The sequence below is a fragment of the Glaciecola petra genome (genome assembly GCF_031846345.1).
GTDB classification, from domain to species: Bacteria; Pseudomonadota; Gammaproteobacteria; order Enterobacterales; family Alteromonadaceae; genus Glaciecola; species Glaciecola petra.
This window is the reverse complement of the sequence record NZ_JAVRHX010000005.1, coordinates 173,015-230,685: the sequence shown is the minus strand read 5'-3', so window position 1 is coordinate 230,685 and position 57,671 is coordinate 173,015. Positions and strand designations below refer to the sequence as shown.

Here is a 57,671-nt window from a genome sequence, read left to right as displayed (position 1 = left end):
CAGTGCCAGCGGGTAATTTAGCGAAAGCTGCGTTATTTGGCGCAAAAACAGTAAGAGGGCCATCGCCTTTTAACGCATCAACTAAGCCAGCAGCTTTAACTGCAGCAACTAGAGTTGAGAAGTCTGGGTTTGACGCGGCAACGTCAACGATATCTTTTTTATCTTTGTGGTTGTGCGCTTGGGCAACTGAAACAAATATCAAAGAAGCAAATACTACGGTAACAAAAGACTTAATATTAAAAATTTTCATGCAAGATTCCTTTAAAAAATGGTAGACAATTTAATGACTGTCAATCAGTCATCTGATGTCTTATAAGGAATCTGAAGCTTATGGATTCAATATTACTTTTGTTTAATTTCTAAACATTATTTAATACTTATTAATGAACCTTTTTCTTTGTTCAGTACTGATAAATAAGCAAAAAAAATCTCCCATCAAGGGAGATTTTTAAAATAGGTTTTTGTTGTAAAAACTTAGCCTTTTTCTACTTGGCCAAATTCTAAATCAACCGGTGTTGAACGACCAAAAATCAAAACAGAGACCTTCAAGCGGCTCTTTTCGTAGTCAACTTCTTCTACAGTTCCGTTAAAGTCAGCAAAAGGACCATCGGTAACACGAACCACTTCGCCTGGTTCGAACAAAGTCTTCGGCTTCGGCTTGTCAACAGACTCTTCGAGTCTATTCAATATGGCGTCGGCTTCACGATTAGTGATGGGCATTGGGCGGTCTGATGTGCCGCCGATAAAACCAAGTACGCGTGGAATGCTTTTGACCAAATGCCATGAGTCTTCGTTCATGTCCATTTCGACCAACACATAACCAGGGAAAAATTTACGCTCAGATTTGCGTTTTTGACCTGCCCGCATCTCGACAACTTCTTCTGTTGGCACTAATATCTCGCCAAAATGCTCTTGCATGTCGTGCATTTTTATGTACTCTTCGAGCGTCTTTTTAACACGTCCTTCGTATTGAGAAAAAGCCTGCACTACATACCATTTTTTATCAGCCATTTATTATACTCCGATCCCGGTAACAATACCCACAAGCCATACTAGCACCATATCTATCAAATATAGCATAAGTCCCACTAAAGCAGTTGCGAGTAAAATAATAAGCGTCATACGAACCACTTCTTGCCTGGTTGGCCAAACAACTTTTCTAACCTCAATGCGTGCTTCTTTAGCAAATGACAAAAAGGTTTGCCCTTTGATTGTGGTTGAAGCGATACCTAAGGCAATTACAGCTACTGCCACTGCGCCTAGGGCTCTGTATAATACCGATACATCTTGGTACTGATTGTATACATAGACCAAGCCACCTAATAAACCAATTACCAATACCCACTTGACTAAGTCTAATGGATTTGAAGCGTTTTCTGCCTTATCACTCATTCCTAATACCTTCAAAACGTAACACACTTATTTTGTGTTACTTAAATTCTGTTGCGCATACACCATCCACAATATCAAATTGTGATTGGCAGGGGCGGAGGGACTCGAACCCCCAACCGTCGGTTTTGGAGACCGCTGTTCTACCAATTAGAACTACACCCCTATTGCCTTGGCTAGCGTGTTTTTCTTTGCTTACCAACCTACAGTTACACTACCCTTGTGAAGTTGTCGTTTTCGTTGGGAATCGTCAGCGTCATAAGGGAGGGACGCGTATTATACTTATGCACGTCAATCTTACAAGTGAAATATGGGCTTTTACTTGAATTGCAATATCAAGTCTCTACACTAGCATTTATTAATATCATCTATTCGGACGCACCATGCTAGAAAATACAATAAGTAATACCCCTACATACAGCACTTTGAAAGTAGAAATTAAAAACGCTATTGCTCACATACAACTTAATCGACCCGATTCCCTAAACAGCATGATTACTGCATTTTGGAAAGAACTGCCAGAGTGTGTTAGGCATATAGACGCAGAAGCTTCGGCAAGGGTCATTATTATAAGTTCCTTAGGCAAACATTTCTCTGCTGGCATGGACTTATCGGTCTTCGCCAACATGGGCAGTAGCTTTGAAGGTGAGCCCGCAAGACGGGCCGAACGTTCGCGTCGCATGGTATTGGCTCTACAAGACAGTTTTAATGCGCTGGAAGAAATTCGTATTCCAGTGCTTGCCGCCGTGCAAGGAGGCGCAATAGGTGGCGCGGTAGATATGATTTGTGCTTGCGATAGCCGTTATTGTACTGAGGATGCCTTTTTTACCATAAAAGAAACGCAGCTTGGGATGACAGCAGATGTAGGTACATTGCAACGCTTACCTCATTTATTAGCTCATGGCCTGGTTAGAGAACTCACTTACACTGGACGTAAAATGAAAAGCGATGAAGCACTTCGACATGGTTTTGTAAATCAAGTATTTAGCGACCAAGAACAAATGTTGGAAGGCGTATTTGCTATCGCCCAGCAAATTGCCATGAATTCGCCAATGGCTGTCGCCGGCAGCAAAGAAATGCTTAACTATACGCGTGACCATAGCGTACAAGACAGCCTGAACTACATGGCAACATGGCAAAGTGGCATGCTACAACTGCCTGATGTGCATGAAGCGATGGCAGCCGGTCAAGAAAAACGACTGCCACAATTTGAAGAGCTTCATCCTAAAACAGATTAAGCTATGGAAAAACCCTATAAAAGTTAGCCCTTCATACTTTCTAGGGTTTTGCCTTTGGTTTCGTGTACAAATATAAGCACAAACACAATCGAAACTAGAGCGCAGAATCCGTAGAAACCATAAGCGCCCGCGAGTCCGATGCCCGTCAACATTATTGGGAAGCTCATGGTTATTGCAAAGTTACTTATCCATTGAGCAAAACCAGCCACTGCTAAACCAGAGCCTCTGATTTGATTAGGGAACATTTCGCCGAGCATAACCCACATCACAGGGCCCCAAGAAATATTAAAGAAAAAGATGTAAGTATTTGCGCTAATTAATGCCAACGCACCATTTTCGCCTAAATCAAGATTACCAGTGAGCGGATCGATGTCGGCGCTGGCAAATGCATAAACCAAAATAAATAAGGTAAGGGTCATGCCTACTGACCCCACCAATAGAAATGGCTTTCGGCCCATTTTGTCAATCAATGCAATGGTAATTAAACATGCAAATATACTGATACCTGCACCAATTATATTGGTAGTTAAGGCTTGAGCTTCAGTAAATCCGACCGCTTGCCATAGAACCGCACCATAATAGAAAATTACGTTTATGCCCACTAGCTGCTGAAATACAGCAAGGCCTATACCGACCCACACAATTGCGCGTATCTTGCGCGTGTTTTTATCCACAATATCAGACAACTTTGGCGTTTGCTGAGTTTCTAAGCTGGCTTCAATTTCAGCTGACATTTGCTGGCTCATATTGGTACCAAAAAGCCTTGTCAAAACGATATTTGCTTGTTCTTGACGCTTCACAAATACTAAAAATCTAGGGCTCTCGGGTATAAAGAAAAGCAGTACTAAAAACAAAACAGCAGGAATGAGTTCTATCCAAAACATCCAACGCCAAGCTTCAAAGCCCATCCAAAATTCACTTACTGATGAACCTGCTTTATCCGCAAGTAAGTAATTACTAACAAAGGCGATAAATAAACCACTGATAATTGCAACTTGCTGAATCGTTGCTAAGCGTCCACGCATTCTTGCAGGGGCGATTTCGCTGATATAAGCAGGAGTCATTACTGAAGCCGCTCCCACAGCAAGGCCGCCTAAAATACGATAGAAAATAAATGCCAATGAACTAGAAGCAATCCCCGAGCCCCACGCACTAACAATAAATAGTACCGCAGCGACCAACAATAATTTTTTACGACCGAACTTATCAGCCAGGGCCCCAGCAAAAAAAGCACCAACAGCACAGCCTAACAACATGCTTGCTACATTAAACCCTGTGCCCATTTCTTCAGAATTAAAGGCTAACTTTAAACCATCAACTGTGCCATTTATAACGCCACTGTCGAAACCAAATAAAAAGCCACCTAAAGTCGCGACGCAACATATTAAAATAATGAGTGGGATGTTTTCTTGGGTATTCATGTGCTTCCATATTTTTTTGTATTATTTCCCTATTATGTGAATATAATGTAAACAAGTAAACAAAAGGCTTTGTACAAAGTTGTTTTTATAAAGCTAAAACGAAAATTGATAAGCAAGGATTTGGTGCAATATGAACGAAGAAAAAGCGCTTCCGTTAAATGATTTTATTTCATACGACGACAACACCATGTTAGAAAAGTCTTTGGCGTTTTTTGACCACATTAAACGCCGACATAGCGTTCGTAAATTTAGCGATAAGCCCGTCGCTAAAAGTGTGATAGAAAACGCCATAAAAGCGGCTGGTCGCGCACCAAACGGCGCTAATCATCAACCTTGGCATTTTTGTGCTATTTCGTCTAGTGAGGTTAAAAAACAAATTCGCGATCAAGCTGAGCAGCATGAAAAAAGGTTTTATGATGGTAGTGCCGGTGAAGAATGGTTAGATGCCTTAAAACCCTTAGGGACTGATGCAAACAAACCATATTTAGAGACGGCACCTTGGCTAATTGCTATTTTTAGCCAAAAAAAAGGAGGGCTTGAAGAATCTGACAATAAACAAAACTATTACATCCATGAGTCGGTAGGCATTGCCACTGGCTTTTTGATAACTGCCTTGCATACCGCTGGTCTTGCGACACTTACTCACACGCCGAAACCAATGAGTTTTTTGTCAAAAATATGCAAACGTCCTGATACTGAGCGGGCTTATATGTTGTTAGTTGTTGGTCATCCTGCAGAAGACGCTACTATCCCTGAACATGCGGTTAAAAAGAAATCTTTAGCGCAAATTTGTACGTTTATGTAAAACGAGTTTTAACTATTTTGTAAAGCGTACTCTGCTTCTTGGTTTCGCCGAGACGCATAATTATCGCCAAAGCTTTTTAGTTCGTTTATCGCAGTATCCCATTCTTGTTGAGTGACATAAGACCAAAATTTAGGGCAAGCTTTACGAATGCTTCCATACTGAAATTCAACCGAGGCAATGACCGTCTGCCAACAAGCGGGTAAATCGTTAAACGCTAGTTGGCTGTCTTCGTTGTATCTCTCGACCAATTTTTCGATTAATAGACGCTTTACACCGGTATCAACAATGTTTCCTTCGTTTTTACTTATGCGCAAGGGGTGTTGCTGAATATATTCGTATGCCTCGGTGCTTTTGCGGCCGAGGTAGGGATATAACTTGCCAATTAACACTGGGCTTAAGCCAATTTTACGGAGATCTCTATCATTTCGAGCGCCCAAATCAAATCCGGTGGCAATGGTGACACCACTCTTGCTATTTTTATGGTCGGGCACATACCCTTTTAAGACGCAACCGCCCTCTAATTTACTAATGAATTCAAAATCTATAGCATCGTGATAATGCTGATTTTGTGGTTTATCCGCTACCATATATTTCTCCCTAAATTGCGCATATATGAGCTACGCAATGCATAACCCCGCAATTAATCATCTATAGATTACAGATAACGTGCCCAAAATTGCAATTAAATTTGTAATTTCCGATTCTATTAAATAATAGACTTAGTGAAACACCATATAAACCTGACAACAGTTAAGTGTGGATTGACCTTAATCCAGACCAATAAAACCGCCGGTTTGATGGGCCCACAATTTGGCGTATATACCATTTAAGTTAAGCAATTCTTGATGACTACCCGTTTCGACAATTTTGCCTTCGTCTAGCACTAGTAATCTGTCCATTTGCGCAATTGTCGATAATCGATGCGCAATTGCCAACACTGTCTTGTCTTGCATTATTTGGCCTAGGCCTTGCTGAATAGCAGATTCTACTTCGGAGTCTAGTGCAGATGTTGCTTCATCTAAAATTAAAATTGGCGCGTCTTTTAACATCACCCTTGCAATAGCAATTCGTTGGCGTTGTCCGCCGGAGAGTTTTACCCCGCGCTCACCCACATGGGCATCGTAAGCCGTCCGGCCTTTTGCATCACTTAAATTTTGTATAAAGTCATGTGCCTCAGCCTGTTTAGCCGCGTTAATCATATCCTCTTCTGTCGCATCTGTTCTGCCATACATGATGTTGTCGCGTACCGAGCGATGCATCAACGAAGTGTCTTGGGTGACCATACTAATATTGGCTCTAAGGCTTTCTTGACTCACTTCGCTCAATGCTTGCTTGTCTACAGAAATGCTACCTGATTGAATATCGTAAAAACGCAGTAGTAAATTCACTAAAGTAGATTTGCCGGCGCCTGAACGCCCTACTAAACCGACTTTTTCACCTTTCTTAATGGTAATATTTAGATCTTTGAATACTTCAATATTGCGGTTATTTTTAGCTGTATAAGCAAAATTAACCTTGGAAAATTCTATTTCGCCCCCCCTAACCACTAATGTTTTTGCCTCTTTAGCATCTACGATGCTGGCAGGAACAGCTAAGGTGTCTATGCCATCTTGCACCGTGCCTATATTTTCAAATAAAGATGATACTTCCCACATGATCCATTGAGACATACCATTGAGACGGAGACTCAAACTGACCGCAATGGCTATATCACCAGGGCTGACTCTGCCATTTATCCATAAATAAATGGCTAGAGCAGAGATACAAAACACCAATAATGAATTTATCCCCCATATTAAAGCTTGTAACACCGTAACCAATCGCATTTGCGGATAGACAGTTTGTAAAAAACCGTCCATTGCTTCTTTAGCGTACTCTTCCTCTCGTTGATGATGCGAAAACAGTTTAACGGTCATTATATTGGTATAACTATCAACTATTCTGCCGGTCATAATGGAGCGCGCATCTGCTTGTTTCTGCGATACTTTTTTTAATTTTGGCAACATAATATATAAAATAATGCAGTATAAAATTAGCCAAATTACCAAGGGCAAAGCCAGTTGCCAGTCTGTTGAAAAAACTAGTACCACAACTGATGTAAAATATACACTTACATACACAAACAGGTTAAGCACTTTGGTAACCGTTTCGCGCACAGCTAAGGCGGTTTGCATAACTTTGGTTGCTACTCGTCCAGCAAATTCGTCTTGGTAAAACGACAAACTTTGCTTAAGCAAGTATTTATGAGCAAGCCACCTTATCCGCATGGGATAATTACCCAGTATTGACTGATGAGTTAACAGTGACTCAAGAATAATCAAGGCGGGTAAGATAATTAAAACCAGTAGACCCATGAATAATAAGCTGGATTTTTCTTCGTCTAAAAATGTGTTGGGGTCACGAGTAGAAAACCAGTCTACCAACTGTCCCATAAAACCAAATAATGACACTTCTAAAATGGCGATAATGGCACTTAGCGCCGAGACTGCCAGCAGAACGTGGAGCATACCTTTAGAATAATGTCGACAAAACGCGACCAAGGTTTTGGGTGCCAGCTCAGATTTTTGCTCAGGAAAGGCCTGAGTTAAACGTTCAAAAAAAGAAAACATCGAGACTCTTATTAACAGCGAAAAAATACAACCGGAATAATAGCACGGTTCTAGCAATAAAGAGGCTAAGGCTTCGCATTAAAGTAAAATACCCATGTTGTATATATGGGTTGCGATATATTCGCGTTTTTCGCCTTTTCAAACACCATATTGTCGGCGGCAATAAGCGCATGTTGCTCCCATGCTAAATCAGGCGAGCTTTGCAAAAGCTCTGCCTGTTTCACTGTGCCATCTACACCGATAATAAGGCCAAGTTCAACCCAACCATCCACACTAGGTGTTAAACCCTGTGTCGCTTTAAACGCCGGCTTATCACTTACGTATTGCCAATAATTAGACAGGTCCCCAGATTGAACAAATAATATATTGGGTTCTTCCAATTTGTATTGACTACAACTTGTAACGCTTGGCATTTGATGTTCACGCACTGAAAGACTGACTTTAAAAATGTCGCCATAATCATCCTCTTTCAATTCAACACTTTCACACCCTAAAAAGCCAAACAATTGACCGGTTGTATTACTGTGCCCTACAACCAAAGCACTTTGACCAAGCGCCAATAATTCTTTTGCTAATGTCTCAAGCTGTCGAGGATCATAATCTTGTATTGCAATTCCTAAAGCATTCGCCGTTGGTTGTGCTGTTTGTATCGTGCGTTTGTATTGTGTACTGAAAACCATTTTGACGTCATGCACGGTCATTATATTAGCAAGTTTAACCGCATTCGCGCTGCCCTTGCCCGTTAAGTGAACATCAGTATCGCCCGAAAACTCGGGCTTTGCTTTTTCAAAATGACGAACTAAGTAGAGGTCATATTCAGTTGGTGTTCTTTTGTCTTGCGAACAAGCCATCAGGCCAATAAGCAAAAATAACGCTGCTAAGCATCGATAATATGTTCTATTGAGCTGAAAAGCGCTTTCCACTAGGCGAATTTCTGCAATAGTAAAATGAGCCAGTAAGCCGCGATACCAAACTGCACCAAAAAGAATACAAATCTAAGGATAATTGCAATATTTGCAACCGACGCAATATGAACAATGGATTGGGCTAAACGCGCCAGTATCATATAAATCGCTAATCCATTAGTAATGGCAGCCGATCCAGTAGCTAAGGCCACTATCATTGGTCCTGCGACAAACACGAAAGATTCATAACAATTAGCGTGCGCTCTGGTTAAACGCTCGCCAAAACCACCCACATCATTTCCGCTAGCATCAAATTTTAAAGATTTTCTATTATTCGCTTTGTTGTAAAAAGTTCTGAAACCAGCCAAAGACAATAGCAACAGCATTGTCCATAGAATGTAAGCAATCAGGGCTAAAATTGTGTAGTTCACGTGTGCCTTCCTTTTTTTATGCATTTCCTGTCATAATACACAAATATACTATAAACAAAACCCAAATGAGAGGTAAGCATGTCTGCAATAAACACTATTGACGCTGCTGAAGCCAAGCAACTGCACAATAGCTCAGCAACATTCATAGATGTGCGAGAACCTGCCGAACATAATACCAAACATATTCCTAGTTCAGCACTTATGCCTTTGGGTAAAATTAGTGCCGCAGACTTAGAAATAAATGGTGCTGAAAACATTGTAATTTATTGTCAAAAAGGCATGCGAGGCAACAAAGCCTGCGAAAAATTATTACAACAAAATCCAGCATTAAAATTACATAACTTAGCAGGCGGGATAGAGGCGTGGGAAGCGGCTAATTTTGAGGTGACAAAAGGTAGCAGTAGTGTTTTGCCCCTTGATAGACAAGTTCAAATTGCAATTGGCACACTTGTACTTTGCTTTTCGTTACTGGCCCACTTCTATTCTGCTAATTTCAATTTTGCAGCAGCCTTTGTTGGTGCAGGACTATTGTTTGCAGGATTAAGCGGATTTTGTGGATTAGCTCGTCTCATAGCAATGGCTCCGTGGAACAAATAGACTTTTTTAAACGCTATTTCAGTTTCCTAGCCCTAAGGCTTTTGCCTTTAACCCGATGTTCTCGAAAATGCCCAAGTGCCTTTTTAACACTGCGTTGCTTGATAGCTATGTAGCATTTGTCATGTGTCACTTGCATTTTGCCAATGTCTTCTTTGGGTACTCCCGCTTGTTTAATCAAAGCGCCAAGTAAATCACCTTTACTTATTTTCTGTTTTTTACCACCATCAACCATCACACATTCGTGAGCTGGCAGAACTATTCGATTAGCATGAAAACGTAAAGCCTGAATATGCTTTATTGGAATTTTACTTTCCGTTTCATGAGTGATGCGTTCAAGTGCCGCTTTCTGTGATTCTTCGATTAAGGTAATCGCCGTACCAGAATGTTCTGCCCTGCCAGTGCGACCTACACGATGAGTATGTGTTTCTGAAGACTCGGCAATTTGCGCATTAATAACTAATTCTACTTGTTCAAGGTCGAGACCTCGGGCAGCAACATCTGTGGCCACCAACACATTACAGCATTGTAAAGCAAATTGGGTAAGCACACGCTGGCGTTCAAACTGGGTCAGATCGCCATGAATTGTTAAGGCGCTAAAACCCAAGTGCTGTAGCTCGTTGCAGAGATTTTGAGTATGTACTTTGGTTTGACAAAATATCATACAAGACCTAGGTTGGTGATGAGTTAACACCGCAGATACGCCTTGCTCTAATCGATTATCTTGCAATACATAAGCCAGTTGACTGATTTGAGAATGTTGTTCAGTGTTTTCTACTTCAACAATGCCTGCTTGCCTTAAGTATTGCTTGGTTAAACGTTCAATTGCACCGCCATAAGTAGCTGAAAACAACATGCTATGACGCTGTTTAGGTAGAGCTTTTAGAATCCACTCCATTTGATCACTAAAGCCCATATCCAAAATACGATCTGCTTCATCAAGCACTAACTTTTGTACGTTTTCTACCTTGAGTTTTCCTTTTCGAATAAGATCCATTATGCGTCCGGGCGTACCTACCACAATATCAGGTGTATGCACCAAAGAGGCAATTTGAGGTCCAATTGCAACACCTCCCACAAAGCTTGAGACTTTAGTATTTGGAATATGCTTTGCCAATAAACGTATTTGTTCAGCGACCTGTTGGGCCAACTCTCGGGTTGGACAAAGTACCAAACCATAAATACTGGTTTTATTGCTTGTATTAGTTTCTCCCATATCATCGGCTTGTTCTAACAAGCCTGTTAACAAGCTAATACTAAAAGCTAAGGTTTTACCCGAACCTGTTTTGGCTTTAACCGCGATATCTTTGTTTTGCAATAAATAGGGTAAAGATGCAGTTTGCGTTGTGGTCAACTGCGTATATTTTAAGTCCGCCAAGGCTTTATTTATAGGCAAAGGAAGGCTTAGCGATTGAAAAGTACTAGCTTCATTTTGCTGAGTGTTGTTGGGGGTCATTATTATTTTAAAACCTTGATATTCATTTAATTGTTTATTAATTACTAATTGACGGAAGACAATTGCCAATTAAGCATTTGTCCGGCATAAAAAGGCACAATGTCATCTTGTTTACTTACTGTGCCATTGTCGGCCAAACTTATTAATTCCGGTACTTTCCAAGTTTCCTTTACCAGCGTAATAGTGCCGTCGTTTCGAGGCAAGCCATAAAAATCGGGACCGTAGTGGCTTGCAAATCCTTCTAATTTATCTAGGGCATCTAGCTGTTCAAAAATTTGTGCATAAAGCTCAATAGCACTCCAAGCACTATAACAACCGGCACATCCACAAGCAGATTCTTTTTTGTGTTTTTCATGCGGCGCAGAATCGGTACCTAAAAAAAACTTTTTTGAGCCCTTCGCTACTACTTGCTGTAAAGCTTGTTGATGAATATTTCGCTTTAAAATGGGCAAACAATAATTATGAGGACGAACTCCACCTACCAACAAATCATTTCGGTTGAGCAATAAATGCTGGGGGGTAATTGTGGCGGCTACATTAACGCTTGCGCTTTCAACAAAATCGGCTGCGTCTTTGGTTGTAATATGCTCAAATACTACTTTCAAACTCGGGAAATCGCGCACTATGTCGCGTAAATAGGCATCGATGAATGCTTTTTCCCTATCAAAAATATCAATATGATTTTCGGTCACTTCGCCATGTATGAGCAGCAACATGCCAACATCTTGCATTTTTTCAAATACTGGATATAAATCCCGAATACCCTTAACCGCTGCATCTGAATTTGTTGTGGCACCCGCAGGATAAAGTTTACTGGCAACAATTCCGGCTGCTTTGGCTTTTTCTATCTCAGCGGGTGTGGTTTCGTTAGTCAGATATAGTGTTACCAAGGCATCAAAACCGCTGCCTTCAGGCGCTGCATTTTGTATGCGTTGCTTATAATTAAGTGCCATTTCGGTAGTGGTAACCGGTGGAACCAAATTTGGCATAGCAATGGCACGTTTGAAACATCTGGCAGTAGCGGGCACAGTTTCTTTGAGTAATTCTCCATCCCGAAAGTGTAAATGCCAGTCATCTGGCGTTTGAATGGTCAGACTGATTCGCTTAGCAAGATCGTGCATGTTTGTTACCTTAAATATTCGCAATTTTTAGAAGAAAACGGGCGGAAAATCAGATTAATTTTTCTCGAAAATAAGTCATGATAAATATCTAATTTAGCGCAGGGAGTATAGCCTAAAAAGCTTCGACTGTTTATACTTGTCTTTGACTTGATTTAGGGATCTTTTACGCTTTCCTATTTAACATGAAATAAATTGTCATACGACAGGTCTATTAGCAGTAGATGTACACATAGGAGTTTTACCATTGTCTGAGGCTGCAACATACAAGATTAGTATCAATAATTTGATAAAAGATGCCGCTTGGCCTACCCGAGTAATCGTTAGAATGCTCGATAAAGCGCTCGGTATTTCTCGTATGAACAAACTTTATCACCTGCATCAAATGCAGGGTTTAAGCAAAGAAGACTTTGCAGACAAGCTCATCGACATACTAAAACTTGATATTAGAGGCATTCAAGCACTACAAGAAAAAATCCCAACTTCAGGCCCTGTTGTAATTGCCAGCAATCATCCATTTGGCGGTATCGAAGGGGTTATTTTAGCACGAATTATTGGACAAGTTAGACCCGACTTACAAGTATTGGCAAACAAAGGTCTCGGCATATTTAAAGAACTACGCGATTATTTTATTTTTACTAACCCTTTATCAGAAAAAGACCCTACTAACGGGCCGTCGTTGCGGAAATGTATCAAACATGTCGGTGCTGGGGGAGCTTTATTGCTTTTCCCAGCAGGACGAGTGTCATATTACCAAGCAGAGAAAAGCGGAATAAGCGAACACACTTGGAACAAAATAGTTGGTCGATTAACTAGCATTAACAATTGCCAATATGTGCCTGTTTTTGTAAACGGCACCAATAGTAAATGGTTTTATCGTTTAGGTAGAGTTTACTACCGTATAAGAATGTTATTACTTGCCAGAGAGTTACTAAATAAAACAGGCGCCGTAATCAACTTAAATGCGGGATATCCAGTAGAACAAAAATATTTTAAACATGAAAATCACGTTCAAAGTGCAGATTTATGCAGAGGTATGTCGTATCTGCAGGATAGTAGTTGGTCGTATAACTGGCCACCCGACAAGGTCACGCATATGAAGCCTCTGCTAAGTCCTGTCGACACGAATCTTTTACAAGCCGAAATTGATTCTCTGCCAATCGAACAGCGCTTGATCGAAAATAAAAACTATCAAGTTTATTATGGCTATCAGCATCAAATGCCAAATACTGTGACTGAAATAGCAAGACTAAGAGAGTTAGTATTTCGAGAATTTAACGAAGGTAGTGGCGAGCCACTAGATACCGACCATTTTGATGCAACTTATACCCAATTATTTATATTTAACAAAAAAACTTGCCAAATCATGGGTGCTTATAGAATGGGTTTGACCGACAAACTCCTTGAAAAAGATGGAATGGATGGTCTTTATTTGCACAAGATGTTCGATTTTGCTCCCGAATTTATGAACCGAAAATTTCCCTGTATTGAATTAGGTCGTTCTTTTTTAGTCCCTGAATTTCAGGGCTCTTTTCAAGGCTTATTGCTATTATGGAAGGGAATATGTGCCTTTGTATTTAAATATCCTCAATACCGCATGCTTTATGGAACGGTTTCAATTAGCAAATTGTATCAACCCAAAAGCGTTAAACTTATCGAGTCACTTTTAATAAAATCCGAATACACCGACAACGTTAGCCCCAGAGATAGCTTCAATTTTGATTTACATTCGGAAATAGCCAGTTTATCTGAACAACAAGACCTTTTCGAAAACATCGGTCCTATGCTGATGAGTTTAGAACACGACGGAAAAGGCATACCAACTTTAGCTAAACAATATATTAAAATGGGTGCTAAATTTCATGCGCTCGCAATAGACAAAAGTTTTAACGACACACCTGGATTGCTGTTAAGTGTAGACATGGTTAAATCACCTAAACGTTTGCTAAAACTATACATGGGCGATAATTTTCAAGAATTTCTAGATTATTGGCAAGACAAATAAAAACAATGCTAAACAAGCCCTATTTTAATTTTTCTTAGTATACGCGGCAATAAGAACAATTCGTTGACCATTGACTTTCCCTTCAATGTGCAAAGGGTTTTCAGATAAGCCAATGTTGCGAACTGCGGTGCCACGTTTAGCTGTAAAGTTTGCACCTTTGACATCTAAGTCTTTAATAATAGTGACTGCATCACCTGCTTTTAGCGACACGCCATTAGCATCTAAAGTGGCTTCTTTTAGTTCGCTTAAACCTGCATCTGCCCACTGCTGCAGATCTTCTTCTAAGTAAGCAATATCCAGTAAATCTTGAGCCCAACTTTCTGCAGCACATTGATGCAGTAAACGATAACTCATGACTTGTGCAGGTGCCAATGTCGACCAAATACTGACGCTTAAAAATCGCCAATATTGCATATCATGCTGTGGTCCGCGTTCAATATTTTGCAAACAAGAATTGCATAAATGTAAATGTGAATTGAGGTCAGTTTGTGTCGATTCGGGGACTAAAAACATATTTTCGGAGGGCGCAGATTGGCACAGCTCACAATTACCGTCACTGCGTGTTAGGAGTAAACTTTGAATAGACAAATCTAGCCTTATTTTTTGTAGTAAAACCTGATTTCTAGGCGCTCTTAGTCAAGTGAGTTATGGTTGCAGGCGCATAGCCAAAATACTCAGGAATTGCTTTATTTTGCATGCTGCACATAATTCGTATCAAAGCGTAATGATGAATAGCATGACTACTAGCAAACACCAATTCTCTTTCGAGCGTAGAAAGACAAGTTGCAGACTTTGCACAAGTGACATCAATTTCTGAAGTGACCGATATTTCATTTCGCAAGGAAGTGTCTGACAAATCATTTAACCACGTGTTTATTTGCTGTAATGTCTCGATTGCAGCATCAGGTAATTGTTCAATTTTGTTGTGTCGATGACGTATATTATAGTTAACATGACCTTGTTTTTGGCCATTCATTAATGCTAAAAAATGGTCGACTACATGTCTAATGTGGGCGCCAATGCTGCTTGGAAAATGCGGTGGCAACTGCTTCTGGTACTCATTAAGGTTTAAACCTTCAAGTAAATCAATCGCTTGGTTTACTATAGTGGTATAACTATTTGACATGTCTATCCTTCTTAAGTTTTGTCCAAGGTTGCCTTTGATGCGGTCTCAATAAATAAGCAGCATTTGATTTATAATATCATATTTCAAAAACAACTAAAGAATCTTATTATTTTATGTGCATATTATTGTAGACCCCAAATATCACACTTTTATTTCAATTATAGAAAATATTCAAACACTTGTTACGCATACGTATTCAACTACGCAAACTGTTATACTTTGGTAATATTTATTCAATAACAAAAAAGTAATCGATATGACCAACAAAACTTTAGCTATTCATCAATATTTTCCTGATGCTAGCCGCTTAATTTTAGGTACTATGAATCTAGGTGCTTGGGATGAGTCGCCCATCACCACTGAAGATATCAATCAGGCCTTTGACCTTGTCACAGAAGCAATTGACTTAGGTATTAATGTTATCGATTTAGCTGATATTTACACTTACGGTAAGTCTGAAAAAATTATTGGCGAACTATTTAAAAGAGAACGTTCTCTTCGCCATCATCTCATCTTGCAATCAAAAGTTGGTATAAAACTGCCACCCATAAATACTTCCACCAAAATCACAAAACAGTATGATTTATCGGCTGATTGGATATGCGAAAGTGTAAATAACAGTATAAAGCGTCTTCACAACCAAAATTTAGATATTTTGTTTTTACATAGGCCAGATCCCTTACTTGAGCTCGAACCCATGATGCAAGCGTTAAGCACATTGCATGAACAAGGCAAATTTGAATACTTGGCAGTATCAAACATGCACGCAGGACAAATAGCATGGTTACAAAGCGCAACTAGCATTCCAATTATTGCCAATCAACTCGAAATGAGTCTCGAAAAAGCAGGTTTTGTAGAAGATGGCATTACTACTAACATGTCAGAAAACAAGCAATATGGATTTCCTCGCGGAACCTTAGAGTTTAGTCAGCAAGCAGGTATTCAATTGCAAGCATGGGGTGCATTATCACAAGGTCTATTCGGTCGTGACGAAGTCGCCACAGATAAACTTGCTTATTCTGAAGAAAAATTAAGAGCCATTAACACTACCCGTGAATTAATTCAGACGCTTTCTAAAGAATATGAAGTAGAAAATAACGCAATTGTACTAGCTTGGTTATTGCGACACCCAAGTGGTATTCAACCGGTTCTGGGCACGAGTAAAAGTTCACGTCTTAAAGCACTTTCACAAGCCACAAATATACAGCTTAGCAAAGAACATTGGTATGCAATTTTTGAAGCTAGCCGCGGGCAAGAAGTGCCATAAAATATAAAATTATAGGGGTTAACATGAGGCATAAAACACTATTTCATACTTTTCGACTGACATTTTTTTGTATCACAGTTGGCACAATACTAGCCGCATGTTCGCCTGCACAAAAAAGCCAAAAGATTAAAGATGAAGTGGATAGTGTTAATGCTACAAGCACAAACATTGAGCCCTATTTAACCCGCGACATTCAAGATGAAATCTTTTATTTTGTAATGCCCGACCGTTTTCATAATGCAAAACCTAGCAATGACAATGGCGATCCTAATCGTCCAATTTCATTCGGTGGACTTGATAAAAACTCTAAATGGGCTTTTCATGGCGGGGATATTGCGGGTGTCGAAGCCAAGCTCGATTATATCCAAGGCTTGGGGGTCAGTTCAATTTGGATGACCCCTATTTTACGAAATCGAGCCATACAACCGGATGGTTTTGGGCATCATGGATATTGGGTAGTAGACTTTACCGAAATTGACCCTCACTTTGGTAGCAACGATGATTTAAAAAGTCTGATAGCTGCAGCCCACGCTAGAGATATGAAGGTTTTTTTCGATATCATCACTAATCATACTGCCGACGTAATTAAGTACGAAGAATGTCATATGCCGTCTGGGGAATTTCTCGAAGAAAACCAGAAAGCTTGTGCTTTTATTAGTTCAGCAGAACTCGCTGAAGGTAAAAAATATACTCCCTTTGTGCGTGAAGATGAAAAAAATGTCAAAGTACCCGCATGGCTCAACGATCCAAAATACTACAACAATCAAGGTGATTCTTTTTGGCAGGGGGAAAGCGCAATTAAAGGAGATTTTGTCGGCCTAGACGATATTGATACCAGTCAGCCAGAGGTTATTGATGGGCTTACTGAAGTATTTAAAGACCTTATTTCTGAATTTAAACCTGATGGTTTTCGTATTGACACTGTAAAACATGTCGACATTGAATTTTGGCAAGCTTTTGGGCCTGCAATTACCGAACATGCAAAAAAACTGGGCATACCAGAATTCTTTATTTTCGGTGAAGTGTATGACGGAAATCCAGCCGGTTTAAGCAAATATACAACCGTCGGAAAGCTTCCTTCTGTCCTCGATTTCGGTTTCGCTTTTAATGTGAAAGACGTGCTGATGAACAATAAAAGCTTATCACAATTATCAAGCTTGTTTGATAACGACGATTATTACCGCGATGCTGATTCGAGCCCTAATGATTTACTTAACTTTTTAGGCAATCACGACATGGGACGTGTGGGACACTTTATACAGCAGGGTCTCCCTGATATTGATGAACAAGAAATGCTACAACGTAGTAAACTTGGGCACGCATTAATGTTTTTCTCACGCGGAGTGCCAGTTGTTTATTATGGCGATGAACAAGGCTTTACTGGCGACGGTGGCGATGTGGATGCACGCGAAAATATGGACCCTTCGCAAGTTGCTGTATACAACGACAACAATCTTATTGGCACAAAACAAACTACAGCAGACGACAATTTTAATACACAGCATCCTTTGTATTTGAGTATTGCGAATCTAGCAAAAATAAGAAATTCATACCCAAGCTTACGTCATGGTGAACATATAAACAGGGCAGTCGATGAAAACAAACGCGTTTATGCCTTTAGTCGTGTTATGCCCTCTTTGATGCAAGATTTACTAGTTGTATTTAATTTATCAACACATGCGCAACAATTCGAAATCAGCGCAGAACAAAAGTCATATAAATATGTTGCGGGCGAAGGCAAGGTGAAGAAGATTGACGATACGCTGCAATTTGACATGCCTGGATTGAGTTACAGTTTATTCGAATCCATTGAGCCAATATCGTATTCAACAATTAGCAAAGTTGAAATTCAAGCAAGCTACGAAGAAAATGACCGGGTTTTTATTCCTGTCGATATTACATTTGATAAGCCCGAGCGATTTAACCTGGCCAAGCTGACTTTTTTTGGAGTGCGTGCTAACGGCGAAGAAACACAAATTGCAACTGATACTACTTTTCCGTATAGAGCTGCACTTATGCCCGAATTATTGAGTGAGTTTATAGATGTTAGAGTCGTGGCTACTAACTATAGAGAACAAAGCAAAGAACATACTGCGCGCTTAATCAATTGATATAACAGCGGTTACTATGCGCATACCAAACTGAGCAAACCTGAATACAGAAAAAGTGTTTAGAGTATGAATTAAATTTGTAAACTAAACAAATAGCTTTAAACTTAGATGTGTTTACAGTTATTTATTAAAGTCAAACTTTTGCAAACATTTAGCTTTATCACAACCAAAAAAATCATCAGTAAAATCGGTGGCACTTCTAATTGTGCGCATTATTGTAATGACCTAGGCATTAAACACCCGCTTATTGTTAGCGATCCAAGCATTGTCAATTTAGGCTTAATCGATGAGTTAACAACAAGCTTAAAGCGTAATAATATCGCTTATGAAATTTTCGATAAAATCATGCCTGATCCAAGCGACGACATTATACTCGAAGGCACACAATTTGCCCGCGATAACACAGTTGATGGTGTTATTGGCTTTGGTGGCGGTAGTTCTTTAGATGCAGCAAAAGCAATATCAGTATTATTAAGCGGCCAACAAAATTTAAGTAGCATGTATGGAATAGACCAGATAAAAGTAGAAAGAAGTCCGTTAATACTTATTCCTACTACCGCTGGAACTGGCTCTGAAGTAACACCTATTTCAATACTCACGACAGGTGAAACAACAAAATCGGCGCTCGTATCTGAAAAACTACTCCCAGACATTGCCCTTTTAGATGCTCAACTCACGCTTAATTTGCCACCTGCTGTGACCGCTTCTTGTGGTATCGATGCAATGGTCCATGCAATTGAAGCTTTTACAAGCAAAGAAAAGAAAAATGATTATTCTGACATGCTTGCACACCAAGCATTAAAACTGCTATCCCGTAATATAGAAACAGCAACACACCAAGGTAAATGCTTAACTGCTAGACAAAATATGCTGCTAGGGGCTTGTTTGGCTGGGCAGGCTTTTGCCAATGCCCCAGTGGGTGCAGTGCATGCGTTAGCTTACCCTTTAGGTGGTCACTTTAAAATACCCCATGGTCAGAGTAATGCCATAGTATTGCCGCATGTTTTGCGTTTTAATGCCAGCCACGCGAATGATTTATATGCCGAACTTTGCCCCTCAATATTACCAGAATCTTCTGCAAATAGACTGGCTAACAATTGCGATGCAACCGAAAACCTGAGTTATTATTTTCAACAATTGATGAACGGCTTAGGATTATCCTCACGCTTAAGATCATACTCAATTACCGAAAATCATTTGTCGATGCTTGCAGAAGATGCAATGCAACAAACTCGTCTTTTAGGCAACAACCCTAAACCAGTGACATTCGAAGATGCTTTGCAAATCTACCAACAAGCATATTGATTATGTCATCAGCTAAACGCGCTTTATTAACCGACTACCCAATTTGTATTGAACTCGATACCCGTTGGATGGATAACGACATATATGGTCATGTGAATAACGTCGTTTATTATTCGTATTTTGATACCATTGTGAATCGTTATTTAATAGAAAAAGCCGAACTTGATATACATGCCGGAGATATTATCGGTTTAATCGTTAATTCTCATTGTAATTACCACACTAGCATTTCTTTTCCCGATAAGTTGATGGGCGGTCTTAAGGTCACTAGGATAGGAAGTAGTTCAGTCGATTATAGCTTAGGAATTTTTAAACATGGACAAGAGCTCGCATGCGCTGAAGGGCAAATGACCCATGTTTTTGTTAACCGAGCTGACCGGCGACCTAGGCCTATATCAGGTACATTATTAACAGCACTCTCAAAGGCATTGAAATAACAACAGAGGGAAATAGCCAGTTAAAAATTGATTCAACTGGCGTGAACAACAAACTATTGCTGGAAGAATTCTTTACGTAAATCTCGGTCTGTATTAAATGCACCACCTAAAGATGATGTTTTTGTATATGAATTGGTATCTCTAATGCCACGGGCTTTAACGCAATAGTGAGTCGCGTTAATGCTAACCGCAACGTCTTTGGTACCTGTCAATGCCTGCAAAGCTACCATAACTTGCTGTGTTAAACGCTCTTGAACTTGCGGTCGTTGCGAGAAAAAAGCAACCAAGCGGTTTATCTTACTCAAACCAATAACCGTTCTATTTGGGATATAAGAGACTGTCGCGGTGCCATCGATTGTCACAAAATGATGTTCACAGGTACTGGTTAAACTAATGTCAGTTACCTGAACTGGTTGATCAATTTTCATTTTATTTTCTATTTGCGTGATTTTCGGAAAATGCGAATAATCTAAACCTGAGAAAATTTCGTTGACGTACATTTTAGCGATACGTTTAGGCGTGTCTTGTAAACTGTCGTCGCTTAGATCTAAGCCTAGCGTCTGCATTATTTCAAACATGTTCTGTTCTATTTTGACTCTTTTTTCGTCTGCACTTAGGCCATTTTCTATCATGGGTGTTTCTAGGCCTGCGGCTAGCAAAGCATCTCGAACAAGAATGGCTTGAGGGCTCAAAGATATCTTGTTACTGGCTCCATGCATTACAATTTTTTCGTTTGCTAACATTATTCGTCCAATTTTTAATTTAAGCTTTTATACGCAAATAAACTTAGCTGGTTTACAATTAAACTCAAATTCACCGTATTGTTAGGATCTTAGCGCGTCCTTTTTACGTAAACCTGTGCTTAAGCTTTTCCAATTTAATAAAGGAACACTACATAAGAATGTCAGCTCCAATACTCATTACTGGCGGTGCGCAGCGACTCGGCCTTGCTATTGCCAAAGACCTACTTAGTCGTCAATTTAAGGTAATTATAACATATCGTAGTAAAAAGCCATCGATTGATGAATTGATCGCGCAGGGTTGCATCGCTATTCAGGCTGATTTTAGCACTGACAATGGCATAGCAGCTTGTATAAATGAAATACAATCTCATGCTCAAAGTATACGTGCAATTATTCACAATGCATCTGACTGGGACAGCGAAAAGAGTGGCATGGCAAGTGGTTTAGACGCTGCCCAAATTATGCAAAAAATGATGCAAGTGCACGTTAGCGCACCTTATCAGATAAATTTAGCCTGCAAAGAAATGCTTACAGACCATGCTGATATTATTCACATGACTGACTATGTGCAAGACAAAGGCAGTAACAAACATATAGCGTATGCGGCTAGCAAAGCAGCTTTGCATAACCTGACGCTATCGTTTGCCAGCTTGCTCGCGCCAAGCGTAAAAGTAAACTCGATTGCACCTTCGTTGCTAATGTTCAATATTGACGACACCGAACAATACAAACAAAAAGCTTTGTCAAAATCGATATTAGGTATTTGCCCCGGCGCTCAAGAAGCAGTAAAAGCGGTGAACTTTTTGCTCAACAGTGATTATGTGACAGGGCAAACCCTGCATTTAAATGGCGGGAGACATTTGAAGTAATGCAAAGTAAATCGAAAGTAGGAAAATATGTTGTTGCTACACTTACATTTTACTTAGCAATTGTGTCAAGCCCTGCGTTTAGCGTACAAAATGAGGAAACTGATAAACAACCTACCGCCAATATGGAAGTGATTGCAATCACCGCCAGTAAACGAGCAGAGCCTGTTACCCAAACCCCAGATAGTCTTAGCATTCAACTACAATCTGATATTCAAGACTTATCGGCACAACACATCAACCAAGTATTAGCCAATGTGCCAGGAACATGGATAAGTAGAGGCAACGGTCAGGAACATCTAAGTGCGATTCGCTCACCGGTACTTACTGGCGCTGGCAGTTGTGGTGCCTTTTTTATGGGACTAGATGGTATTTCTTTGCGCGCATCTGGCTTTTGTAATGCAAATCAATTGTTCGATGCTAATTATGAACAAGCTGGACGAATTGAAGTTTTGCGCTCGCCATCAAGTACTTTATATGGTGGTAACGCCTTGCACGGTGTTATCAATATCATGTCTCAAGATGCATTTGCTCATACAGAAAACACCTTAAGCCTTGATGCAGGCGCCAATGATTTTACTCGCTTAAGTCATGCTGTTGGCACACAAGGTGATGATTCAGCGTGGCTCAATTTGATTAACATCACACAAGAAAACGGTTATCAAAGTGAAAGCGGTTATGACCAACAAAAAATGACCAGTATTTACCAATCGAAAGGGAAAATATGGTCGAATAAGAGTCTTATTGATGTTAATAATCTCAATCAAGAAACAGCAGGATTTATTCGCGGGTTTGAAAGTTTTAAAGATGACGATATTCGAAAGTCTAACCCTAACCCTGAAGCATACAGAGATGTAAAATCCCTGCGAGCTTACAGTGCTTTTTCGCGTAATGTTAAAGCTGGCGAGTTAACCTTAACTCCCTATATCCGATGGAATCAAATGGCTTTTTTACAACACTTTTTGCCATGGCAAGCGCTTGAAGAAAATGCTCATACAAGCATTGGTTTACAATCACAATATACGTTTAGTGCAAATAATATAGATTGGATAGCAGGGGTAGACTTTGACCATACAAGTGGCAAACTAAAAGAAACTCAAGAGGATGATTTTTCTCCAAATATTCCCGCCGGACTGCATTATGACTATCGCGTAAAAGCACAACTATCGGCAGGATACTTACAAGGTTTTTGGCGATACGAAAAATGGCGTTTGCGCGTTGGCGCTCGTTTTGAGAATACCAAATACGATTATAACAATTTGACTGATTCAGTGAGTGCATGTGCTATTACAGTAGAAGTGTGCAGATTTACGCGGCCTGAGGATCAAAAGAGAAGTTTTTCGGCAATGTCACCTAGCATTAACGTTCAGTACATAGCGTCTGAAGATTGGTCGATTTATGCTAAGTTTGCACAAGGTTATAGAGCACCCCAAGCTACCGAGCTATTTAGGCTTCAAAATAATCAATTAGTGAGTGATATTGATACTGAAAACATGGAAGCGTTTGAATTAGGCACTCGGTTTAAAAGTAGAACAACGCTTGTTCATTTTGCTGCTTATACTATGGCTAAACAAGACGTTATTTTTCAAGATAGCAACAGACAAAATGTTACTGGGGCAAAAACCGCCCACCGTGGTGCTGAACTCGAATTGCAACAAACATTAAACAAAAATTTGTGGTTTTCTGGTCATATTAGTTATGCTGAACACACGTATAAACAAAGTGACATTAACTTGTCTGATGACATAGCAGGAAATTACATAGACACTGCACCTAAATGGATGGCAAAAGCCAATCTTAACTATCTTGTAAATGATAAAATCGATATGCATTTGAGCTGGCAATGGCTCGATGAATATTATTTAAATCCACAAAACACCGCAGAATATGCGGGTCATAAACTCATTGATATTGATCTCAATTATCAATATTCTGAAAACCTACGAGCTAGCTTGTCAATTTTTAATGTGGGTAACCAGGCTTATGCCGAGCGGGCTGATTTCGCTTTTGGTGCTTACCGATATTTTGTTGGACAAGGACGCAGAGCTTTCGTAAATTTGACATGGGTATACTAGCTTCCACATTTTATACAATGATCACCAAATAAATGAATTTGAAAAAATATACATTATTGCCTGAATGGGCTGACCAAGAAGCTGTTTTATTGGCCTGGCCTACCGCAAAAACTGATTGGGCGACTAACCTCACCGAAACTCAGCAAACATACTTTAATCTAATTCAGGCTATCGATGAAATTGGCTGTTGCATCATTTTACTTTGCCACGAAAACGAACTGAGCAAGCTTAAAAGAAGGCTTGAACCTTCTTTGAAAGTGGCGCTTATCGCCATAAACTACAATGACACATGGATAAGAGATTATGGTTTTTTAACCGTTAGTAACCATCATAAAAATGTTCCGCTAAACTTTTTGTTTAACGCTTGGGGGCAAAAGTTTGCTGCTGAATTAGACAATAAAGTAAATGAGCAATTGGCAGACTTGTGTCGCCACAAAATGTTGCATGTCCCGCTTGTGCTAGAAGGCGGAGCCGTCGAAATTGATGAGAACCAGCAATTGTTATCAACCGCTTCTTGTTTATTTAATCCAAAACGTAACGGCGATATGTCCGCGCCCGAGTATATTGACTTGTTCAAACAATATTTAGGTGCAAAATCTGTCGATATCTTAAAGCATGGTAAACTAGAAGGCGACGACACCGATGGGCACATAGACACTCTGGCAAGGTTCACACCACTGATGGGTATTGTGGTGCAAAGTGCGAATAATCGTCCTGCTGACCCACACTTTAATAGTTTATTGCGTTTGTACAACGAATTAAAAAAACGCTACCCCAATTATAAAATATTTAGCCTCCCTTTACCTTATATCGAAAATACTCAAGGTGATAGGTTACCGGCTTCTTATGCCAATTTCTTGATTCTGAATAAGCATATTTTAATGCCTATCTACCAGCAAGAAGAGGACAATGAAGCCTTGAGTGTCATGCAGGAGGCTTTCGCAAACTATAAGATAGTACCAATAGATTGTCTTAGTCTAGTACAACAATATGGCAGCTTACATTGCGTGAGTATGCAAGTACCCATAAACACTCTAAAATCAGAAATTTTGGCTCAGGCGCAATTAGGAGTGTGTGAATTATGACCGCATCAAGATTAAAAGTTGGCCTGGTTCAACAGGCAATCAAAAGCAATAATAAGCGTGAAAACTGGCAAGCGTCAGCGGTAAACATTCGTGAATTAGCCGCTCAAGGCTGTCATTGTGTGCTTTTGCAGGAACTTCATTCAAGCCTGTACTTTTGTCAAAGTGAAGACGTAAATATGTTTGATTTGGCTGAGCCTATCCCTGGAGAAGGTAGCGAGTTTTTTGGCAAGTTGGCAGAAGAATTACAGCTAGTGTTGATCACTTCCTTATTTGAGAAGCGCGCAAGCGGTCTTTATCACAATACAGCTGTGGTATTTGATAAGAGCGTCGAAATTGCTGGTATATATCGCAAAATGCATATTCCTGATGATCCCGGTTTTTATGAAAAGTTTTATTTTACACCCGGTGACCTAGGTTTTACACCGATCAGCACGAGTATAGGCAAGCTTGGTGTTTTGGTATGCTGGGATCAGTGGTACCCAGAGGCGGCGAGACTAATGGCCATGGCAGGAGCCGACATCTTGTTTTACCCAACCGCAATTGGTTGGGACCCCCATGATTCAGATGAGGAACAACAACGTCAACAAGATGCATGGGTAACCATCCAACGCTCACATGCTGTGGCTAATTCATTACCTGTTGTTGTAGCCAATAGAGTAGGGTTTGAAGCTTCTCCAATTGCAGGTGACCCAGGCATCCAATTTTGGGGACATAGCTTTGTAGCCGGCGCACAAGGTGAAATCCTCGCGCTAGCCAGTGATGAAAAACAACAAACACTTGTCAGCGAAATAGACTTACACAAAACGGAACAAATAAAACGCATATGGCCTTATTTCAGAGACCGCAGAATCGATGCTTATAAAGATTTAAACAAACGCTGGATTGACGATAAGTAGCCTAATAGCTCGCTACCTTCGATTAGCTTGGGTGCCGAATACTGGCATCAAAATAATAAATGCTAAAACCTTTCATTATATTTTATATATGCTTGCACCGTGCATTAAATAACGAGAACGTAATTTATCGTTCACTAAAGCTTTAAAAGCAAGGTCGTCGCTGTCTAAGCCCCCTGTATATTTGCCAAAAGCTGGCATAATCAAAATTTTGTCATCGAGTAAAAAACTCTTGCCGTTTACTTTTCTATTTGCCAATTTGATAGTCAATTTAGGATGAAAGTGTCCAACAATTTGTGCGCAAATATCGTCAAATAATGCAAGATTTTCGGGCTCATGAGTTAATAAAAGGCCATCGAGCTGAATGTTTGCAGAGCGCTCACCCAGCACTACCTTTGGTATATCAGGGTCATGGTTACCTTGCACCCAAGTCCATCTATGTGTTGTGTTCACTAGCTCATTTAAAGAGCTCAAATCGGTATCTTCCATACGATTAACCGCGTTGCCATCATGTAGAGAGTCACCTAAACATATCACCCATTTACAGGCATAACGTTCTAAACAGTTTTGGATTCTGGTTAGTGTATTTCGACTATCTAAACGCGGTATTGGATTTGAAAATTGACTTAAAAAGCTACCTTTTTCTAGATGCAGATCACTAAAAATAATTGCATCATATCGGGGCCATATTAATACTCCATCAGCGGCAAGTAATAAGCTTTGAGTACCAAAATGAATCGGAATAACTTTATGTTGCTGAATGAGCTCTTTAAGTGCTTCTGCCGATAACATTTGTTAGTTATTCCCTTCCAAGAGTAGCCTTACATCGTCCAGCATTAATACTGCCTCCTGATATAAATTGGCTTGTTCGAGCAACGATTGTGTACCTGCCCCTGTTATTAGTTCACTGCGCACATCTAACACAATAGGAATGGACATAGGCGAAGGTTTAGCTAGACTTATAAACTCAAAGTTTTGATGAAATCTAAACAACAAAGTTGCTGTGCGTTCAAGGTCCAATAATTCGCGTTGTGCATTCTCTCTTGTGACTTTTAATAGTACATGGTCCGGCTCATATTCGCGCAAAGTATCGTAAATTAAGTCAGTGGAAAAGGTGACCTGACGCATGGTTTTTTTGCTACTATGATACTGCTGTTCAATCAAACCGCTGACAACAGCTACCTGCCTAAAACTACGTTTAAGCATGCTAGCTTCAAGCATCCAATCTTCTAATTCATCGCCTAAAATATCGGGATTAAATAGTGTTGTAATATCATCTGCCTGAATTGTATTTATTGAGGCTATAGACAAGCCATAGTCGGTTATTGAAAAGCTCAAGGGCTTGAGACCTTGCTTTTCCATTCGCCTAGTGATCAACATGCCTAAGGTTTGATTTGCCTTTCGACCTTCAAATGTGTAGAAAAGCGTAGTTTGTGATTTTCGATAAGGAAAATGTTCAATTAATAATTTAGTTTGGGAAGGTAAATGGCTGAATGCTTGTTGCAATTGCAGCCAATCTCGCACTAATTTTGGTAATTTTTGCCACGCCTTTGGCTGATTGATCAAGCTTCGAACAGCATCCGCTAAATAAGTAGAAAGTGGCATTTGACCTCCCATATAACTGGGAATTTTCGGCTCTTTTGCTTTACCTGGTCGCGCCTCCACCATCATATCCCTGATACCTTCAAACACCAACACTTCACCAGCAAAATAAAAACTATCCCCCTTGACCAATTGTTGGGCAAAATATTCTTCTACTTCGCCAATGATTTTACCTTGATGCGCTCGTCTGAGCTTCTTTACTCTTAAGCGTCCGGCTTCAACGATAGTGCCTATATTTTGCCGATGACGCATGATTACGCGTTTATTTGATGGTGTAAAACCATCTTCGTTTTGACTCAGTCGATTATATCTTTCGTAGCCTTTTAGCGCATAACCACCGTCATAAGTGAATGCCCACAATTGATCAAAGGTTGACTTATCGACACCACAATAAGGCGCGGCATCTAAAATTTGCGAATATACCAACTCGGGAGTAGTAGCTTGGCTGCATACGCAATTCATAATATATTGCGGAATAATATCGAGTGAGCCTGAAATTGGCGGCTCTCCATCTAAGTCCCCTGCTTTAATAGCCTTGATCGCAGCCAAACATTCCAAAGATTCAAAACGATTAGCTGGGACCAAGAGCGCTTTTGAGGGTTCATCAAGAGTGTGATTAGAGCGACCGATGCGTTGCATTAAGCGGCTGACCCCCTTGGGCGCGCCAACTTGAATCACTAAATCAACGTTACCCCAATCAATGCCTAATTCTAATGCCGACGTTGCCACTATAGCTCTTAATTTACCCTCGGCCATAAGTGCTTCAGTTTTGGTGCGTTGCTCTTTGCTCAAAGAACCATGGTAAATCGCAATGGGTAGCGCGTCAGAATTTATCTCCCATAGACTCTGAAAGATCAACTCGGCTTGAGCACGTGTGTTGACAAAAACTAAACTAGTTTGCGCTTTAGTGATGGCATTTAGTATTTCTTTACGAGCATATTTAGCCATATACCCACCAAAAGGAATATGCTGACGATTAGTGAGTATTGATACTTTGGGTTTAACTGCACTTTTTGCTTTTAAAATATTAACCGGCTCACCGCTGGGGCCCAACCAATTAGCCAAAGACTCTGGATGCGCAACGGTGGCAGATAAACCAACTCGAATAAAAGAGCTATTTAGCCAGCGTAATCGCGCCAAAGCTAAGGACATAAAGTCACCTCTTTTACTGTTAGCAAATGAATGAGCTTCGTCGACAATGACGCATTTTAAATTAGCAAAAATCTTCGCGGCGTCAGCATAAGACAACATTAGCATCAGTGACTCAGGCGTAGTTAATAATATATTAGGGGGGGATTTACGCTGTTTTTGTCGCCTATACGCAGTGGTATCACCTGTTCTAGCGTCCACGGTAATGGCTAAGCCCATCTGTTCAATGGGGGCTGAAAGGTTCCTATTGATATCGTATGTTAAAGCTTTAAGAGGCGATACATACAATGTATGCAAACCTATTTCTTGTTGCCGTTTGCCGCTAGAAAGCCCTTTATCAATATCAATCAAACTAGGCAAAAATCCAGACAAGGTTTTGCCAGCGCCTGTTGGCGCAATCAGTAAAGTAGATTCCTGATTAGCAAAGGCGCTTACCATTTTTTGTTGATACGGCCTAACCTTCCAATGCTTAGCGCTAAACCACTCTTTAAAAGCGCTCGGAATAATCCCTCGTTTTACTGCGGTCAACGCTTTTACCTTTTTATGATTATCAACAGGATATTTATACTTTTTACGACGGACTTAAGTTTACTCATGCCCTTGTGAATAAAACTATTAATCGGTTCAGAGCTTATAAGCGTACCAGACTATTATAAGTAAACGTATACAAGAGAATCGCGTGCACCCCGAAAAGTGGATAAAAACAGACAAGAACGGACTTTATTGTAAGCCACTCGATGCTTATATCGACCCAATGCAAGCGGTTAATAACGCCATTATCACTCACGCCCATGCCGATCATGCTAGAGGGGGCCATACTAATGTTTATGCTACTCAAGCAACGTTAGACATCATGGCGATTCGTTATGGTGAAGACCATGCCAAAGCGACTTATGCTTTGGAGTATAGACAAATGCAAACTCTCAACCAAGCTAGCTTTACACTTTTCCCTGCGGGTCATATTTTAGGCTCAGCTCAAGTGTTAATCGAATACAAAAATCAACGCTTGGTTCATACTGGAGATTGTAAACGACAGCCAGACGATACCTGTGAAGCCTTTGAGGCAGTGCCATGTGACGTTTTTGTCACTGAAGCAACTTTTGGCTTACCGGTGTTTAAACACCCCGATATTGAACACGAAACTCAAAAGCTATTAGATTCTCTAGCCCTGTTACCAGAAAGCTGCCATTTGGTTGGCGTTTATGCTCTAGGTAAATGCCAAAGGTTAATATTGGCCTTGAGAAAGCTCGGCTATCACTCGCCGATATACATTCACGGCGCGTTGCTTAAGTTATGCCAGTTATATCAACGCTATAATATCGATCTAGGAGAGCTTGTCGAGGTAGCTATGCTGGAGGATTTATCTATATTAAAAGGTAAAATAGTACTTGCCCCACCATCTGCTTTAAATGATAGATGGTCGCGCAAATTACCTCAAGTAATGACCGCCATGGCTTCGGGATGGATGCAAATAAGAGCGCGTAGCAAGCAACGGCGTGCTGAGTTACCGCTCATTATTTCAGATCATAGCGACTGGCACGATTTATTGCGCACTATTGAAGAAGTGAATCCTAAAGAAGTATGGGTAACCCATGGCCGCGAACAGGCACTAGTGCATCAGGCACAAAAAATGGGATATAAGGCAAAGGCATTAAGTTTAGTCGGTTATAGCGATAATGAAGACGCTTTTGTTGACGAGGAAAAGCGCTAGTGCGTAATTTTGCTAAGTTGGTTGATAGCCTTTACTTTATTAACAGCAATAAGGCAAAAGCGGGCCTACTAATCAACTATTTAAAAACAACACCCGACCCAGATAGAGGCTGGGCAATTGCCGCTATCGCGGGCGACTTACACTTTGATTTTTTCAAACGCCGCGTAATAAAAGAGTTAATCACCGAGCGCATTGACCCCTTATTATTTGATTTGAGTTATGACTATGTGGGTGAAATGAGCGAAACAGTTGCCCTGTTATGGTCATCCACTATTGAGAGGGGAATAAAAAAAGATAATCCAGACACGATAAATGCAGTCCCCAGTTTGCACGACGTGGTTACTATGTTTAAAACGCTGGCTAAAAAGGATGTTAAACCCTACCTTGCCGCTTTGTTGGATGCGCTTAGCCCAGCGGAAAGATGGGCATTGATCAAACTAGGAACTGGTGGATTAAGAATTGGGATATCTACCCGATTTTTGAAAAAAATATTAGCAGAATATGCAAAAGAATGCACACCTAACAATGCTGTTGATATTGAACAAATTGAACGCTTATGGCATGCAGTTGAGCCACCTTACTGTGATTTATTGGCATGGTTAGAAGGCAAAGAAAAGCGTCCAGAAACAAGCCACAAACTGACCTTTCAGCCTGTCATGTTGGCACATCCATTATTGCCGTCTGACCTAGATAAATTAGATTTAGCCGACTGGCAAGCAGAGTGGAAATTTGACGGGATTCGGGCTCAATTGCTAAGAACAGAAAAAGGTGCGGCACTTTATAGTCGTAACGGCGATGATATTTCCAAAAGCTTTCCAGACTTGATTAATAAAGTCCTTAGTACTGACCTATATGGGCGTTTCGACGGTGAATTATTAGCGCTTAATCCTGATAAGAGCAATATTTGTGAGAAAGATAATTACGCTCACATTGCTAGTTTTAATCAACTTCAACAACGTTTAAACAAGAAAAAGCCAAGTAAAGCATTAATGTTAGAAATACCCGTAGGATTTATTGCCTACGATGTGCTTGATACTCCTTCTTGCGAATACCGAGGGTTAGTGCTCAAAGAGCGGTCAATTGCTTTAGCTAATTTATTGCAGCCTTATAAACATATTGATGTTTATCCATCTGAATTACTTGCTTTTGCTACCACCGAAGATTTGCTTAATTTAAAGACACAAGCCAGCAAACTTTCCAATGGTTATATTGAAGGGATCATGCTGAAAAACAAGTTAGGCAAATATGTCGCTGGCAGGCCAAAAAACCAATGGTACAAATTAAAGAGAGAGCCAAAGCTGATTGATGCAGTGATAATGTATGCGCAACGAGGGCATGGTAAGCGCTCAAGCTACTATTCTGACTTTACCTTTGGTTGTTGGCAAGATGGACAATTATTGCCAGTGGGGAAGGCGTATTCAGGCTTTACGGACGCAGAATTAAAAAAGTTAGACACATGGGTAAGGCGCAATACACTTGGTCGATTTGGTCCGGTCAAGGAAGTAAAAAAAGCGCTCGTATTTGAGGTTGCATTTGACGCGGTACACCCGTCTAACAGGCACAAGTCGAAAGTTGCTTTGCGTTTCCCACGCATCAATCGAATTCGCTGGGACAAGCCTGCGGGCGAAGCGGATCCTCTCGAAAATCTAATTAAATTAATAGCTAATTAAAGGTAGTTAAGCTTGCAAGTTGTCGCGTTTTTTCTTGCATAACAGAAGTTGAGACTATATCAACTGACAAATCCAGTTCCACTAAATCCCGAGGTGTCCATCCTACCATAGTATGATAGACCAATCGCTTATTTGAATAATGATAAAAACGAATAGACTAGCCAAGCAAATTAATAAATTTTTTACAAATTAATAACACAAGGCAAGCACATGATTCGTAAACTTACACCATTATCCAAAGCTGTCGGAATAGCACTTTTAGTAGGCGCCGCTTCATTTCAATCACAAGCTGAAACATTTGGCGGTACCTCAGTTAAATATTCTGGCTATATTAAAGCAGATGCAATGTTTTCTGATTATTCAGATGGATCATTAGGTAGCGGAAACCTTGGACGCGACTTTTATATCCCATCATTAACACCTGTAGGTGGTGAATCTGAAGGCGCACAATTTGACGCCCATGGACGCCAGTCAAGATTTCGTCTAACAACCACTACGCCGGTAGATGGCGATTCTGTCACCGGCGTTATTGAATTAGATTTTCTTGTAACACCAAATGGTAATGAGCGAATCAGTAATAGCTACACGCCGCGTATCAGACATGCATTTATCTCATACAAAAATTGGACGGTTGGACAAACTTGGACAACCTTCATGGACACATCTGCATTGCCCGAAACATTAGATTTTATTGGTTCGACTGATGGGATAATATTTGCTAGACAAATGCTAGTTAAATACACAAGTGGTAGTTGGGAATTTGCACTTGAAAACCCAGAGTCAACCATCACACCGTTTGGTGGCGGCGGTCGTATTGTCGCAGACGATAATGCTGTTCCAGATTTAGTTGCTCGATATACACATAAAGCCGACTGGGGACATATTAAAGTCGCTGGCTTAGTTAGACAATTATCATATAACAACAACGATGCTGTTGATGACACTGTTTCTTCGGCTGGTATTAGCGTGACAGGTAAAGTAAAAGTTGGCAAAAAAGACGACATTCGTTTCTCAGTATTTACGGGTTCAGGCCTTGGCCGATATGCGGCACTTAATGCGCAAAACGGTGGGGTAATAACTGCAGATGGCCAATTAGAAACGATTGACTCAAGCGGTTTCGCAATTGCATATCGACATGTGTGGAATAGCAAATGGCGTTCAAACTTTACCTACTCAGCATATAATGGCGATGCTGATACAGCTCTAACCGGCGTTGGCGCTATCAAGTCGACAAAAAGTATGCGCGCTAACCTGCTGTATCAGGTGAATTCTAAAATTATGGTAGGTGGTGAGTTTGCTATAGCTGACCGAGAACTTGAAAGTGGCGCTGATGGCGACATGAATAGACTTCAGTTTTCTATGAAGTATGCTTTCTAAACTATCACAAAAATAGTGACATCTCGGGGATCTAATTGGTCCCCTTTTTTATTGCGTAAAAACTATAGCTGATAAGTTCTGATAGCACGTGTATGCGCTAAATCGCGAAGGCTTGCCACACCTTTTTTGTCGAGCTCATGAAACTGAGCAAATAATAAACTTAGTGTGGCAACAGCATCATCTAATGCATTATGTTCTGGAGCTTCGATTAAATTGTAATGTGCGCGCGCGTTACTTAACGTGACACTGCCGCCAGGCACAAAACCATGGGCCTTTTCCATAATATAAACTTGCAATAACATGGTATCGATAGTGGAGATGATTAAAGGTTCATAGCCTAGTAGTTTAGAAACTCTCTGCAAAACGCTCATGTCGAGTGCAGCATTGTGAAACACCCATATGTGCGAATCTGCATATTCTCTAAGTGCTTCTATTTTTTCTCTAATATGTGATCCTGATGCAATTTCTTTAGCGCATAAACCATGAATGACAGGACTTTGAAAAAGGTCGCCACTGGCACGAACAACATCGTATTCAGCTGTGGCCAAATCTACTTCATTCATTTTACCTTTTACCCAACCAATGGAAGTTATTTTGGCAGTTTCCGTCTCTAAACTTGTTAACTCTAAGTCGATTGAAATGAACGGTAATTCAGATTGTGCACAATGTAAAAATGTCTCATTTATAGGATAATGTCCCCAAAATAAACGGGCTAATTGAGAACCTAAAGCCGACAACACTATCCTATGCCTCCTGAAAATTTCAATACAACAGCTTGTTGAACTCTATGAATTGCTTGAAAAGCAGCTTTTAATTGATGTTTTTCTATTGATGATAAGTCGGATATTCTTACAAGGTTATCGTCAACTTGATTGGTTAACTGGTGTCGCCAACGCAAACGATTCATCAAGATCCAAATATCACGGAGATTTTGTCTATCTCTGGGAGAAAGACCAGAGTTAGCTGGTAAATTATTCAATCTGGCTACCGTATTTGGTATGGTTACGCCGCTAGCAAGTGCATAGATGCGAACGATGTTGTTAATAATTAACACCGCCGATTTTTTGATATCGATACTGTCCTTATGGGATTCACCTTTAGCATATACAAACTTTTGAAACATCGACAATGGCACACTCACTTCATTAGCGCTGCGGGCCAATGCGGCTAAAAAAATCGACTTCTGGAAAATAGGTTTACGCATCTCTTGTAGTTCATTCAGCAATCTTGCGTCACCCGCCACTGCTCGAACATCTAAATAAATATTAAAATCGAGTATCGCTTGACTAGTTAAATTACTCGCCCACTTTTTAGATTCATTTTTATAAGCGTCTAATGATAGCCTGAGCGCTGGATTGCTCGCCATAATATTACCATCACACAGCTTGATCCCGCACTTCCCTAAGCCCTTGCACACATAATCGGCTAGTGCTTCAAAATATTCAGCTTGCTCGGCTGTGGGTTCGCGAGCGAGTAACAATGCATTATCTTGGTCAGACCCCATTGTTTGATCTTCTCTCGCTTGTGAACCAAACACTAACCAACAAAAATACATGGGGGCCTTTCCATTCTCTTGTTGAAAGAATTTAATCAGTTTTCGGGTCATGATGTCAGTTGCTTGTGCCAAAACCTTACCTGCAATATCAAAATCGCCAGCGCGCTGTGCATTACTAACAATATATTGTGGTACCTGTTTTGCCCCTGCTGATAACTCTTCGATACTCGTAGATTTTGACAAATCGCTGATAACAAACACCACATTTGTTCGTTGCTGTCTGGATATATCTGTATTGGTGATCATGCCAAAAGGCTTGTTTGTTCGCGCATCAAAAATTGGCAAGTGATTTATTGAGTGCTCATTCATAGTGCAGATAGCGTCGAATATGGTCTTATTTTTTGTTAAGAATATAGGTGATTTCGTCATCACTTCATGCACGGGGGTATTAATATCTAAGCCTATCGCTAGTACCCGCTTACGTAAATCTCGGTCAGTTAAAATCCCCTGAAGCCCATCTTGCCCCATCACAAGCGCAGACGATACATTATTTTCAGCCATTATTTTTGCTGCCGACTGCACACTCAGCATTGGTTCAACGCAAACAGGCTTATTTTGCACCACTTCAAACAATGGTTTGTACAACCACATTGAATTGGTATCAGTAACAGCTTTATTTTGTAACGAATTCTCATGTATCGCATCAAAAAAGGCTTTGAATTTTTCGTCTTCCATTGCGGTTTCGAAAAATTCTGCACGAATACATAATACGATCCCCGGACTATCTACTCCTACGGTTAGTCCATAATCGACTGAATCTAGCAGCTTGGGAAAACCAAAATAATCACCATCGCTCAAGTGCTTTATTGGAGCACTGCTATCTTTTATAGCAAATTGACCGTTTTGAATTAAATATAAGCATTGGGGGTATTTGGCCAGTAAGTTACTACTATTTTCTTGAGTTAAATAGATGAGAGCACTTGCTTGCGAAATATCGTTGATTAAGGCTTGGTCAAGTTCATCAAAGGGACTCTGTTGGCTTAAATATTCGCTTATTTGTTGGACGATTGCAGCCATGATGCTTCCTTAAAGCGTAAGGTAAAAAGGTATCTCAAATACCGGCTAGTTATAGCAATAAGCTATCCTCCACTGGTTGTGCTATAAAACTCTGCAATATATTGCCCACCCTTAACTGTAGCAATAAAGCGTACTTTTTGCTGACTATCAGGGAACTGTGCTTGTGATGCTATTGGCGTAACTTGATACCAATAATAAGGGCTGTCTTTCATTCCCATTCGATATGCTGTTGCTTGCTCGTTTTCATCGACCAAAAACAAAGTTGCTGTATCAAGCGGAAAAGTTGAATTTAAAGTTGTTAACCCTTCCTGTTCGTAAACGCTAATCTTGAATTCTCCAGAGCTTAAAATACATTTATCATTCACAATATCGCAATTTTGACTTTCAGCTTTCATTTCAAAAAAACGTGCCTCTTCGGCTTTGTTTGATATCCATAAATCTGAAGCGGCAAAACCTAGTATCATTAAAATTGGTGCAATAAATATGGCTATTTTTGTATGACGATTAAGCTTATTGAATGATTTTATGAACATGATGGAGACCTATTTTTAAATTCGTAGTTAACAACTGATTTTGCTAAAACACAGATTAACTTACATCAAAAAGACCTCATAATTAATAGAGGTCTTTTATAAATACTCTATTATAGTCAACTGATGCCTGGCATATTTTGCCACACAACCAGCATCAATTGACTACTTACTACTTAGTGGTCATGGGCTACCGCAACTTCTCCATGAGGAGAGCGGAAGTTATCAACCATGTCTTTGATTTCTTGTGGTGCCGGTTTGCTCATTTTGTACACAGCAAATGCTACAGCAAAGTTCACTAACGCACCAACAACACCAAAGGCATTAGGAGAGATACCTAAGAACCAACTATCTTCCATTGAACCTAAGAATGAAGTACCTGGGATAAACATGATTCCTTTGTGTTGGAATACGTAAAGCATTGTTATCCCTAAACCAGCACACATACCCGCAATTGCACCTTTATCATTCATGTTACGAGAGAATATACCCATCATTAATGCTGGGAATATTGAAGATGCAGCTAACCCAAAGGCCAAAGCAACAGTACCGGCAGCAAACCCTGGGGGATTGAGCCCCAGATAACCCGCAAATAGAATCGATACCGACATGACAATCCTCCCTACAAGTAGTTCTGTTTTATCTGTCATATCAGGCGTCAGAATTCCTTTTAATAAATCATGCGAAATTGACGATGATATTGCCAGTAACAAACCTGCAGCAGTAGATAGCGCAGCGGCTAAACCACCGGCGGCGACCAATGCAATAACCCAATTTGGCAAGTTTGCAATAGATGGATTAGCAAGCACCATTATGTCTCTGTCAACTTTTACCATCTCATTGGTAGCTGCATCAGCACTATATTGGATTTTTCCATCACCGTTTTTATCTTCAAACTCTAATAAACCGGTTTTTTCCCACTCTTTAAACCACTGTGGACGTGCTTCATATTCTAAGTTCTGCCCTGCCACTGGTTCTATAGTGTTCATTAAGTTCAATCTAGCCATTGCGCCTACAGCAGGTGCTACAGTGTACAATAACGCAATAAATATTAATGCATAACCAGCTGATGCACGAGCAGCTTTAACTGATGGTACTGTAAAGAAACGCATAATAACGTGAGGTAAACCAGCCGTACCAATCATTAACGACATTGTATATGCGAACATATTCAGTGTGCCGCCCATTTTCGCGGTGGTATATTCTTTAAAGCCTAGTTCTGTTACCACCAAATCAAGTTTATCCAATAGATATACACCGCTGCCATCAGATAATGTTGAACCTAATCCAAGTTGTGGAATAGGGTTACCGGTTAGTTGAAAAGAAATAAAGACAGCAGGAATAGTATATGCAGTAATCAACACAATATATTGAGCAATCTGTGTATAGGTAATACCTTTCATTCCGCCCAATACTGCGTAAAAGAATACAACAGCCATACCAATATAAAGACCCGTGTCATACTCAACTTCTAAGAAGCGAGAGAATGCAACGCCAACGCCTTTCATTTGTCCAATAATATATGTTACTGAGGCAATGATAAGACAAACAATTGTCACAATTCTTGCGGTTCGCGAATAAAAGCGATCACCGATGAATTCTGGGACGGTAAACTTGCCGTGTTTTCTCATATAGGGTGCGAGACAAAGTGCAAGCAATACATAACCGCCTGTCCAGCCCATTAAGAAAACTGAACCACCGTACCCTAAAAAAGCAATTAAACCCGCCATTGAAATAAACGACGCTGCTGACATCCAGTCTGCACCAATTGCCATGCCGTTTTGCATTGGCGTAATGCCACCACCGGCTGCATAAAATTCGCTAGTTGACCCAGCTCGTGCCCAAATCGCAATTGCGAAATAGAGGCCGAAAGTGCCAAAAACTGCGATATAAGTGTAAATCTTTAACTCTTCCATTACTTATCCTCGACATTATATTTTTTATCAAGGTCGTTCATTTTCTTTCCGTACCAGAAAATGAGACCTAAAAAGGCATAAATAGACCCTTGTTGCGCAAACCAGAACCCTAATTTGTATCCACCAAGGCGAATGTTATTCAATTCGTCAACCAATAAAACACCGAAACCAAATGATACGATGAACCAAATGACCAGACAGATTAAGATTAGACGAAGGTTTTCTTGCCAATATGTGCTTTGACTTTCCACAAACTTCTCCTAGAAACGCCAAGCGCCATAACAAGTCACTTGGTGTAAAGTAATAAAATGCGATGAATAAATAGACATCAACTTATTTAATGGTCGCTATCTTTTCATCCCCGCAGCAAATATTATATAAATGTTAATTTTTTGATATAAAACTTTAGTCTAGGCTCAAAATTAAAGTGCTTAGGCCCTTCAAAACTTGTTAATTTTTTGTATGTAGATTGGGATTAATGAAGTTTGTGATAGAGTAAGAAAAAAATTTAATTGTTTAGGGAATACTATGTCTTTTGCTTGGCTAGCCTTGACTATAGCTTATTTAGCAGCTCTCTTTTGGGTCGCTCGTTGGGGTGATTCTGACTCTCCTAAAGCTAGGAGCTTAACCTCTCACCCATTTGTTTATAGCCTTGCATTGGGGATTTATTGCACCGCGTGGACCTTCTTTGGCGCTGTCGGCCAATCCAGTAGTCAACAATGGATGTACTTGCCTATTTTACTGGGCCCCGTCATTGTATATGTGGTCTTTTTTCGTTTTATTTACAAAATGACTCACGTCAGTAAAAAGCAACATATTAGTACCATAGCCGACTTTATTAGCTCTCGTTATGGTAAACGTCAAGTAGTAGCACTGTTGGTCACTGTTATTGCATTATTAGCGACTATTCCATACGTAGCACTTCAACTAAAAGCGATAGGTGCCACTTTCCAAGTTATCACTAATCTAGAAAACACCAATATCATTATTATACTAGCAACGAGTTTCATCGCCTTATTTGCGATGTATTTTGGTACAAGAAACACTGATGTAACCGAATACAGACGAGGTTTAATATTGGCAATATCTCTTGAATCTTGCATTAAGCTTATAGCACTTGTATTGGTTGCCTTTATTGCTTATGGGTATTGGTCACAGGCAAATACAGAATCTATTCTTTTTGAATATTCGACCACAGAAGCTTTACAGTCTTTTGTTTCTTTTGATTTTTGGATGCAAACCTTAATGGCTGGTGCTGCTGTTATTTGTTTGCCAAGGCAGTTTCATGTGGCCGTAATTGATAATTTAAAAATAGATCATCTAAAAACCGCGCGTTGGTTTTTTCCAAGCTATTTGATATTAATCGCTTTAACCATTCCGATTATTGCTGCAGCGGGAAAAGTAATTTTTGCACAACAGAGCATGGACGCCGACAATTACGTGATGGGAATAGCCTTATTTTCAGATTTAATCCTATTGCAAATTGTCGTTTTTATCGGCGGACTTTCTGCGGCTACCGCAATGATAATTGTTGCGACTCTCACACTTAGTACCATGATAACCAATGACTTAGTCTTGCCCAAATTAATGGATAGCGAAACATATGCGGGTATTAACAGGGTAAAACGCATAAAACACATACGTCGTTTCATCATTTTTGGTATTTTGTTGTTAGCATTTTTGTATCAGCTGCAAATGACCAATCAAGTTTCTTTGTCATCTATTGGTTTGTTAGCGTTTTCCTTAGTGATTCAATTATTGCCATCCATTGTCGGGGGCTTGTATTGGCAAAAAGGGCACGCTCACGGCGTGTATGCTGGTTTATTAGCAGGGTTTTTAGTCTGGCTTTTATTCTTATTTATTCCTTCAACTAGTCCAGTAGAAGGCGCAATTAATGCCGGTAATCAAACCCATCTTTTTAGCCTGGGAGCGCTATATAGTTTACTCGCTAATGTCACTTTTTATGTCATCTTTTCATTACTTACAAAGCCAACATTTGTAGATCGTATTCAAGCAAAAATGTTCGTAGAGCCAACTAGTCTAGGAGAGCAATTTAGCGAAAATAAAACGGTATCTGTGAGTGTCAACGACCTAAAAACGCTAATTAGTAAGTTTACTGGACAAAAGCGTTGTGACCAATTATTTGAAGTGTATGAAAATAAATCGCTTGGTAATGTGAAAAATAACGAAGTTGTTGACCAAAATATGTTGGCGTTTTGTGAGCGAGCCTTAGGCGGCGTGGTTGGCTCTTCAAGCGCGCGAGCGCTTATCGAAAGTCTTATTAGAGGAAAATCATTAGATATTACTGACGTGGTTAACTTCTTTGATGGAACGGCACAAGCAATGCAATTTAACATGAGCGCATTACTGACTTCTTTAGAAAACATCGATCAGGGCATCAGTGTCATAGATAAAGAACTCAAGTTAATAGCTTGGAATAAACGTTATACGAGTTTGTTCAACTACCCCGAAGATTTGGTGTTTGTTGGTGCGCCAATAGAACCCTTGGTAATACACAACGTTATTCAAGATGAAATAGAAAGTAAAGACGTAGACAGCAAGGTTGAAGAACGAATGACATTGCTTCGCAATGGTACTCCGCATAAATTTAGACGGAATCGTGCTGATGGTCATGTCATAGAAATGGTCGGTAACCCCCTTCCTGAAGGCGGGTTTGTCATTAGCTACCACGATATTACCGGCTATGTAATTGCACAAGAAGAGTTGAAAGAGTCTAATATTAACCTTGCAGCTCGCGTCGAAAAACGCACCGAGGAAGTGCATTCCATTAACGCCGAATTGCGCTTAGAAATAGGAAGGCGAACCGAGCTCGAGAAAAGTCTCATTAGAGCTAAAAAAGAGGCTGAAAATGCAAATGATAGTAAAACACGCTTTCTAGCGCTGGCAAGTCATGATGTTATACAACCCTTAAATGCCGCAAAATTATATCTAAGCGCGCTCCAAGAAACCAAGTTTGACGAAGATACAAACAATATATTAACAAAACTTAGCGATTCTGTGGTTTCAAGCGAATCACTTATTAGTACAATACTCGATATATCTCGACTTGATGGCGGCGAGATGAAACCTTTTATAGAAACGGTTAATGTTATTGAAACTATCCAACCCATCGTCAACGAAATGAGCATGAAGGCTAAAGCCAAAGGCTTAAGTCTTAGGTTTAGAGGAGTAGAGTGCTGGGTCAGTACAGATAAGACTTACTTGTATCGCATAATCTTAAATTTGGTATCTAACGCAGTAAAATATACAAAAAAAGGGAAAGTACTATTAACGGTAAGGAAACGCGCTGACAAAATCTTAATACAAGTTAGAGATACCGGCATAGGCATATTAAAGCTTCAACAAGCCGCCATTTTTAGCGACTTTTATCGTGTTGAAAATACTGGTGAGCAAGGAATTGGCTTGGGTCTTGGCGTTGTTAAAAGACTAAGTCAACAATTGCCGTGTACAATCAAAGTCGAGTCTGAAGAAGGAAAAGGTTCATGCTTTGATATTGAGTTTACAAGTGTGCCCGCGCCTGAGATTCCAAAAGTAATAAAAAGCCCCGTTAATTCGATCTTTAGCAAGCTAAAGATTTTGTGTATAGATGATCAACAAGAAAATCTAGATGCAATGCAAATCTTACTAGTAAAATGGGGAATAGAGGTAGGCTTAGCTAGGTCTTATAAAGAAGCATGTAGCGTAGCGAAAGAACTTCAACCACATATACTATTGGTTGACTACCAATTAGGTAAAGGCCCTGATGGTCTAGAAATAATTGATTTGCTACGTCGACAACTCGATACAATACTGCCGGCGTGTTTAGTGACCGCAAAAAGAGACGACGATCTTTTAAAGATGTGCAGTGATCAAGGTGTCAATTATTTATCTAAACCTTTAAAGCCAGGTAAATTACGAGCGCTTATACAGAGTATGACTAAGTATATACGTAACGTCGACGTTGCATCTAAATAGCGTTAGCGATTTAAGCGTTTGTCAATCAACGAAGCAACCACAGTTGGATCGGCCAAGGTAGATGTATCACCTAGCTGATCATACTCATTGGCCGCAATTTTACGTAGTATACGGCGCATAATTTTACCTGAGCGCGTTTTCGGTAAACCGCTTGTCCATTGAATAAGATCAGGAGTGGCAATGGGTGACAATTCTTTTCTGACCCATTGCTTTACGTCAGTCGTTAACTCTTCAGTTACGCTAGTACCTTCGTTTGGTAACACATAAACATAAATCCCTTGACCCTTAATATTGTGAGGAAAACCAACTACAGCAGCCTCAGCAATATCTCGGTGCGCGACTAAGGCACTTTCAATTTCAGCCGTACCTAAACGGTGACCAGATACGTTTAATACATCATCTACACGACCGGTTATCCAATAGTAACTGTCTTCGTCTCGACGTGCGCCATCGCCCGTAAAGTATACCTTGGGGTAAGTACTAAAATATGTTTCGATAAAACGCTTATGGTCACCATAAACGGTTCTAGCCTGACTAGGCCAACTATCTTTAATGACAAGATTTCCTTCGCTCGCACCTTCTAGTTCATTGCCATCAGCATCAAATAAAGCAGGATTAATACCAAACAATGGACGAGTTGCAGAACCAGGTTTTAACGCCGTAGCACATGGAAGTGGTGCTATCATCATACCGCCAGTTTCGGTTTGCCACCACGAATCAACTATTGGACAACGTCTCTGCCCTATTACTCTGTGGTACCATTCCCATGCTTCAGGATTAATGGGTTCTCCCACTGAACCTAAAATACGCAACGACGACAAGTCACAACCTTCTACCGGTTTTTCGCCATGTGCCATCAATGCACGAATCGCCGTAGGAGCCGTATACAAACTGTTGACCTTATATTTTTCGACAATCTGTGCAACGCGGCGGATATCAGGATAAGTAGGCACGCCTTCAAAAAATACTTGGCATGCACCGTTTGCCAATGGGCCATAGGTCATATAGCTGTGGCCAGTAATCCAACCTACATCAGCAGTACACCAATAAATATCATCTGGTTTGTAATCAAAGGCATAGCGGAATGTCAGCGAGGTATAAAGTAAATAACCTCCCGTTGTATGAACGACACCCTTTGGCTGTCCGGTCGAACCTGATGTATACAAAATGAAAAGCGGATCTTCTGCATCCATGACTTCTGGCTCAAACTGAGCGCTACAATCTTCTATTAACTCATGCCACCAAACGTCTTGTACATTATTGAAGGCGACGTCAGCGCCTGTTAATTTATGGGTAACAACCGCAGTCACACTTGGACAAGCACCGTTTGAAATCGCTTCATCTACGTTAGCTTTTAACGGCACACAACGTCCTGCACGACGGCCTTCATCAGAAGTGATGACAAGCTTTGCATCACAATTGTTGATTCTATCGGCAATGGCATTGGGTGAAAAACCACCAAAAATAACTGAATGCACAGCACCTATGCGGGCACATGCGAGCATAGCATAAGCTGCATGTGGCACCATTGGCATATAAATCGCTACACAATCACCTTTTTCAACGCCCAGTTTTTTCAGTCCATTTGCCAATTTACAAACTTCATAATGCAGTTTTTGATAGGTGATTTTTTCAGAATGCTCTGGAGAATCACCTTCCCACAAAATAGCAACTTTTTCAGCGCTGTGCTGTAAATGACGGTCGATACAATTATAACTTGCGTTAAGCTGACCATCTTCAAACCATTTTATTTCACAACTATCTGGAGAGAAATTAGTATTTTGAATAATAGTGGGCGTTTTAATCCAATCGAGTTCTTCAATTTGTGAGGCCCAGAAAGCAGTAGGATCGTCTAACGAAGCCTGATACATCGCTAAATAATCAGATTCACCAAAATGAGTATCGTTTGTTAGGGATGCTGGCACTGGGTATTGTTTAACACTCATATGGTATCTCCATGAAGCAGATGTTATTTAATCGATAGCACTATTCTAATTAGTGTAAAGCAAAATTCGACCTTGGCATTAACTTTATTGTCGAACCGCAAAAAAAATCATTAAATATAGCTAATAGTTAGAGGTCTACTGCGTCGATAAAGCTATATTTTTAATAAAACCTTATGCCTTAGCGGAGGGACGCGCTGCAACTTTGTCATACCATGCTTGCAAATGAGTTTGCTCAGCGCTTATTCGTATATTTACCACGCGTGCAAAATCTATTGAACACAAAGCAGTAATATCAGCAATACTGAAATTTTCTCCAGCCATAAAAGGGTATTTAGCCACACGTTTATCTAATACATTTAGATACTTACGAGCATTTTCGCCGGCTACTTTTCCATATTCAGGCACGGGTGTCATGCGATCCTTAAAGTATCCTGTTGAATGTTGAAAACACATTCCTATTTGCATAAACAAACACAAATCAATTTGTCTTTGCCACATTGCCACTGTTGCTTTTTCCAGTGCACCATTACCCATTAATGGAGGATTAGGATGCAAGGTCTCAAAATATAAACAAATTGCATCACTTTCACTAATACATGTACCGTCATCTAATTCCAATACCGGTATCTTCGCAATAGGGTTTTTGAGACGCATTTCTGGGCTTAAATTTTCCCCTTTAGCCAAATCAACTTGAACGTAATCCATTTCAAGGCCTTTTTCGGCCAAGAACATCCTTACTCTACGAGGTGTTGGTGCGGTTTTGGTATCATATATTTTCATTTAATTCTTCTATCTTATTTTGCCAAGGCGCTCATAAATTTGAATATAATTAATGCTTACGCTTTTGGTTGTGCGCCACTTTTTGTTAAACACATTAAACGCCATACCTATCTCCGTTACTAGCTTCATGCGGGCAATGCTGGCCATACTATTAAGTTCAAACGGGGTAACAAATAAATACCAACTATGAGTGCCACGAGGAAGATAACGCATAATGTATTCAGCGCCAATTATGCCTATTACAAACGATTTTATAGTGCGATTAAGGGTTGCCATAATAACGCAACCGCCTACTTTACAAAGGCTACTGCATTGCTTGACCAACTCTTTTTGGTTAGGTACATGTTCAATAACTTCTGCATTGATCACCACATCGAAAGGCGTTTCGTTGTGACGTACGGTATGTTCAGCATGCTCGTGTCGATACTCAATATCCAAATCAGATTGCGAGGCGTGACGTTTTGCAACTTCTATACTCATTTCACTCACATCAATACCAGTAACGCTTGCGCCAGCTTGAGCCAGGGGCTCACATACCAAACCACCACCGCAACCCACATCTAGTATACGTAAACCTGACAAAGGTTTATCTTGATTAACATCCAAGTTATAAAACGTGCATATTTGAGCAATAAAGTATTCAACTCTAGCTCGATTAAATTCTATGGCTGTTTTGTATGAGCCATTTGGATCCCACCAACTTTCTGCTAATTTATCAAACTTGGCAATTTCTTCTGGGCTATAATTACCGTCAGAGGCCTTATTACTTGTATTTTCACTCGACGCATCTTTTTGCTCGTTTGATTTCACAGAAGTAAGCTTACTTTTATCTAACATGGTATGTCACACTACATTTTAAATTTAAATAAATATACCAACATCAAGGCGACTCAAATGGCAAACCAACTTAATGTGCTAGGCACCCGATTACAATTATGCTGCGGCAATACCGGATATACTCGAGAAGGTTTTTGCTATGTTCCCGAATCGGATTATGGCAATCACAGCGTATGCGCAATTATGACCGACGAATTTTTACAATTTTCCAAAGCCCAAGGCAATGATCTCATTACACCTAATCCCGCTTTCCAGTTTCAAGGACTTAAAGCTGGTGACAAATGGTGCCTTTGTGCAATCAGATGGTATCACGCAATTACTGCAAAAGTCGCCCCACCTATTATTCTTGAAGCTACCAATAAAAAAGCCCTAGAAGTCGTTAGTTTAGATACCCTTAAACAATATAAATATAGTCCTGATTAGTCATTGGACCATTATTTGGCTGTTCATTAACTAAGGTTTATCTTGAGGACGCTCGTCTTCGAGTTGTTCTCTTTGTTGTTCATGCCAAGCGTCAAGCTGCTTTTTAGCGAGTGCATCTATCTTGTCTTTATTTTCACTCACCCACCAAGTTTCCATAATGCGCACATTTCGTTGGTTTGCTTTAAAAAATAAGTCAATAAGGTCGCCCAATATTGGAACGAATCCAAGGCCATAATCGATAAGCGCATTTACTATCATCTTTTTTCGTAAGGCGCTGGGTATTTTAAGTTTGTACCCTAAATAAACTATTCGCAATGAGGCAGCCAACATGATGGTATCGCCAATGCCCGGTATTAAACCCACTAAAAAGTCTAAACCAACACGCAATCCAATAAAAGGTATCTTAACTGCGCTATCTAGAAGATTACCCAATTCCTGTGCTTTCAGTAACGCATCGGGTGCCCTGAAATCTTCATCCACCTCAACGACACTGACTTCTTTTGAGCGCTCCTTAGCATGCATGCCTTCAGCTGAGGTCTCAGCTGAATCATTTTCTATTGACACTTGTTTACTTTTGTCTTGTTTGTTCATCAATCGATTAGTTCTAAATAGCTAAACATCTTTATTTAGATGCACCTAAGCGTTTTGCCTCGAATAAGCGTTGCTCATAAGGGCATCCCTCGTTTTCGCTGCTCTTGGCATTGTTGTTGGTATTGATCCACCCATGCATATTACTTTCAGCCAATTTAAACAACATGTCAATATGGGCGTCGGTGTCGTTAAGTGAAGTAATGTATTCATAGCGTTCACCTCCCGATTCCATGAAGTACTCGCGATTTTCTTCACCTATCTCTTCTATTGTTTCTAGGCAATCAGATGAAAACCCTGGACAAATCATTTGTACAGATTTTACTTGCTGAGATGGTAGCGATTTTAAAGTTTCATCAGTATAAGGCTTAAGCCATTCTTCACGCCCAAAACGGGATTGGAAAGTAGTCATATACTCATTCTCAGACAAACCCAACATTTCAGCTACTAAGCGTGAAGTTTTGTAGCATTGACAATGATATGGGTCACCATTGTTAAGATAACGTTTGGGGATCCCGTGGTAAGAAAAAATCAATTTATCGGCGCGCTTATGGGTTTCCCAATGCGTTTTGATGCTATCTGCGACACACTTGATATAATCGGGAAGGTCACAGTATTGATTAACAAATCTAAAGTCAGGCAACCATCTACGACTAATAAAATCATGTGCCACGGCGTCAAAAGTAGAGCCGGTTGTAGAAGCGCAATATTGCGGATAAAGAGGTAATACTAGCAGTTTTCGTGCACCCATATTGAGCATGCTGTCAATTTTGCTTTCAATACTGGGTTGCCCGTAGCGCATAGCAAAATCTACGACTACCTTGTCTCCCCATTTTTGTTCACATCGCTCTGCAAGTTTGGCTGCCTGATTTTTGGTGTGTACCAGTAATGGAGAACCTTCATCGCTCCAAACTGTAGCGTATGCGGCAGCCGATCGTTTTGGTCTAAAATTAAGAATGATGCAATTAAGGACAAACCACCAAATCAACTTTGGTACTTCGACCACTCTAGGGTCAGATAAAAATTGCTTTAGGTAGGGTCTCAAGGCCTGTTTTGTTGGCGCTTGTGGGGTGCCTAAGTTTGTAATTAATACGCCAACTTTGTCCGTTTGATCGTGGGTAAAGTCAGTTTGTGACTGAAATTTCATAGCTAGACTTTAATAATGTAGATAATCATGAAAGTACTTACGCATCAAGACTCAATTTGGACTTTAAATTGAGTCTTGATGCGTAAAATGAATAAACTTGCTAACTTAATAAATACGCTTAACCGCCTGGAGAATAGTAAGTTGGTGCACCCGGACCGACAGGCAAGCCTAAAAAGAATACCCAAATATAAAAAAGTAATGTCCAACCAACAATAAACACCATTGTATAAGGCAACATAGTCGCAATGAGCGTACCAATTCCCAAGTCTTTTTTATACCTAACGCCAATCGCAAGTATCAACCCAAAATAGCTCATCATAGGCGTAATAACATTGGTCACCGAATCACCTATGCGATAGGCAGCCTGGATGACTTCAGGTGCATAGCCAATTAACATTAACATAGGCACGAATATTGGTGCTGTAATAGCCCACTGTGCAGACGCACTGCCTAACGACAAGTTTACCAAACCACACATTAAAATAAACAATATGAACACTTCTGGGCCGTCCAAACCTGTCGCTTGTAAAAAGGCAGCTCCTTTTACCGCTAAAACCGTACCTAGGTTGGTCCATTTGAAAAAAGCAACAAATTGAGCGGCAAAGAAAACAAGCACAATGTACAAGCCCATCGAGCTCATACTTTTGGCCATGGCGTCGATGACATCACGATCGTTTTTCATTGAACCAGTGATTTTGCCGTATACAAAGCCCGGTATTGCAAACGTTACAAAAATATATACCACTATCCCTTTCAGAAACGGTGAGCCTTTTACCAAACCTGTCTCAGGGTCTCTGAGAACACCATTTTCAGGTACTACTGTCATGGCCAATAAAGCAAGAAGCAATACAAATGTCACACCTGCCCATTTCATGCCTTTAATTTCTAACGCGCTTGGTCGATCGAACTTTTGCGACCCAAGATCAATTGATGCATCATCAGGATTATATTTGCCTAAACGAGGCTCAACGATTTTTTCAGTCACAAAAGCGCCCATCGCTGCAACCGCAAAAGTACTGACAATCATAAAATACCAGTTTACTTCTGCACTAACCACATAATCAGGGTCAATAATCCGAGCTGAATCCTGCGTAAATCCAGCCAATAAAGGGTCTACCGTACCAATAAGAATGTTTGCACTATAGCCTGCTGAAACGCCGGCAAAAGCCGCTGCAAGTCCTGCTAGTGGATGCCGACCAAGGGAGTGAAAAATCATCGCAGCTAGAGGTATCATCACTACATAGCCAAGTTCTGATGCAGTATTGGATACAACCCCAGCAAATACAATGACAATGGTAACGGCACGTGGCGAAGCATTCATCACCATCGAACGCATTATTGTGCTAAGTAGCCCCGAATGCTCAGCTAGAGATACTCCGAGTAAAGCAACCAGAACTGTGCCAAGTGGGGCAAAACCGGTGAAATTTGTAACCAAGCCGGTCACTATTTGACGCAAACCATCTGCATTTAGGAGTGAAATCACTTCGATTACACCATCAGCTTCACGCCCCTTGGCTCCTACTGGTCTAGGATCCATTACGCTGACATCGAAGTAGCCTAAAATACCACTTAATATGACAATAAATACAGCGAGTGACGCGAATAGGGTAATAGGATGCGGTAGCAAGTTTCCAAGCCACTCGACAGTGGCTAAAAACCTCGAAAACCAACCGTTTGACGGCTCACCTTGAGCGCTTTGTTTAGCGTTATTACTCGACAAAATAACCTCTTTATTATTGGTTTAAACGCGACCAAGCTCAGCTGACCATAGTTTGCTCAGCGGGTCTGTTTTATTCTTTATTATCTAGTTAACTTGAACTGTAGTCTAATACTACCTAAGTTTAGCTTTTTTTTCATCTAAGCATTTCATTTTGCCTAAAAACACAAAAAAAAATCCGACTCCCAAAGAATCGGATTTTGACTAACCGTTATGTTAGTTAATAACGTTTATTTTTTTCCAGCGCTCGAATTTAAGTAGCGGAAAAAGTCACTGTCAGGTTCTACAATCAATACATCTTGCTTGTTATTGAAAGAATTACGATAAGCATCCATACTTCTCAAAAAGCTGTAAAACTCTGGGTTTTTATTAAAGGTTTGTGCATATATTTGCGCAGCTTGTGCATCACCTTCACCGCGTAATTGACGTGCGTTACGTTCGGCGTCAGCAAGCATAATTTCAACTCTTGCATCTATGTTTGCGCGTATAATTTCACCTTGCTCTTTACCTTCAGACCGATACTCTCTGGCAGCTGCAGCACGTTCGGCGCGCATCCGGTCGAAAATTGAATTACTGATCTCTTCGGGTAAATTAATTTGTTTTACTCGCACATCAACAATACGAATGCCAAGTTCATCTGAGCTTTCAGCGGCTTGGTTCATAGCATCATCCATTAATTCGCTACGCTCACCAGACACTATTTGCTGTATAGTTCGAGTACCAAATTCAGCCCGCAATCCATTGTTAACGCGCTGCTTAAGAAGCCTTTCAGCTTGTTCTTTTAGACCACTTGTTGATAGGTAATAAGTACCAAAATCTTCGATACGCCATTTAACATACGAATCTACGATTAAGTCTTCTTTTTCAACAGTTACAAAACGGTCTGCGCGTTCATCCAAAGTTTGGATTCGTGCTGACAATACTTGAATTCGGTCAAAAAATGGCAGTTTTAAGTGTAAGCCTGGTTCATAAACCGTCGCCACGCCATTTTCGTCTTGAGCAACTTTACCAAAGGTTATTTTAATTGCGCGTGTACCCTCTTCAACTACAAATAAACCGCTGTAAACAAGAATTGCTAAGAGAACGACGACTACAACTGATAAATTTTTCATCATTTTTTAGTTTCTCCCTGACCGGCTGCTAGTATTACGAGATGTTTGTATTTGTGGACTTGTCAACGTATCTCCACCCTGATTTTGAAGCCCTTGAAGGGTGTTGTTGAAATTACGAGTGTCTGACGGTCTCAGATTTTGACGTTCCATTATTTTATCTAATGGTAGATACATCATATTGCCACTACCTTCGGTGTCTATCATTACTTTGGTAGTATTGCTGTAAACCGCTTCCATGGTTTCTAGATAGATGCGCTGTCGGGTGACCTCAGGCGCGGCCTCATATTGCGGAAGCAATTCTTCAAAGCGTGCAACTTCACCTTGCGCTTCTAAAATTGAACGCTCTTTGTATGCTTGAGCTTCTTCATTCATTCGGTTGACTTGTGCGCGAGCTCTCGGTTCGATTTCACGCGCATAGGCTTCTGCCTCTCTGATAAAACGTTCTTCATCTTCTTGGGCAGCAATGGCATCGTCAAAAGCCGCTCTAACCTGCTCTGGTGGGCGAGCATTGGTGAAGTTCAATTCAACCAAATCAACCCCCATTTTGTAGGGCTCAATAATGCTAATAAGCTCTTCCAAAACCCGCTGACGTGCAACTTCTTTACCGTCGGTAAGCACTTCGTCCATTCTTGAGTGGCCTACAACGTAGCGGATAGCACTATCAAAAGCTTGGCTTAAACTACGTTCGGGATCTTCTACTGCAAATACCCATTGCTCAGGATTTATGACTTGGTATTGCACTTCCATTTCAATATTCACGACGTTTTCATCTTCGGTTAACATCGAACCCGATGAAGCTTGGTCTCTTACCGATTGAATATTGACTGGAATGACTCTATCAATAAAAGTGAATTTCCATTGTAAGCCAGGTTGTGCAAGAGAATGAAATTCACCAAAACGTAAAATTACACCACGCTCTGCTTCTTTGATGGTGTAGAACCCGCTAGCACCATAAACCAGTGCAATAATGACTAAAATGATGCCCAAAGTTTTACCAGTAAAGCTAGGACCAGAAGTCTTGCCTGAACCACTACCTCCTTTTCCAAACTTACCAAACAAGTTTTTTAATACATCATCTATATCTGGCGGACCTTGATCTTTTCCACCGCGATTTTTCCAAGGGTCGTTTTTGTTACCACCCGGCTCATTCCAAGCCATAAGTTTACTCCGAAAGTTGCTTAGTTGTTTTTAGGATCTGTTAATCATTTTATTGCTATGTATATATACTACTTCATTCTACGAATAGTTTTCTTACATACCAAATTAAAATAGTAATAAATCTTTACAGATTATGTCACTTGAAGATATTGGGTTAGCCTTTCGTCTAGCTTTTTGTCTAAACGATGCCAATCAGATGCCAACATACTGACTTCAACTTCCCAATCACCTTGCTCAGAATAGTGCTCTTGATTAATACAATTTAATTCAAATAGCACATTTCTGATTTTTCCATCAGATGCTGGTACCACTAATTTGTGGTGCACCATCTCTTTCCTTAAACATTCAGTGAGGGCAAGTTTCAGTAAATCAATCCCTTCACCTTTTTGAGCCGACAACCAAACTCTAATCGGTCGACCTTCTTCATCTCTATCAATTTTGGGTCTTACACTTTCCAAGCGATCAATTTTATTACAAATAACAAGCTGTGGAACTTCATCTGCGTCAATCTCACTTAGCACTTCATTTACTTGGTCAACATTTTCTCGATATTGTTCATCAGCATAGTCAACAACATGTAATAACAGTGTAGCTTCTTGGGTTTCTTGCAAAGTCGCTTTAAATGCCGCCACTAAATCGTGCGGTAGATGTCTAATAAAGCCAACTGTGTCAGCTAAAATAGCTTGCCCGACCTCTGCTAATTCTATTTTTCTTAATGTTGGATCAAGGGTTGCAAAAAGTTGATCAGCAGCATATACGCCTGCGTCTGTGAGCGTGTTAAATAATGTGGATTTACCCGCATTGGTATAGCCAACTAAAGAAACTGTTGGTATTTCTGCGCGCTTGCGGGATCGACGACCTTGTTCACGTTGCTTTTGGACCCGTTCCAAGCGTTTTTGAATAGATTTTATGCGTCCTCGCAATAAACGACGATCAGTCTCAAGTTGCGTTTCACCAGGACCACGCAGACCTATCCCCCCTTTTTGACGTTCTAAGTGGGTCCAGCCCCGAATCAACCGAGTTGACAAGTGTCTCAATTGGGCAAGTTCAACTTGCATCTTACCTTCATGGGTTCGAGCGCGCTGGGCAAATATATCCAATATTAAGCTTGTGCGGTCAAGCACTCTGCAACAGCACAGCTTTTCTAAATTACGTTCTTGAGAAGGGGTTAAGGCATGATTAAAAATAACAACATCGGCAGCCAAAGCAGCAACAGTATGCGCAATTTCTTCAGCCTTACCACTACCAACGAAATACTTGACACTAGGCGCGCCTCGCGCAGCGGTAACAATACCAACATTATTTACACCGGCAGAAGATACCAGCATTTGTAGTTCATTTAAATCTTCTTTGTTTTGATCGTCTGAAAAATCGACATGCACCAAAATAGCCTGTTCGCCAGACTCATAACGCTCAAACAAAAAACAGCTCCAAACTTTTTACCCTTGTGCACCATCTTCAGGATGATTGGTTGGCATAGTGATTGCGCGTGATGGAACAACAGTTGATATTGCGTGCTTATACACCATTTGACTCACTGTGTTCTTAAGCAATACTACAAACTGGTCAAATGATTCAACTTGACCTTGCAACTTGATACCGTTCACCAAATAGATCGCAACGGGAATGCGTTCTTTTCTGAGTGCGTTTAAAAATGGGTCTTGTAGTGACTGACCTTTCGCCATTAGTCATCCTTATTTTTGATATTATTTGACAATTCAACATGACTGCCATAAGTCTACACCATATATCTATGCACTTGCACTTACTTTTTCAATAACAAGTGCAAGATTTTTGTCATTTTCACTTTCCATTTCAATTATGTTTTGCCAATTACGCAACCAAGTAATTTGACGTTTTGCTAACTGGCGCGTAGCAATGATGGACCGCTCACGCATTTGATCTTTGTTGAGCATGCCTTCTAAATGTTGCCAAACTTGCCTGTAACCCACGCATCTTATGGAAGGTAAGTCTTCATTTAAGTCAAATTTCTTGCGTAGACCTTGTACTTCATCAATAAATCCATTTGCGAGCATTTGGTCAAATCGCTGAGCGATTTTTTCATGCAGTTGGCTACGATCATTTGGCATTATAGAAAATTGCACAAAATTATAGTTTGCATGACTTTTTTGCTCACTCTGCCATTCGCTCATATTTTTGCCCGAACTTAAATATACTTCTAATGCACGAATTGTCCTTTGAGGATCATTAGGGTGTATCTTGGCCGCAGTAAGTGGATCAACTTGTGCTAATTTAGCATGCACATTAATTAAACCAATATCGTCAATGTCAGCCTGTATGCTTTGTCTAATTTTAATATCTTGTGCAGGCAAGTTATTCAAACCATTGACGAGGGCATTAAAATACATCATTGTGCCACCGGCCAATATAGGTAGTTTTCCTCGACTTAAAATATCTTGTAGACAGACTTCAGTATCGCGTAAAAAGTCGGCCACGCTATATGTATCTTGAGGGCTTAAGATATCTATTAAATGATGCGGAACACCTTGCATCTCACCTATACTTGGCTTTGCCGTTCCGATGTCCATGTGAGTGTATATCAGCGCAGAATCTACACTTATTACTTCACCATTTAGCGCCTGAGCTAACTCTATTGCTAGTGCCGTTTTACCTGATGCTGTAGGACCCATAATGCAAACTACTGGTTCCAAAACTGCCTCCTAGAGCGATTCATCAAAATGAATATTAACTATTTTATATGGAAGTCTATTTAGTTGTTCTACCCCCAGCTCATTCAGCCAAATTTGTAGCTTGCTATTGTCGACCACACTGCTCGATAACCAAGCAGCCCCAAGTGCTTGGATAAACATTTCGTTAGTATCTTCGATAACAACGGGCAAAGCTGCCACCAAGTCAGCAAAAACTGCCGCCCATGGTAAGTGTCGCAAATTTGAAGGAACTTGCTTCAATACTAACTTTTTATTAATTTGCAAAACTTCAAAGTGATGGCGTTCAAAAACATCAAGCAATATATTTGTTTGGATATTTTTTTCTAGTGTCACTGATACTGGCATTAACAAAGGTTGAGGCAATGTCGAAAAAGCAATTTTGGATGCAAGCAGATGGGTCACTAAGTCTAGTAATGCTATGCACTTAAGTACACTCGAAGACTGTTTGCTTTGTTGTGAAGGGATTAGTACGTATGGATGCATTAATAGCGCGTTACCTGCCAAGCAGACGTTTGTGTTGGATTCTTTGGTGCCTTGGGTTGTAAGCTCTGAAACCTCTCGCGCCCCAGCTGCTGGCTCTTTCGGATAGACACTAGCGGCTGTTTCAGCAATGTTTTGATAAAAATCATTGTTCGCTTTCAATTCTGTTTTGCTGACGGTCTCGCCACGATAACCAGCGGACCCTTTGCTTTTTGGAATAGCTAAAGTTGACTGGTCATTTTTTATCAAAGAAATCGGAGAAGAATCTTGAACAGGGTTTACCTGTAAGGGTTTTATGTAGTCATGGTTTTGCGCGGCTTCAATGTTAGCAGAGTAACCACCAATAGCTTCTGTTAATGCCTTAAAAACGACATCATGAATTTTGCGTGACTCATGAAAACGCACTTCATGCTTCGCTGGATGCACATTAACATCTATTTGTTCTGGTGCAATATCCAAAAATAAAACGTAGGCTGGAAATTTCTGCGGTGCTAATGCTTCTTCGTAAACTTGTCGAATTGCGTGAGCCAACAAACGGTCTTTCATCATACGACCATTTACATATGTGTATTGATAATCTCTAGTTGGCATGCCAGTACCAATTTTACAGCAATACCCGTGTAATCTGATACCCTCAAATTGGTAATCGACTCTCACTGCATTTTCAATAAATTGATTAGAACAAATTTGCGCTATACGCTTATCGAGAGTCACATTGTTGGCAAAGCGGAGCATTTTTTTTTGGTTATGACTCACCACAAATTCAACATCGGTGCGAGCCAACGCAATGCGTTTAACCACCTGTTCAACATGCTGAAATTCCGTTTTACTTGTCCGCATAAATTTGCGTCTTGCAGGCGTATTAAAAAATAAATCCAGTACTTCGACACTAGTGCCATCAGGATGGGCAGTTGGTTTGAGTTCAACTGCCATGTCAGTCCCTTCAGCAAACGCTTGCCAAGCTGCTGATTGATTTACTGGTTTGGAAATTAAAGTCAAACGGCTTACTGAACTAATACTAGCGAGGGCTTCACCCCTAAAACCCATGCTTGTAATACGTTCTAAATCATCAATATCCCTAATTTTACTAGTAGCATGACGACTCAACGCCAAGCCTAGTTGTTGCTTTGAAATACCTTTTCCATTGTCTTGAATGGCAATTCTTTTTTGTCCACCTTGCTCAATATTAATGGTTATCTTTGTGGCACCCGCATCAAGACTATTTTCCATAAGTTCTTTAACCACTGAAGCAGGCCGTTCAACTACCTCCCCTGCAGCGATTTGATTGGCTAATTGAGGGGATAACACTACAATAGGAGTGTCTTCGTCATTGCCTTGAATGTGAATGTCTTTTGCCATGAATATATTTGCTATGCTCTATATTTATTTGGGTATGGTTAACTCTTGCCCTATCCTAACTAAGTCTGACCTTAGTCCATTAGCGTCTTTGAGCTCTTTAACACTTACCCCATATCGTTGCGCTAACAGTGACAAAGACTCCCCACGCGTCACTTTGTGAATGGCTGGTGCTTCATTTTTCCATTTTGCCCACAAAGTACCATCGGGCGGTGTTTTCTTAAAATAACGTTTAATTGATCTAAAAATAGCTTCTGCTAAACGCTGCCTATGTTTTTCCCAGTTTAAATTTTTCTCTTCCTGCGGATTAGAAATAAATCCGACTTCGATTAATACTGATGGTGTTTCAGGCGCGGTTAAAACAGCAAGGCTAGCGCTTTGCGGGGTTTTCTTGTGCATGCTCGTCACTTGTTTCATATCTTTGATCAGTTCATGACTTAATTCATAGCTGAGAGCACGAGATAGGTCCATTGACATATTAAATATTGTTTCTGCAAAATATCGTTCAGTGTCTCTGTCACCAATGACATCTGCCGCTGCACCCAACAATTCAGAGCTTCTTTCTGTTTGCTCTAACAAACGACCTAATTCTGTGTCGGCACGGCCTTTAGACAACACCCACACAGAACCTCCTTTTGGCTGAGGCGTTGTAAATGCGTCTGCATGTATTGATACTAATAAATCAGCATTCTCCCTGGCTGCTACTTTAGGCCTATCGTTAGGCGAAATATAATAGTCGCTTTCCCTCGTCATAACACCGCGCATGCCGGGCTGCGCATCAATGAGCTTGTCTAATTTTTTAGAAATACTCAACGTAATATGTTTTTCGTAGGTGCCTTCAGGACCAATAGAACCTGGATCGTTGCCGCCATGTCCGGCATCGATAATGACAATAATATCTTGGTCCCTATTAGGGCCACTGTTGTTAATTGGCGAAACTGGGACTGGGTCTGGGTCGACCAACTCAACCACTAAGCGATAAGAAAACCCTTCTGTTGGATTAAGTATAAACACCCTTGGATTTAACTTTTTATTGGCTTCAATTACCATTCGAGT

General features: G+C 40.4%; 50 protein-coding genes and 1 tRNA gene (2 of these 51 running past the window's edge). 17 read left to right on the top strand and 34 right to left on the bottom strand.

Annotated features, from left to right (window positions below; all coding sequences use genetic code 11):
• The 4 genes from RM552_RS15415 to RM552_RS15400 all read right to left on the bottom strand — a co-directional run.
• Positions 1 to 250 carry the 5' end (the start) of a fasciclin domain-containing protein gene (locus RM552_RS15415; protein WP_311369761.1) on the bottom strand. It extends 254 nt beyond the left edge of the window, so the window shows 250 of its 504 coding nt (coding positions 1–250); it begins with the start codon at positions 248 to 250; the stop codon falls past the left edge of the window.
• A 224-nt stretch (positions 251 to 474) separates the two neighbouring features.
• Positions 475 to 1,011 carry a transcription termination/antitermination protein NusG gene (gene nusG, locus RM552_RS15410; RefSeq protein WP_311369760.1) on the bottom strand — a complete coding sequence of 179 codons (537 nt, stop codon included), beginning with the start codon at positions 1,009 to 1,011 and terminating at the stop codon, positions 475 to 477.
• A gap of 3 nt (positions 1,012 to 1,014) precedes the next feature.
• On the bottom strand, positions 1,015 to 1,392 hold the full coding sequence (gene secE, locus RM552_RS15405) for a preprotein translocase subunit SecE (protein WP_311369759.1): 378 nt from the start codon (positions 1,390 to 1,392) through the stop codon (positions 1,015 to 1,017).
• A gap of 86 nt (positions 1,393 to 1,478) precedes the next feature.
• Positions 1,479 to 1,555 (bottom strand) — tRNA-Trp (locus tag RM552_RS15400).
• A gap of 217 nt (positions 1,556 to 1,772) precedes the next feature.
• Here RM552_RS15400 and RM552_RS15395 point away from each other — a divergent pair.
• On the top strand, positions 1,773 to 2,627 hold the full coding sequence (locus RM552_RS15395; protein ID WP_311369758.1) for a crotonase/enoyl-CoA hydratase family protein: 855 nt from the start codon (positions 1,773 to 1,775) through the stop codon (positions 2,625 to 2,627).
• 23 nt (positions 2,628 to 2,650) lie between these two features.
• Here the strand turns inward: RM552_RS15395 and RM552_RS15390 are convergent, their stop codons facing one another.
• A complete protein-coding gene (locus RM552_RS15390; RefSeq protein WP_311369757.1) occupies positions 2,651 to 4,048 on the bottom strand; it encodes a sugar porter family MFS transporter in 1,398 nt (465 codons plus the stop codon).
• Between the two features lie 130 nt (positions 4,049 to 4,178).
• Between RM552_RS15390 and RM552_RS15385 the strand changes: the two genes are divergently transcribed.
• Entirely contained in the window at positions 4,179 to 4,853 is a 675-nt protein-coding gene (locus tag RM552_RS15385) for a nitroreductase family protein (protein ID WP_311369756.1), read from the top strand.
• An 8-nt stretch (positions 4,854 to 4,861) separates the two neighbouring features.
• Here the strand turns inward: RM552_RS15385 and RM552_RS15380 are convergent, their stop codons facing one another.
• From RM552_RS15380 to RM552_RS15365, 4 genes are all read right to left on the bottom strand, one after another.
• Positions 4,862 to 5,440, bottom strand: a complete 579-nt coding sequence (locus RM552_RS15380; RefSeq protein WP_311369755.1) for a pesticin C-terminus-like muramidase — start codon at positions 5,438 to 5,440, stop codon at positions 4,862 to 4,864.
• Positions 5,441 to 5,620: 180 nt separating this feature from the next.
• A complete protein-coding gene (locus tag RM552_RS15375; RefSeq protein ID WP_311369754.1) occupies positions 5,621 to 7,462 on the bottom strand; it encodes an ABC transporter ATP-binding protein in 1,842 nt (613 codons plus the stop codon).
• Between the two features lie 65 nt (positions 7,463 to 7,527).
• Positions 7,528 to 8,385 carry a histidine phosphatase family protein gene (locus RM552_RS15370; RefSeq protein WP_311369753.1) on the bottom strand — a complete coding sequence of 286 codons (858 nt, stop codon included), beginning with the start codon at positions 8,383 to 8,385 and terminating at the stop codon, positions 7,528 to 7,530.
• A complete protein-coding gene (locus RM552_RS15365) occupies positions 8,385 to 8,798 on the bottom strand; it encodes an MAPEG family protein (RefSeq protein ID WP_311369752.1) in 414 nt (137 codons plus the stop codon). Before RM552_RS15365 ends, RM552_RS15370 begins: the two co-directional genes overlap by 1 nt.
• 78 nt (positions 8,799 to 8,876) lie before the next feature.
• Between RM552_RS15365 and RM552_RS15360 the strand changes: the two genes are divergently transcribed.
• Positions 8,877 to 9,395 carry a rhodanese-like domain-containing protein gene (locus RM552_RS15360; RefSeq protein WP_311369751.1) on the top strand — a complete coding sequence of 173 codons (519 nt, stop codon included), beginning with the start codon at positions 8,877 to 8,879 and terminating at the stop codon, positions 9,393 to 9,395.
• A gap of 13 nt (positions 9,396 to 9,408) precedes the next feature.
• Here RM552_RS15360 and dbpA read toward each other — a convergent pair whose 3' ends face one another.
• Positions 9,409 to 10,848: an ATP-dependent RNA helicase DbpA gene (gene dbpA, locus RM552_RS15355; protein WP_311369750.1), complete on the bottom strand. Its 1,440-nt coding sequence runs from the start codon at positions 10,846 to 10,848 to the stop codon at positions 9,409 to 9,411.
• 44 nt (positions 10,849 to 10,892) lie between these two features.
• A complete protein-coding gene (gene pyrC / locus RM552_RS15350) occupies positions 10,893 to 11,969 on the bottom strand; it encodes a dihydroorotase (RefSeq protein WP_311369749.1) in 1,077 nt (358 codons plus the stop codon).
• Between the two features lie 244 nt (positions 11,970 to 12,213).
• Between pyrC and RM552_RS15345 the strand changes: the two genes are divergently transcribed.
• Entirely contained in the window at positions 12,214 to 13,971 is a 1,758-nt protein-coding gene (locus RM552_RS15345; RefSeq protein WP_311369748.1) for a bifunctional lysophospholipid acyltransferase family protein/GNAT family N-acetyltransferase, read from the top strand.
• A gap of 24 nt (positions 13,972 to 13,995) precedes the next feature.
• Here the strand turns inward: RM552_RS15345 and RM552_RS15340 are convergent, their stop codons facing one another.
• Together RM552_RS15340 and RM552_RS15335 are read right to left on the bottom strand one after the other, a co-directional pair.
• A complete protein-coding gene (locus RM552_RS15340; protein WP_311369747.1) occupies positions 13,996 to 14,559 on the bottom strand; it encodes a PhnA domain-containing protein in 564 nt (187 codons plus the stop codon).
• Between the two features lie 34 nt (positions 14,560 to 14,593).
• On the bottom strand, positions 14,594 to 15,097 hold the full coding sequence (locus RM552_RS15335; protein WP_311369746.1) for a DinB family protein: 504 nt from the start codon (positions 15,095 to 15,097) through the stop codon (positions 14,594 to 14,596).
• 256 nt (positions 15,098 to 15,353) lie between these two features.
• Here RM552_RS15335 and RM552_RS15330 point away from each other — a divergent pair, with 256 nt between their 5' ends.
• The 4 genes from RM552_RS15330 (at position 15,354) to RM552_RS15315 (ending at position 20,217) form a co-directional block, all read left to right on the top strand.
• Positions 15,354 to 16,364: an aldo/keto reductase gene (locus RM552_RS15330; protein ID WP_311369745.1), complete on the top strand. Its 1,011-nt coding sequence runs from the start codon at positions 15,354 to 15,356 to the stop codon at positions 16,362 to 16,364.
• Between the two features lie 23 nt (positions 16,365 to 16,387).
• Complete coding sequence (locus tag RM552_RS15325) at positions 16,388 to 18,475, top strand: alpha-amylase family glycosyl hydrolase (RefSeq protein WP_311369744.1); 2,088 nt, start codon at positions 16,388 to 16,390, stop codon at positions 18,473 to 18,475.
• A 141-nt stretch (positions 18,476 to 18,616) separates the two neighbouring features.
• Positions 18,617 to 19,780: an iron-containing alcohol dehydrogenase gene (locus tag RM552_RS15320; protein ID WP_311369743.1), complete on the top strand. Its 1,164-nt coding sequence runs from the start codon at positions 18,617 to 18,619 to the stop codon at positions 19,778 to 19,780.
• A 2-nt stretch (positions 19,781 to 19,782) separates the two neighbouring features.
• Positions 19,783 to 20,217, top strand: coding sequence for an acyl-CoA thioesterase (locus tag RM552_RS15315; RefSeq protein WP_311369742.1), 435 nt, complete (start codon positions 19,783 to 19,785; stop codon positions 20,215 to 20,217).
• 53 nt (positions 20,218 to 20,270) lie between these two features.
• Here the strand turns inward: RM552_RS15315 and folE are convergent, their stop codons facing one another.
• Positions 20,271 to 20,960, bottom strand: coding sequence for a GTP cyclohydrolase I FolE (gene folE / locus RM552_RS15310; protein WP_311369741.1), 690 nt, complete (start codon positions 20,958 to 20,960; stop codon positions 20,271 to 20,273).
• Between the two features lie 158 nt (positions 20,961 to 21,118).
• Here folE and folM point away from each other — a divergent pair, with 158 nt between their 5' ends.
• Genes folM through RM552_RS15290 form a run of 4 tightly spaced genes read left to right on the top strand, consistent with a single transcriptional unit; the run spans position 21,119 to position 25,882 of the window.
• A complete protein-coding gene (gene folM / locus RM552_RS15305) occupies positions 21,119 to 21,829 on the top strand; it encodes a dihydromonapterin reductase (protein ID WP_311369740.1) in 711 nt (236 codons plus the stop codon).
• A complete protein-coding gene (locus RM552_RS15300) occupies positions 21,829 to 23,901 on the top strand; it encodes a TonB-dependent receptor (protein ID WP_311369739.1) in 2,073 nt (690 codons plus the stop codon). Before folM ends, RM552_RS15300 begins: the two co-directional genes overlap by 1 nt.
• 32 nt (positions 23,902 to 23,933) lie before the next feature.
• Positions 23,934 to 24,986 carry an agmatine deiminase family protein gene (locus tag RM552_RS15295; RefSeq protein ID WP_311369738.1) on the top strand — a complete coding sequence of 351 codons (1,053 nt, stop codon included), beginning with the start codon at positions 23,934 to 23,936 and terminating at the stop codon, positions 24,984 to 24,986.
• Positions 24,983 to 25,882: a carbon-nitrogen hydrolase gene (locus RM552_RS15290; protein ID WP_311369737.1), complete on the top strand. Its 900-nt coding sequence runs from the start codon at positions 24,983 to 24,985 to the stop codon at positions 25,880 to 25,882. The genes RM552_RS15295 and RM552_RS15290 overlap by 4 nt, the downstream gene beginning before the upstream one ends.
• A gap of 75 nt (positions 25,883 to 25,957) precedes the next feature.
• Here the strand turns inward: RM552_RS15290 and pdeM are convergent, their stop codons facing one another.
• Both pdeM and RM552_RS15280 read right to left on the bottom strand, forming a co-directional pair.
• Positions 25,958 to 26,671, bottom strand: a complete 714-nt coding sequence (gene pdeM, locus RM552_RS15285; RefSeq protein ID WP_311369736.1) for a ligase-associated DNA damage response endonuclease PdeM — start codon at positions 26,669 to 26,671, stop codon at positions 25,958 to 25,960.
• 3 nt (positions 26,672 to 26,674) lie between these two features.
• A complete protein-coding gene (locus tag RM552_RS15280; RefSeq protein WP_311369735.1) occupies positions 26,675 to 29,158 on the bottom strand; it encodes a ligase-associated DNA damage response DEXH box helicase in 2,484 nt (827 codons plus the stop codon).
• 151 nt (positions 29,159 to 29,309) lie between these two features.
• Between RM552_RS15280 and RM552_RS15275 the strand changes: the two genes are divergently transcribed.
• From RM552_RS15275 to RM552_RS15265, 3 genes are all read left to right on the top strand, one after another.
• Positions 29,310 to 30,341, top strand: coding sequence for a ligase-associated DNA damage response exonuclease (locus RM552_RS15275; protein ID WP_311369734.1), 1,032 nt, complete (start codon positions 29,310 to 29,312; stop codon positions 30,339 to 30,341).
• Positions 30,341 to 32,011: a cisplatin damage response ATP-dependent DNA ligase gene (locus tag RM552_RS15270; protein ID WP_311369733.1), complete on the top strand. Its 1,671-nt coding sequence runs from the start codon at positions 30,341 to 30,343 to the stop codon at positions 32,009 to 32,011. The genes RM552_RS15275 and RM552_RS15270 overlap by 1 nt, the downstream gene beginning before the upstream one ends.
• A gap of 210 nt (positions 32,012 to 32,221) precedes the next feature.
• Positions 32,222 to 33,388 (top strand): DcaP family trimeric outer membrane transporter, encoded by a 1,167-nt coding sequence (locus tag RM552_RS15265; protein WP_311369732.1) that lies wholly within the window; start codon positions 32,222 to 32,224, stop codon positions 33,386 to 33,388.
• A gap of 62 nt (positions 33,389 to 33,450) precedes the next feature.
• Here RM552_RS15265 and RM552_RS15260 read toward each other — a convergent pair whose 3' ends face one another.
• The 5 genes from RM552_RS15260 to RM552_RS15240 all read right to left on the bottom strand — a co-directional run bounded on the left by RM552_RS15260 (position 33,451) and on the right by RM552_RS15240 (position 38,657).
• The gene (locus RM552_RS15260; RefSeq protein WP_311369731.1) at positions 33,451 to 34,128 is read right to left on the bottom strand and encodes a 3'-5' exonuclease; all 678 of its coding nucleotides are present in this window, start codon (positions 34,126 to 34,128) and stop codon (positions 33,451 to 33,453) included.
• Positions 34,128 to 35,960 carry a DUF294 nucleotidyltransferase-like domain-containing protein gene (locus tag RM552_RS15255; protein ID WP_311369730.1) on the bottom strand — a complete coding sequence of 611 codons (1,833 nt, stop codon included), beginning with the start codon at positions 35,958 to 35,960 and terminating at the stop codon, positions 34,128 to 34,130. Before RM552_RS15255 ends, RM552_RS15260 begins: the two co-directional genes overlap by 1 nt.
• A gap of 62 nt (positions 35,961 to 36,022) precedes the next feature.
• The gene (locus RM552_RS15250) at positions 36,023 to 36,493 is read right to left on the bottom strand and encodes a hypothetical protein (protein WP_311369729.1); all 471 of its coding nucleotides are present in this window, start codon (positions 36,491 to 36,493) and stop codon (positions 36,023 to 36,025) included.
• 173 nt (positions 36,494 to 36,666) lie between these two features.
• The gene (locus tag RM552_RS15245; protein WP_311369728.1) at positions 36,667 to 38,406 is read right to left on the bottom strand and encodes a sodium:solute symporter family protein; all 1,740 of its coding nucleotides are present in this window, start codon (positions 38,404 to 38,406) and stop codon (positions 36,667 to 36,669) included.
• Positions 38,406 to 38,657 (bottom strand): DUF4212 domain-containing protein, encoded by a 252-nt coding sequence (locus tag RM552_RS15240; protein ID WP_311369727.1) that lies wholly within the window; start codon positions 38,655 to 38,657, stop codon positions 38,406 to 38,408. Before RM552_RS15240 ends, RM552_RS15245 begins: the two co-directional genes overlap by 1 nt.
• 277 nt (positions 38,658 to 38,934) lie before the next feature.
• Between RM552_RS15240 and RM552_RS15235 the strand changes: the two genes are divergently transcribed.
• On the top strand, positions 38,935 to 42,381 hold the full coding sequence (locus RM552_RS15235; RefSeq protein WP_311369726.1) for a PAS domain-containing hybrid sensor histidine kinase/response regulator: 3,447 nt from the start codon (positions 38,935 to 38,937) through the stop codon (positions 42,379 to 42,381).
• A gap of 2 nt (positions 42,382 to 42,383) precedes the next feature.
• Here RM552_RS15235 and acs read toward each other — a convergent pair whose 3' ends face one another.
• From acs to ubiG, 3 genes are all read right to left on the bottom strand, one after another.
• Positions 42,384 to 44,327, bottom strand: a complete 1,944-nt coding sequence (gene acs, locus RM552_RS15230; RefSeq protein ID WP_311369725.1) for an acetate--CoA ligase — start codon at positions 44,325 to 44,327, stop codon at positions 42,384 to 42,386.
• A 171-nt stretch (positions 44,328 to 44,498) separates the two neighbouring features.
• Complete coding sequence (locus RM552_RS15225) at positions 44,499 to 45,107, bottom strand: glutathione S-transferase family protein (protein WP_311369724.1); 609 nt, start codon at positions 45,105 to 45,107, stop codon at positions 44,499 to 44,501.
• Positions 45,108 to 45,116: 9 nt separating this feature from the next.
• A complete protein-coding gene (gene ubiG / locus RM552_RS15220) occupies positions 45,117 to 45,944 on the bottom strand; it encodes a bifunctional 2-polyprenyl-6-hydroxyphenol methylase/3-demethylubiquinol 3-O-methyltransferase UbiG (protein ID WP_311369723.1) in 828 nt (275 codons plus the stop codon).
• Positions 45,945 to 46,001: 57 nt separating this feature from the next.
• Here ubiG and RM552_RS15215 point away from each other — a divergent pair, with 57 nt between their 5' ends.
• Positions 46,002 to 46,367: a DUF2237 family protein gene (locus RM552_RS15215; protein ID WP_311369722.1), complete on the top strand. Its 366-nt coding sequence runs from the start codon at positions 46,002 to 46,004 to the stop codon at positions 46,365 to 46,367.
• 30 nt (positions 46,368 to 46,397) lie between these two features.
• Here the strand turns inward: RM552_RS15215 and RM552_RS15210 are convergent, their stop codons facing one another.
• The 10 genes from RM552_RS15210 to RM552_RS15165 all read right to left on the bottom strand — a co-directional run.
• Positions 46,398 to 46,889 (bottom strand): DUF4112 domain-containing protein, encoded by a 492-nt coding sequence (locus RM552_RS15210; RefSeq protein ID WP_432277235.1) that lies wholly within the window; start codon positions 46,887 to 46,889, stop codon positions 46,398 to 46,400.
• Positions 46,890 to 46,989: 100 nt separating this feature from the next.
• The gene (hemH, locus tag RM552_RS15205; RefSeq protein WP_311369720.1) at positions 46,990 to 48,102 is read right to left on the bottom strand and encodes a ferrochelatase; all 1,113 of its coding nucleotides are present in this window, start codon (positions 48,100 to 48,102) and stop codon (positions 46,990 to 46,992) included.
• Positions 48,103 to 48,220: 118 nt separating this feature from the next.
• Positions 48,221 to 49,822, bottom strand: a complete 1,602-nt coding sequence (locus RM552_RS15200) for an AbgT family transporter (protein WP_311369719.1) — start codon at positions 49,820 to 49,822, stop codon at positions 48,221 to 48,223.
• A 227-nt stretch (positions 49,823 to 50,049) separates the two neighbouring features.
• Positions 50,050 to 50,931, bottom strand: coding sequence for a protease modulator HflC (hflC, locus tag RM552_RS15195; protein ID WP_311369781.1), 882 nt, complete (start codon positions 50,929 to 50,931; stop codon positions 50,050 to 50,052).
• A gap of 6 nt (positions 50,932 to 50,937) precedes the next feature.
• Positions 50,938 to 52,089 (bottom strand): FtsH protease activity modulator HflK, encoded by a 1,152-nt coding sequence (gene hflK, locus RM552_RS15190; RefSeq protein ID WP_311369718.1) that lies wholly within the window; start codon positions 52,087 to 52,089, stop codon positions 50,938 to 50,940.
• A 131-nt stretch (positions 52,090 to 52,220) separates the two neighbouring features.
• The gene (gene hflX, locus RM552_RS15185) at positions 52,221 to 53,510 is read right to left on the bottom strand and encodes a ribosome rescue GTPase HflX (RefSeq protein ID WP_311369717.1); all 1,290 of its coding nucleotides are present in this window, start codon (positions 53,508 to 53,510) and stop codon (positions 52,221 to 52,223) included.
• Between the two features lie 18 nt (positions 53,511 to 53,528).
• Positions 53,529 to 53,774: an RNA chaperone Hfq gene (gene hfq / locus RM552_RS15180; RefSeq protein WP_311369716.1), complete on the bottom strand. Its 246-nt coding sequence runs from the start codon at positions 53,772 to 53,774 to the stop codon at positions 53,529 to 53,531.
• Positions 53,775 to 53,840: 66 nt separating this feature from the next.
• Entirely contained in the window at positions 53,841 to 54,740 is a 900-nt protein-coding gene (gene miaA, locus RM552_RS15175) for a tRNA (adenosine(37)-N6)-dimethylallyltransferase MiaA (RefSeq protein ID WP_311369780.1), read from the bottom strand.
• Between the two features lie 30 nt (positions 54,741 to 54,770).
• Positions 54,771 to 56,618 (bottom strand): DNA mismatch repair endonuclease MutL, encoded by a 1,848-nt coding sequence (mutL, locus tag RM552_RS15170; protein WP_311369715.1) that lies wholly within the window; start codon positions 56,616 to 56,618, stop codon positions 54,771 to 54,773.
• A 24-nt stretch (positions 56,619 to 56,642) separates the two neighbouring features.
• On the bottom strand, positions 56,643 to 57,671 hold the 3' portion of the coding sequence (locus RM552_RS15165) for an N-acetylmuramoyl-L-alanine amidase (RefSeq protein ID WP_311369714.1). 297 nt of this gene lie beyond the right edge of the window; only the last 1,029 of its 1,326 coding nucleotides appear in the window; its start codon lies beyond the right edge, outside the window — the gene reads right to left on this strand; the stop codon is at positions 56,643 to 56,645.

Bases quoted from the DNA above. Each gene is read 5' to 3' on its own strand.
- nusG (WP_311369760.1), bottom strand. From the start codon at position 1,011: ATGGCTGATAAAAAATGGTATGTAGTGCAGGCTTTTTCTCAATACGAA.
- acs (WP_311369725.1), bottom strand. From the start codon at position 44,327: ATGAGTGTTAAACAATACCCAGTGCCAGCATCCCTAACAAACGATACT.
- RM552_RS15380 (WP_311369755.1), bottom strand. From the start codon at position 5,440: ATGGTAGCGGATAAACCACAAAATCAGCATTATCACGATGCTATAGAT.
- miaA (WP_311369780.1), bottom strand. From the start codon at position 54,740: ATGGGTCCTACAGCATCAGGTAAAACGGCACTAGCAATAGAGTTAGCT.
- pdeM (WP_311369736.1), bottom strand. From the start codon at position 26,671: ATGTTATCGGCAGAAGCACTTAAAGAGCTCATTCAGCAACATAAAGTT.
- RM552_RS15330 (WP_311369745.1), top strand. From the start codon at position 15,354: ATGACCAACAAAACTTTAGCTATTCATCAATATTTTCCTGATGCTAGC.
- RM552_RS15300 (WP_311369739.1), top strand. From the start codon at position 21,829: ATGCAAAGTAAATCGAAAGTAGGAAAATATGTTGTTGCTACACTTACA.
- RM552_RS15315 (WP_311369742.1), top strand. From the start codon at position 19,783: ATGTCATCAGCTAAACGCGCTTTATTAACCGACTACCCAATTTGTATT.
- RM552_RS15325 (WP_311369744.1), top strand. From the start codon at position 16,388: ATGAGGCATAAAACACTATTTCATACTTTTCGACTGACATTTTTTTGT.
- RM552_RS15255 (WP_311369730.1), bottom strand. From the start codon at position 35,960: ATGGCTGCAATCGTCCAACAAATAAGCGAATATTTAAGCCAACAGAGT.
- hfq (WP_311369716.1), bottom strand. From the start codon at position 53,774: ATGGCGAAAGGTCAGTCACTACAAGACCCATTTTTAAACGCACTCAGA.
- pyrC (WP_311369749.1), bottom strand. From the start codon at position 11,969: ATGCACGATCTTGCTAAGCGAATCAGTCTGACCATTCAAACGCCAGAT.
- RM552_RS15290 (WP_311369737.1), top strand. From the start codon at position 24,983: ATGACCGCATCAAGATTAAAAGTTGGCCTGGTTCAACAGGCAATCAAA.
- dbpA (WP_311369750.1), bottom strand. From the start codon at position 10,848: ATGACCCCCAACAACACTCAGCAAAATGAAGCTAGTACTTTTCAATCG.
- RM552_RS15215 (WP_311369722.1), top strand. From the start codon at position 46,002: ATGGCAAACCAACTTAATGTGCTAGGCACCCGATTACAATTATGCTGC.
- RM552_RS15395 (WP_311369758.1), top strand. From the start codon at position 1,773: ATGCTAGAAAATACAATAAGTAATACCCCTACATACAGCACTTTGAAA.
- folM (WP_311369740.1), top strand. From the start codon at position 21,119: ATGTCAGCTCCAATACTCATTACTGGCGGTGCGCAGCGACTCGGCCTT.
- RM552_RS15385 (WP_311369756.1), top strand. From the start codon at position 4,179: ATGAACGAAGAAAAAGCGCTTCCGTTAAATGATTTTATTTCATACGAC.
- RM552_RS15210 (WP_432277235.1), bottom strand. From the start codon at position 46,889: ATGCATGCTAAGGAGCGCTCAAAAGAAGTCAGTGTCGTTGAGGTGGAT.
- RM552_RS15335 (WP_311369746.1), bottom strand. From the start codon at position 15,097: ATGTCAAATAGTTATACCACTATAGTAAACCAAGCGATTGATTTACTT.
- mutL (WP_311369715.1), bottom strand. From the start codon at position 56,618: ATGGCAAAAGACATTCACATTCAAGGCAATGACGAAGACACTCCTATT.
- hflC (WP_311369781.1), bottom strand. From the start codon at position 50,931: ATGAAAAATTTATCAGTTGTAGTCGTCGTTCTCTTAGCAATTCTTGTT.
- RM552_RS15235 (WP_311369726.1), top strand. From the start codon at position 38,935: ATGTCTTTTGCTTGGCTAGCCTTGACTATAGCTTATTTAGCAGCTCTC.
- RM552_RS15265 (WP_311369732.1), top strand. From the start codon at position 32,222: ATGATTCGTAAACTTACACCATTATCCAAAGCTGTCGGAATAGCACTT.
- secE (WP_311369759.1), bottom strand. From the start codon at position 1,392: ATGAGTGATAAGGCAGAAAACGCTTCAAATCCATTAGACTTAGTCAAG.
- RM552_RS15295 (WP_311369738.1), top strand. From the start codon at position 23,934: ATGAATTTGAAAAAATATACATTATTGCCTGAATGGGCTGACCAAGAA.
- folE (WP_311369741.1), bottom strand. From the start codon at position 20,960: ATGTTAGCAAACGAAAAAATTGTAATGCATGGAGCCAGTAACAAGATA.
- RM552_RS15360 (WP_311369751.1), top strand. From the start codon at position 8,877: ATGTCTGCAATAAACACTATTGACGCTGCTGAAGCCAAGCAACTGCAC.
- hflK (WP_311369718.1), bottom strand. From the start codon at position 52,089: ATGGCTTGGAATGAGCCGGGTGGTAACAAAAACGACCCTTGGAAAAAT.
- ubiG (WP_311369723.1), bottom strand. From the start codon at position 45,944: ATGTTAGATAAAAGTAAGCTTACTTCTGTGAAATCAAACGAGCAAAAA.
- RM552_RS15225 (WP_311369724.1), bottom strand. From the start codon at position 45,107: ATGAAAATATATGATACCAAAACCGCACCAACACCTCGTAGAGTAAGG.
- RM552_RS15245 (WP_311369728.1), bottom strand. From the start codon at position 38,406: ATGGAAGAGTTAAAGATTTACACTTATATCGCAGTTTTTGGCACTTTC.
- RM552_RS15250 (WP_311369729.1), bottom strand. From the start codon at position 36,493: ATGTTCATAAAATCATTCAATAAGCTTAATCGTCATACAAAAATAGCC.
- RM552_RS15375 (WP_311369754.1), bottom strand. From the start codon at position 7,462: ATGTTTTCTTTTTTTGAACGTTTAACTCAGGCCTTTCCTGAGCAAAAA.
- RM552_RS15390 (WP_311369757.1), bottom strand. From the start codon at position 4,048: ATGAATACCCAAGAAAACATCCCACTCATTATTTTAATATGTTGCGTC.
- hemH (WP_311369720.1), bottom strand. From the start codon at position 48,102: ATGAAATTTCAGTCACAAACTGACTTTACCCACGATCAAACGGACAAA.